The following is a 57,671-nucleotide window of genomic DNA, read 5'->3' on the forward strand; positions in this document are numbered from 1 at the left end:
TCCATTCCCATGATCAGAGAGAACGAGATGATTCCTAAAGAGGCAAGAATCGACGTAGCGCTTGAACGGTACCTGGCTGCCACGCCTTCCTTGCAAGAGGAAATCAGCGCCCTGAGCCCCGAAGAACAGAAGCAGCAAGCGCAATGGGCGTTTGAGGACGAGGCAGAGTCTCGCGGCATCGAGCCGTGGGAACTGGTGCTCGATCTGGTGGCCGAGACACCGGAGGAACTGAAGGCTATGCGCCTGGAGGTGCATCAGGAGGTTGCTGAAGCGCTGGGCATGGACCTTGAGGATTATCTGCAGCTCAACGAGATCGACAGTTGAGCCCGACGCCAGCCTTAATCAGGCTGGCGTTTTTCATGGATCAGATGCTCAGCCGCATGGACAGGTCCAGGGCTTTCACATCCTTGGTCATGGCACCGATGGAAATGTAGTCCACCCCGGTTTCGGCAATCGGGCGCAAGGTGCTTTCGTTGATTCCCCCGCTGGCTTCCAGCTTGGCCTTGCCGGCATTCAGACGCACAGCTTCGCGCATATCGTCCAGGCTCAGTTCATCGAGCATGATGATGTCGGCACCGGCTGCCAGGGCTTCCTTCAACTCCCCAAGACTTTCCACTTCCACTTCCACCGGCTTGCCCGGGGCGATCTTGTGGGCGGCGCTGATGGCCTGGGCGATGCCGCCACAGGCGGCGATGTGGTTCTCCTTGATCAGGAAGGCGTCATACAGACCGATACGGTGGTTGTGGCAGCCGCCGCAGGTAACCGCGTACTTCTGTGCCAGGCGCAGGCCGGGAAGGGTCTTGCGGGTATCCAGCAGCTTGACCTGGGTATCGGTGACAAAGTCGGCCAGATAACGGGCGCGGGTGGCCACGCCGGACAGCAGTTGCAGGAAGTTCAGAGCGCTGCGTTCGCCGGTGAGCAGTGAGCGGGCCGGGCCTTCCAGGTGGAACAGCGCCTGGTTGGGGACCACCCGCTCGCCGTCAGCCACTTGCCAGTGCACGGCAACCCGCGGGTCCAGTTGGCGGAACACCGCATCCACCCAGGCTGTACCAGCGACGACCGCCGCTTCGCGAGTGATGATGGTGGCTTTGGCCAGGCGTTCGGCCGGGATCAGTTGCGCGGTGATGTCGCCGCTGCCGATGTCCTCCAGCAACGCGCGGCGCACGTTGGCTTCGATTTCGGCGGTCAGGTCGGCGAGGCGTAGATTCGGCATAACGGGCTCCACAAACTAAGTGCGCCGATTATAGGGGCATGGGATCGGCGAACCCAAGGTGGCAAATCTCGGCGAGTCTTTGACGAACCTGTCTTTCGTCGATTTGTCTGATAAGCAAGAGTGATTTTTCTAGTTTGCCTGAGGGTTATTTCCGGATAGGTGGCAGAGTCTGCTGGCGCAAGAGGGGACTTTTACAAGATAATATGACTTGTAATTGACGTCATAGCTTTGACGTGTCTTTGGCTCCCCCCTAAATAAAGTGCAGTGGAATGCATTTGCCTCCGCTGAGAGCCGACTGTGAGCGCCGTCGGCTTGACTGAACCTTGATTTCGAACCGAAGAAACACCTTTCCAGGAGGCTTGGATGCACAACGACGGGAATGTAGTGCCTTTGCACAAGGCGGCTACAGATCAGGCGACCGCTTCGCCGCTTGCCCGCCTGCCGGTGATTCTGCTTCAGGTTCGAGACAAGGCCGCCCAGCAGCTGCGTCACGGTTTACAGGAACTGTTCGATAACGCCGACGACACGCTGTTCGAAATGGCCGATCGGGCGCAGAACAATGTCGAGCAGAACACCCTGTTTGAGGCCATGCGCGATCTGCGCTTGAAGCGCAAAAGCATCGAACGCGGTTTTCTGGAAAAGTTTTTCGAAGCCTTCGCTGGCCTGGTGCAGTACGACCCGGCCCTGGTCATTCCCCATTCGGTGGCTTACGACCCTTCTCTTGACCCTTCCCGGGATGATCTGGAAAAGACCGTGGCCGTGGATGCCATGGTGGCCAAGGTTCTCAACCGGGACGGCTTCGCCCTCGGGCAACTGACGGCGCGCCTGGGCGTGCTGCTGGGCCGGCGCTTGGCGGATGCGGAAAACCCTCTGGCTCCGGCGCTGCTCTGTGAGTACTTCCTCCAGGCCGGACGCAGTTTGGGGGTGGAGATCAAGGTCAAGTTGATCATCCTCAAGCTGTTCGAGCGGTACGTGCTCAGTGATGCCGAACTGCTCTATGGCGAAGCCAACCAACTGTTGATCGCCACTGGAATCCTGCCGGAGCTGATGCCGGCCCCGGCGCGCCGGGCCTCGGATCGAGCCCAGTCTGAAGCCCAGACCGCCACTGCCGATGGCGGTGCGCACAAACCGGGTCAGAGCCCGCTCGACGAGAGTGTGCAGGAAGTCTTCGCGGCCTTGCAGACACTGCTCCTGCATGTGCGTGGCAGCGTTGCCCCGACCCTTGAGGCCAGCGCCGAAACCCAACCGATTTCGACCCGTGACCTTATGCGCCTGCTGTCCCATCTGCAGCAATACGTGCCGGCCCCCAGTGCCCAGGAAGATTTCGACCTGCGCAATCAGCTGGAACAACTGCTCACCCGGGTCAGCGTCAAGAGCGGCAAGTCCCGGGTCGTGGATGTTGCCGACGAGGATGTGATCAACCTGATTGCCATGCTCTTCGAGTGCATCCTTGACGACCGTAATCTGCCGGAGTCCCTCAAGGCGCTGATCGGCCGCCTGCAGATTCCCATGCTCAAGGTGGCGGTGCTGGACAAGAGTTTCTTCAGTCGCGGCAACCACCCAGCGCGGCGCCTGCTCAATGAAATCGCTGCCGCAGCGATGGGCTGGGGTGGCTGCGATGACCATCAGCGCGACAGCCTGTATCTGCGAATCGAACAAGTGGTGCAACGCCTGCTGAGCGAATTCACCGACGACCCGGCGATCTTTTCCGAGCTGCTGGCCGATTTTCTCGCCTTTACCGCCGACGAACGACGTCGTGCCGAGTTGCTGGAGCAGCGCACCCGAGACGCCGAGGAGGGGCGGGCCAAGGCGGAGCTGGCGAGACGGCGGGTGGAACAGGCACTCAATGAAGCGCTGCTGGGCAAGGTGCTGCCGCACACAGTGGTGGATTTTGTTCGCGATGCCTGGAGCCAGGTGCTGTTGCTCAGTTGCCTGAAGCACGGTGATGACTCTGCCGAATGGCGCACTGCTGAGGGCGTCATGCGCGAGCTGATCTGGAGTGTGCAACGCCACGAGCAGCCGGACACCGCAATGCGCCTGCTGGCCCTGGTGCCGGGACTGCTCAAGGGCCTGCGAGACGGTTTGAGCAGCGCAGCTTTCGATCCTTTTGCCACTAGCGAATTCTTCAGCCAGCTGGAGCTTCTGCACCTGCAGGCATTCGAGCGTGAAGCCCAGGCACCGCAACAGCGAGTGGTGCCCCTGGGGGCCGAGCCTAGCGATCTGATCGTGGTGGCCCAGGAGATCGTCCTGCCCAGCGCCGAAGAAGGCCCTCTGGAGGCCGCTCCGCTGGCTCTGCCGGCCAATGACCCCGGTGTGTTGCAAGTGGAGCAACTGCGCTTGGGGGCCTGGGTCGAGTTTCAGGAGGACGAGGACAATACCTTGCGCTGCAAACTGGCGGCGATTGTTCCCCATCCCGTGGCCAAGTACGTATTCGTCAACCGCACCGGAATGAAAGTCCTGGAGCGCACGCGCATGGGCCTGGCCCTGGAGTTTCATCGCGGCGCGGTGCGGGCGCTGGACGATACCTTGCTGTTCGATCGGGCCCTGGAATCGGTGATCGGCAATCTGCAGCGACTCAATCACGGCAAGTGATCGCAACCCGAGGGGGTAACGCGGCATACTGGGCCACTCAAGGCTTTAGTTGAAGGAATCGGTATGCGGCTGGACCCTGCCACGGGTTGGTGTCACGGCGTACGGCACTGCCCGTCAGTCAATTTCAATGAACGCCCGGCAGGCGAGATCTCCCTGTTGGTGATTCATAACATCAGTCTGCCGCCGGGGCAGTTCGGCACCGGCAAGGTGCAGGAATTCTTCCAGAATCGCCTTGATGTCACAGAGCATCCCTATTTTGCCGGGATCGCCGACTTGCGCGTGTCTGCGCATTTTCTGATCGAACGTGACGGCGCGGTCACTCAGTTTGTCTCTTGTCTGGATCGGGCCTGGCATGCCGGCGTGTCGAGCTTCGAGGGGCGGGACACCTGCAACGATTTTTCCCTGGGCATTGAACTGGAGGGCACTGACGAATTGCCCTTCACCGACGCCCAGTACCGTTCCCTGAGTGCCCTGACCAAACAATTACAGGCGGCTTTCTGCGCCATCACGCCACAACGGATTTGTGGTCATAGCGACATCGCTCCCGGGCGCAAGACCGACCCGGGCCAGGCTTTTGACTGGGCACGTTATCGTGCCGCCTTGGAGAAGGGAGAAGGACAATGAGTTTTCTGGTGTTGCTGCTGGCGGTGTGGATCGAGAAATTCTCGGCCTTGCGCCAGCGGGTGCAGCGCGACGGTTGGTGGCTGAAGGAGTTGGCGCGGTTGGAGGCCAGTCCGCGTCTGGCGGGGCATCCATGGTGCCTGTTGCTGGTGCTGGTATTGCTGCCGGTGGCTTTGCTCGGTCTCTTGCTGCTGGTGCTGGAGCCGGTCACCTATGGACTGTTGGCCCTGCCGGTGCATCTGCTGGTGGTGATCTACGCTCTGGGCCGGGGCGATCTGCTCGGTGGCCTCGGGCCGTTTCGCGATGCCTGGCGCCGTGAAGACCTGCAAGCAGCGGTGCATGTGGCCAAGCGTGACCTGAACATTGACGCCGACAATGGCGAGCAACTGCTGGAACGGGTCCAGGGCTATCTGCTGTGGCAGGCCTTCCAGAGCTTCTTCGTGGTGATCTTCTGGTACTTCCTGCTGGGCCCGGTGGCGGCCTTGAGCTATCGCCTGCTGGCGTTGGCTGCCGAGCACGGCAAGAATCCCGCCCTGGTGGAGCGTGCGGCGCAGTTGCGCCATGCCTTCGACTGGTTGCCGGTGCGCCTGCTGGCGGCGAGCTTCGCCCTGGTGGGCAACTTCGTGGCCGTGAGCCGGGTGATGCTCCACGAGTTGCTCAACTGGCACATCAGCGCCGCGCAACTGGTAGAGAAGGTCGGCCTGGTGGCCGCCGAGATTCCTCCCCCTTTGGCCGGGCCCGAAGGCATCAATAGCCTGGACCGCATCTGGGAGCTGCAGCTGCGGGCGGCCGTGCTCTGGTACGCCGGTTTTGCCCTGTGGACCGTTCTCGCCTGAATCTGTGCCCCTGGCGCAGCGAGCCAGTCTGGCTCGCTGCGCCAGCCCGGGCCACGGGCTCGATCCACCGCCCCGATCCACCGCCCATGCGCGGTTAACTTTAAGTTACAAAACCTCCCCCGAAATTGAGCTATACAGACGGAGCGCCGAATAGTGGCTTTCTGCTGCCTTCGCCTGCCGGCCCATAACAATAAAAGAAAAGGGAGACTTCCTTGTGAAGAGCTTGCTCTATCCCGCTGTCGCGCTGATGAACCGCCTGAGCTTCGGCATGAAGTTCAGCCTGATCAGCGTGCTGTTCTTTGTGCCCATGCTGGTGACCAACTTCTATCTGGTACGCGACTCCTACCGGGAGTTCCAGGGCACCCGGGTCGAACTGCAAAGTCTCGACCTGTTGGGCAGCAGCCTGGCCCTGCGCCGGGACCTGGAGACCCTCAACAACCTGGTGCAGATCAACGCCAGCCTTGGTCAGTCCGGCAAGGCAGGGGATCTGGAGGGCAAGATAGTCGCCCTGGAAAAGTCCGTGCTCGAGCGCATGCAGGCTCTTGAGGCCGTCACTGTCGATCCCCAGCAGGTCGAGGTGTTCAACGCCAAGCGCGACGAGCTGGTGGCGGCCTTCAAGGCCCAGCAGGTGGAAAGCTCGCTGCTGAACAAAAGCGGGCTGATCGGCAAGCTGCTGGGCAGCGCGCAACTGTTCAGCCAGATCATCGCCAGCCAGTCGGGCCTGAGCCGCGATGCTCAGGGCGATATCCGCCAGCTCAGCGAGCTGATCACCAGCGTCACCCCGCAAGTCACCCAGACCCTGGGAGAAGGTCGGGCCATGGGCGCCTATTCCCTGGGCCAGGGTTTTCTCAACTCTTCATCCAGCACCCGCTTCGACGAGCTGCTGGTGCAGATCGAAAAGCTTCAGGCCGAGTACGGACTCAAGCTGCAGGATGCCCTGGGCTCCAGCCGCGCCGCCCACGACGCCCTGGACAGCCTGGCCAGTGCCAGCAAAGGCAGCCTCAAGCAGGCCAGCGAACTGTTCGAAGAGCAGGTGGTGATGGCCGATACCCTGGACGCGCCCTGGCAGGGGTTCTACGACCAGATCAGCAGCCTGATGGCGCAGACCTATCAACTCAACGAAGGCACCTTGAAGTTCCTTGATGTCGAGCTGCAAAAACGCCTGGAGCAGAACCGCAGCCACATGGTGCTGCTGGTAGCGGCCCTGGCCCTGGTGTTTCTCTCCATCGTTTATCTGTACGGCGGCTTCTATGCCTCCACCCGCACCACCCTGCGCCAACTGGGGGCGATGATGGACAAGGTGGCGGCGGGGGACATGACCGTCACCTTCACCGCCCACAGCCGTGATGAGCTGGGCGAACTGGGCAGTGTGTTCAACGGCACGGTGCGCAAGATCCACGACCTGATCGAACGGGTCGGCCATACCGTCAGCGAAGTGGAGCGCCAGGCCGGACAGGTGGAAAGCGTCTCGGCCCAGAGCAACCAGGCCGTGGCCGGCCAGCGCAGCCAGATCGAACAAGTGGCCACGGCCATGAACCAGATGTCCGCCACCTCCCAGGAAGTGGCCCGCAGCGCGGCGGCGGCAGTCAGCAGTGCCCACAGCGTCAACGACGAAACCATCAGCGGCCGTGGGCTGGTGGAGTCCCAGCAAGACAGCATTGCTCGCCTGGCCAGCGAGATCGATCAGTCGGTGCGGGTGATCAACCAGTTGGCCAGCGACAGCCAGTCCATCAGTCGGGTGCTGGAAGTGATCAAGAGCATTGCCGAACAGACCAACCTGCTGGCCCTGAATGCCGCCATCGAGGCCGCCCGCGCCGGCGAGCAAGGCAGGGGCTTTGCCGTGGTGGCCGATGAAGTGCGGACCCTGGCCAAGCGCACTCAGCAATCCACCGAAGAAATCGAGGAGATGATCGGCAAGCTCCACGGCGGCGTCGGCGCGGCGGTCAAGGCCATGGGCAGCAGTCACGCCATGGCCAATGGCACGGTCGACCAGTCGGAAAAGGTTCAGCAGGCCCTGGAAAACATCCTGGGTGCTGTAGGCATGATCGTCGACCAGAACCAGCAGATCGCCGCCGCCGTGGAGCAGCAAACGGCAGTGGCCCATGACATTGACCAGAACATTGTCGAGATCAATCGCGCCGGTGAACGCACTGCCGAAGGCGCGCACCAGACCGAGGATGCCAGCCGCCAGCTGTCGGCCCAGGTGGTGCAGTTGAAACAGTTGATTGGGGCTTTCCGCGTCTGACCGGGGAGGAGGCGATCGTTACGGCGTGCCTGAGGGCCAGCCGAACAGCTCGCAGGCATTACCGGTGCTGGCCCTGGCCAGTTGCTCGGGAGCGATACCGATGATGTCTGCCAGGGCGCTGCAGATCGCCGGTAGATGCTGCGGACTGTTGCGCTGGCCGGGAAACATGGCGGGCGCCATGTCCGGCGAGTCGGTCTCCAGCACCACAGAGTCCAGGGGCAGGTCGGCCAGGACCTTGCGCAGGCGCAATGCCTGAGGCCAGGTAGCGGCGCCGCCCAGGCCCAGCTTGAACCCCAGCTTGATGTATTCCCGGGCTTCCTCGCGGCTGCCGGCAAAGGCGTGGATGATGCCGCCGCGCTTGAGCTTGAAACGCTTCAAGGTGGCGATCACCGCCGCGTGACTGCGCCGCACGTGCAGCAGGGCGGGCAAATGAAAGTCCGCCGCCAGCTGCAACTGGGCCTCGAACAGCGATTGCTGGCGCTCGCGGTCCAATTGCGCAAGAAAGTAATCCAGGCCGATCTCGCCCACCGCGCACAGCTGGGGATGCCCTGCCAATCGCGTCAGCCAGTCCCCCAGTTGCTGGAGGTCGGCGGGTTGATGAACGTCCAGATAGACCGGGTGCAGGCCAAAGGCGGCGTGCAACTGTGGGGCGCGTTGCACCAGATCCCAGACGCGCTGCCAATTGGCCTGATAGACCCCCAGCACCACCATTCGCGAGACGCCCCGGGCGCGGCTGTCGGCCAGCAGCGCCTCACGGTCGTCGTCGAAATCCGGAAAATCCAGATGGGTGTGGGTGTCGATCAGTTCCACGGTTCAAGCCTGCCGGATGCGCTGTTTGAAGGTCCGGGCGATGGCCTGGACGCCGGGCTGGTATTGCCCTTCTTCGATGGCGGCCAGGGCCAGTTGCAGGGCTTTCTCGGCGATCAGCTGGTGCTGCTGGGCCATGGCGTTGACCGGCAGCGGCAAGAAGTCCAGCAACTGGGTATCACCGAAGGTGCCCAGGCGCAGCGGCCGGGATTTGAGCGGGAAGTCGTGCAAAGCGTCGAACACCCCCTGCAGCAGCACATAGGAGGTGGTCACCAGGGCATCCGGCAGGTGCCCCAGGCGCTGTAGCAACTCTTCCATCAACTGCCGGCCGCAATCACGACTGAAGGCTTCGCCGTGCTCGATCAGCACCTCACCGCCGAAGCCTTGCAGGGCCTGGCGGAAACCAGCGGCGCGCTCCTGGCTGATGCTCAGTTCCGGGCGCGCGCCGATCAGCACGATCTGCTTGGGCTCGGGCTCAAGCAGGCTCTGGGTCAGCTGCAGGCTGGCGTGCAGGTCGTCGCTGATCACCGAGCAGAACAGCTCGGACGGCATCACCCGGTCGATGGCGATGATCGGCAAGCCCTGGGCCTGCAATTGCTCATAGCTGTCGTCTTCCGGCGGCAGGCAGCTGGCGACGAACAGCGCATCGCAACGCCGCGCGCGAAATAGTTGGAGCAATTGCCGCTCGCTGTCCGGCGCATCGTCGGAGCTGGCGATCAGCAACTGATAACCCCGGGCCCGAGCACCTTGCTCCAGCAGCTTGGCGATGCGCGCGTAGCTGGGGTTTTCCAGGTCCGGAAGAATGAACCCCAAGGTCCGGGTGTGGCGGCTGCGCAAGCCGGCGGCCTGGGGGTTGGGGGTGAAGCCGTGTTCCTCCACCACCGCGCGCACCCGTTCCACGGTGGCGTTGCTGATGCGTTGTTGTTCGGCCTTGCCGTTGATGACGTAACTGGCGGTGGTGACGGACACACCGGCCAGGCGAGCGATATCACTGAGTTTCAACCCGGGATTTCCTTGTTTTTGGTGCTTGCCCCGACATTTTCGCCAATCCTACCTGATCTGGGCAGGCGACCAACGTCGGAACCGGCCATCGAGCAGAAGGACTTCAAGGCGCCGAGATTATCGAGTAACTTAGCAAACTTGCTAGATTAAACGTTTCAGCAGGCGTATTTTCTAGGCTAGATCATAAACGGAAAACTGCCCCTGCCCGGTAACAAGTCCCGTTTGTGGCCCTAAACACGCCTACGCTGCTTACTTAAAACAATACCTAGCGCCGCCCCCTGCCGCGCTAAATAGGAGAAGCCATGCTCGAGCTCACTGTAGAGCAGATATCCATGGGCCAAACGGCTGTGGATAAGTCCGCGGCGCTGCATTTGCTGGCCGACAAACTGGTGGCTGACGGCCTGGTGGCCGAAGGTTATCTGGCCGGCCTCAAGGCCCGCGAAGCCCAGGGCTCGACCTTTCTCGGCCAAGGCATCGCCATCCCCCACGGCACCCCGGAAACCCGCGATCAGGTGTTTGCCACCGGCGTGCGCCTGCTGCAGTTTCCCGACGGCGTGGACTGGGGCGACGGGCAGATCGTCTACCTGGCCATCGGCATCGCGGCCAAATCCGACGAGCATTTGCGCCTGCTGCAACTGCTGACCCGGGCCCTGGGGGAAACCGACCTGGGCCAGGCCCTGCGTCGTGCCAGTTCCCCGGAGGCCCTGCTCAAGCTGTTGCAGGGCGCGCCCCAGGAACTGGCGCTGGACGCGCAGATGATCGGCCTCGGGGTTGCGGCGGAAGACTTCGAAGAGCTGGTCTGGCGCGGCGCGCGCCTGCTGCGCCAGGCCGAATGCGTGAGCAACGGCTTTGCCGCGGTGCTGCAACAGGTGGATGCGCTGCCCCTGGGCGACGGCCTGTGGTGGTTGCACAGCGAGCAGACCGTGCTGCGCCCGGGGCTGGCGTTCGTCACCCCGGACAAACCCATTCGTTACCTGGGTCAGCCCCTGAGCGGCCTGTTCTGCCTGGCCAGCCTGGGAGAAGCTCATCAAGCCTTGCTGGAGCGTTTGTGCGCGCTGTTGATCGAAGGCCGGGGCCAGGAACTGGGCCGCGCCACCAGCCGTCGCGCGGTGCTGGAAGTGCTCGGCGGTGAGTTGCCGGCGGACTGGCCCAGCGCCCGCATCGCCCTGGCCAATGCCCACGGCCTGCATGCCCGCCCGGCCAAGGAATTGGCGCAGTTGGCGAAGAATTTCGAGGGCGAGATCCGCATCCGTATCGCCGATGGCGCAGCTTCGGCGGTCTCGGTGAAAAGCCTGAGCAAACTGCTGAGCCTCGGTGCTCGACGCGGCCAGGTGCTGGAGCTGATTGCTGAACCGAGCATTGCCGCTGATGCCTTGCCGGCCCTGCTGGCGGCCATCGAAGCCGGCCTCGGGGAAACCGTTGAGCCCCTGCCGGCGGCCAGCGCTCCCCGGGAAGAACCGCAGGAAGTCGTGGTGCCGCTCAGCGCCCCGGCCTCCGGCAGCCTGATCCAGGCCATCGCCGCCGCTCCCGGCATCGCCATCGGCCCGGCCCACATCCAGGTTCAGCAAGCCATCGACTACCCGCTGCGGGGTGAGTCCACCGCCATCGAGCGCCAGCGCCTGCAGCAGGCCCTGGCCGACGTGCGCCAGGACATCGATGGGCTGGTCCAGCGCAGCAAGTCCAAGGCCATTCGCGAGATCTTCATCACCCACCAGGAAATGCTCGACGACCCCGAGCTGACCGACGAGGTGGACACCCGCCTCAAGCAGGGCGAAAGCGCGGAAGCGGCTTGGATGACCGTGATCGAAACCGCCGCCAAACAACAGGAAGCCCTGCAGGACGCCTTGCTCGCCGAACGTGCCGCCGACCTGCGGGACATCGGCCGCCGGGTACTGGCCCAGCTGTGCGGCATCGAAACCCCGGCCGAGCCGGACCAGCCCTACATCCTGGTGATGGACGAAGTCGGACCCTCGGACGTCGCGCGCCTCGATCCGGTCCGGGTCGCAGGCATTCTCACCGCCCGCGGCGGCGCCACCGCCCACAGCGCCATCGTCGCCCGGGCCCTGGGCATTCCGGCCCTGGTGGGCGCGGGCGCCAGCGTGCTGCTGATCAAGTCCGGCACGCCCTTGCTGCTGGACGGCCAGCGCGGTCGCCTGCATGTCGACGCTGATAGCCACACCCTGCAGCGGGCCGCCGAGGAACGTGACACCCGCGAGCAACGCCTCAAGGCCGCCGCCGAGCAACGCCATCAACAGGCCCATACCACGGACGGTCATGCCGTCGAGGTGTTCGCCAATATCGGTGAAAGCGCCGGTGTCGCCGCCGCTGTGGAAAACGGCGCCGAAGGCATCGGCCTGCTGCGCACCGAACTGATCTTCATGGCCCATCCCCAGGCCCCGGACGAAGCCACCCAGGAAGCCGAATACCGCCGCGTACTCGACGGCCTTGCCGGGCGTCCGCTGGTGGTGCGTACCCTGGATGTGGGCGGTGACAAACCGCTGCCTTACTGGCCGATCGCCAAGGAAGAAAACCCCTTCCTCGGCGTGCGCGGCATCCGCCTGACTCTGCAGCGGCCGCTGATCATGGAAGCGCAATTGCGCGCCCTGCTGCGCTCGGCGGACAACCGCCCGCTGCGGATCATGTTCCCCATGGTCGGCAGCGTCGAAGAATGGCGCCAGGCCCGGGACATGACCGAGCGCCTGCGCCAGGAAATTCCCGTGGCCGACCTGCAACTGGGGATCATGATCGAAGTGCCGTCCGCCGCCCTGCTGGCGCCGGTGCTGGCCAAGGAAGTGGACTTCTTCAGCGTCGGCACCAACGACCTGACCCAATACACCCTGGCCATCGACCGTGGCCACCCGACGCTCTCTGCCCAGGCCGATGGCCTGCACCCGGCGGTGCTGCAACTGATCGACATCACCGTGCGTGCCGCCCATGCCCACGGCAAATGGGTCGGGGTCTGCGGCGAACTGGCGGCCGATCCGCTGGCGGTGCCGGTGCTGGTGGGTCTGGGGGTGGATGAACTGAGCGTCTCCGGGCGCAGCATCGCCGAGGTCAAGGCGCGGATTCGCGAACTCAGCCTGACCCAGGCGCAAACCCTTGCTCAACAGGCTTTGGCCGTCGGCAGCGCCCACGAAGTGCGTGCCCTAGTGGAGGCCATGTAATGGCGAAGATTCTCACCCTGACCCTCAATCCGGCGCTGGACCTCACTGTCCAGATGGCGCACCTGGAGGCGGGGCAGGTCAACCGCAGCGATGCCATGCACACCCATGCCGCAGGCAAGGGCCTGAACGTGGCCCAGGTGCTGGCCGACCTCGGTCATCAACTGACCGTCAGTGGCTTTCTCGGGGAAAACAATCCACAGGCGTTTGACGCGTTGTTCGCCCAGCGCGGGTTTGTCGATGCCTTTATCCGCGTGCCCGGCGACACCCGCAGCAACATCAAGCTGGCCGAAAGCGACGGGCGCATTACCGATATCAACGGCCTTGGGCCCGAGGTCAGCGAGGCGGCGCAACAGGCCTTGCTTGAGCGCCTGGAGCAGATCGCTCCCGGGCATGACGCGGTGGTGGTGGCCGGCAGCTTGCCGCGAGGCGTCAGCCCCGAATGGTTCCAGGCGCTGTTGCTGCGCCTGAAAAGCCTGGGCCTGAAGGTCGCCCTCGACACCAGCGGCGCCGCCTTGCGCGCCGGCCTGACGACGGGCCCCTGGTTGATCAAGCCCAACACTGAAGAACTGGCAGATGCCCTGGGCAGCCCGGTGCTTGGCGTGGCGGTGCAGGCCGAGGCGGCGCGTCTTCTGCAGGCCCAGGGCGTCGAGCACGTGGTGATTTCTCACGGCGCCGAAGGGGTGAACTGGTTTAGCGCCGGACTGTCCTTGCAGGCCCAGCCGCCCAAGGTCAGCGTGGTCAGCACCGTGGGCGCTGGCGACTCGCTGCTGGCGGGCATGCTCCACGGCCTGCTCGGCGTCCAGCCGTTCGAACAGACCCTGCGCACCGCCACGGCGATTGCCGCCATGGCCGTGACCCAGATCGGTTTCGGCATCAGCGACAGGGCCCAACTGGCCCGGCTGGAGCAGGGGGTGCGCGTGCATCCCCTCCTAGAACAATAAGAGGGTTGCGTATGAAGTTAGCCATTATTACCGCCTGCCCCAACGGCATGGTCACCAGCGTGCTCTGTGCCCGCCTGCTGGACGCTGCGGCCCAGCGCCAGGGCTGGAGTACCAGCGTTGAAGTGCACGATGACGCACACCCCGAGCGCCAACTGTCAGCGGCCACCCTTGAGGCCGCCGAGTGGGTGCTGGTCGTCAGCACCGGGCCTGTGGACCTGTCGCGTTTTGTCGGCAAGCGGGTCTACCGCAGCACTCCGTCCCAGGCTCTGCAGGACGTCGACGCGGTGCTGCGTCGCGGCGCCGAAGAGGCTCAGATCCATGTCGCCACCGAGGCCAGTGCCGAGCCGGTGGTCGAGGCGGGCAAACGCGCGCCGCGCCTGGTGGCGATCACCGCCTGCCCGACCGGTGTGGCTCACACCTTCATGGCCGCCGAGGCCTTGCAGCAGACCGCCAAGCGCCTGGGCTACGACCTGCAAGTGGAAACCCAGGGCTCGGTGGGCGCCCGTAACCCGCTGAGCGCCGAAGCCATCGCCGCCGCCGACGTGGTGCTGCTGGCGGCGGACATCGAAGTGGCCACCGAGCGTTTTGCCGGCAAGCGCATCTACCGCTGCGGCACCGGCGTGGCTTTGAAACAGTCCGAGGCGACCCTGAACAAGGCCTTGGCCGAGGGCCAGCTGGAGTCCACGGCTGCCGGCGCCCAGGCAGCGGCCAAGCAGGAAAAGACCGGGGTCTACAAACACCTGCTGACTGGCGTGTCGTTCATGCTGCCGATGGTGGTAGCGGGCGGCTTGATGATTGCCCTGTCCTTCGTCTTCGGCATTACCGCCTTCAAAGAAGAGGGCACCCTGGCCGCGGCCTTGATGCAGATCGGCGGCGAGACTGCCTTCAAGTTGATGGTGCCGCTGCTGGCCGGTTACATCGCCTACTCCATCGCCGACCGGCCGGGTCTGGCGCCGGGGATGATCGGCGGCCTGCTCGCCAGCACCCTGGGCGCGGGTTTTATCGGCGGCATCGTCGCCGGGTTTCTGGCCGGTTATGCGGCCAAGGCGATCAGCCAATATGTGCGACTGCCGCAAAGCCTGGAGGCGTTGAAACCGATCCTGATCATCCCGCTGCTGGCCAGTCTGTTTACCGGGCTGGTGATGATCTACGTGGTGGGCAAACCGGTGGCGGGCATGCTCGCGGCGCTGACCCACTTCCTCGACAGCATGGGCACCACCAACGCCATTCTGCTGGGGGTGCTGCTGGGCGGGATGATGTGCGTCGACCTGGGCGGGCCGATCAACAAGGCGGCCTATGCGTTTTCGGTGGGGCTGCTGGCCTCCCAGAGTTATGCACCGATGGCCGCGACCATGGCTGCGGGCATGGTGCCGCCGATTGGCTTAGGGATTGCCACCTTCATTGCCCGACGCAAATTTGCCCAGACCGAACGCGAAGCCGGCAAGGCGGCGCTGGTGTTGGGGTTGTGCTTTATCTCCGAAGGGGCGATTCCGTTTGCCGCCAAAGATCCACTGCGGGTGATTCCGGCGAGCATTGCTGGCGGCGCGCTGACCGGGGCTTTGTCGATGTACTTTGGCTGCAAGCTGATGGCGCCCCATGGGGGCCTGTTCGTCATGCTGATCCCGAATGCCATCAACCATGCGTTGCTGTACCTGCTGGCGATTGTCGCGGGGAGTTTGCTGACGGCGGTGGTATATGCGGTGGTGAAACGACCAGAGACCGTCGAACTGGCCCTGGAACCGGCCAAGGCGGCCTGACCTCCACGGCACATCCGTTGCGGCGCAATCCCGCAACGGCACCCGTTGTAGCCGCTGCCGCAGGCTGCGAACGCTCTGGGCAGCACTCCGTCGCAGGAGACGCGGCGATCTCAAGGTCGCTGGAAATCATGCGTCCGAATCTTGGTCGATCTTAGCCTTTGGTGGTGTTCACGGTCGGCCAAGTCTCTTTCTTTTGTAAGGCGTTTCCGAGACACTCCTTGGCGCTTGCGGCTGGGTACTCGGCTCACTAGGCTCGGTTCGTCACTGAATGTTCAGTGATCGGGTTTAGCAGCCTGATTCCAAGACACGCAAGTATTGCCCCTGTCCCGGTTGGCTTTTGGCCTGCCGAGTTCTGTTATGGCGGCTGTGCGTGGGGCGCCCTTGGGTGCGCCGGATTCCTTGGACCGGTCTGCTAACCCGCGTACAGCTGCCACCTTACGTTTAGCAGCGTCAGGTGGTGGCTCCATCCCAAGGAGCTACACCATGAAAAAGATCGTCCCCGATCCGCCTGTTTTCCATCCTTCTTCCCGTCGTAATCCAGACCACGATCTGGCCAATGAAGTCATTCGCCATGCGCTGGCCAACACCCGCGTAAACGGCTCGTTGATTGCGGCTCTCCACCCCACCGCCGCGGGTCCTGCGGGCACCGACTCGCCCTTCACCGTCCGCCCCGGCATCAGCGCCGAGGAAGCCTTGCTCCACGTTTCCATGCTACTCAAGGCGGCCGAAGAGGTGTCCGACGAGATCACCGAACATGCCAGCGGCATCGAGCGTGGCCTGATCTGGTCCCTGGTGCATTCGGTGGAAATGGCCCGCGGCGTGGTGGATGCCTTGCTTGATGGCAATCGCTCGGTTCCGTAGTCGAGGTTTCCGCTCTTTTGGCAAGGGGCTTCGGCGCCCTTGCCATTACGTCCAGACGGGTTGTCGTTCAATCGGCGGTCTGGTTCTTCACCATGAGCAAGGCTGCACCCATGGCCATCAGTACCCCGCCAAAGAATCGGCTCTGAACGCTCAGGGCCGATGGGCTGCGCAGATACTGTTGCAGTCGGTTGGCGCTGTAGGCGTAGGTTGTCATCACCAGCGTATCCACCAGGGTCATGGTCATGGCCATGAGTGCAAGTTGAGGGACTAATGGAAGTGCCTGGTTTATGAACTGGGGCAGGATGGCCACCATGAAAATAATGCCCTTTGGATTGGAGACGTTAGTTGCAAATCCGGTGAGGAAGAGTCGAGTGGTCGGGACGCTGGAGTGTCCAGCTTGAGCCTGGCTTTGAGTCCCGGCGCTGCGCCATTGAGCGAGTCCGAGCCAGATCAAGTAGAGGGCGCCAATGACTTTGATCACTCCGAACCAGAATCCGGAGGCCAGTAACACAGAGCCCACTCCCAATCCTGCCAACAAGAGTATGAGCGCGCCACCGGCTTCCAGGCCGGCAATGGTGAAGAGGGTCCGGCGCCAGCCAAGAAGAGTGCCATGACTCATCGCCAGAACAGCGCCGCTGCCTGGAGAGATACAGATGAAGATGCAGGCTATTAAGTAAGTGATCCATGTTTCAGCTTCCACGTTAATCTCCAGTCTTTGGCTGTTATTAAGTTGGCCGGTATTACGATTGCTGGGGTCAGTCCATGTGACTGGGGCGTATGCCCAGTCCGGCAGAGGCATCAATGATGCAACCATGTAATACAGTGGATTCAGGTTCTAATAGTTTGGCGATCCAGTGAGCTATTTCTTCAGGCTGGATAAGACGCCCTTTCGGGAGTTTTTGGACAAAGTGTGCACGCTCTGACGGGCTCAGTTTATTCAGGGTACTGGCCTCAAACATTGATGTTTCGGTCGCTCCAGGGCAGAGGGTGAACACATCGATGCCAGAGTCCGTGTTCTCTGTGGCTATCTGTCTGGCCAGGTAGCTCAGGGCCGCCTTGCTCATTCCGTCGCTGTAGCGAAAGCCGGGAAACGCGGCGATGCCTCCTCCCACCGATGAAATAAAGATTATCTTTGCGTGGTTGTTTTTGATCAGGTTCGGCTTGAGCCGCCGATACAGGGATAGCGGCCCCAAGGCATTGATTTTCAACATGGCCTCATCTAACTGATCTTCAGAAGTATCAGGGCTATTGGCATAGTTGTTTACGCTGGCGGAACCCACACCCGCATTGAAAATAATGCCGTACCAATCTGATATCTCACTAAAGCCGCCAGTGTTGATGGAGTCAGGGTCCGCCATATTCAAATAGTGGGCGAACACCTTGTTGGGAAACTCACTGCATAGTTTCTCAGCGCTTTTTTTTGATCGGCAGTAGGTGAAGTGCATTTCGTAGCCCTTGCTTACCAACAGGCGAATGACTTTTTCGCCTATTCCTTTTCCGCCACCGGTTACCAAAATTCTTTTTTTATTATTCATGTTCGACTCGGTTGGTTGTATCGGAAAGGGCGAGCTTAGCGTGTCGGTTGTTTCGGGTAGGTGGGATCAAACTTGATGTAGAAGTGATTTTTCAGATGCGGCTAGTGATTGTTCTTGTTGTGTTGTAAGGCCGGGTTGCAGGTTAAAGGCGGCTGGCTCCAAGCCTCTTGTCACACCCCCTTCATCCCCGCTGACTAAGGTTGCCTTTTGACCATTGTCAGGGAGTCACCATGAGCGAGTTCAACCTCGGCCGTCGTCGGATCATGCAAATCGCCGGGGCGGGGCTGTTGCTGCCGAGCCTGGCGCCGGCGGTGATTGCTTCGGTCAAGGATCGGCCGCAGCTCACCGATGGAGTGCAGTCCGGGGATCTGCAGGGGGATAAGGCGATGATCTGGAGTCGCACGGATCGCCCGGCGCGGATGGTGGTGGAGTGGGATACGCGAAGCCTGTTCGGCAACCCTCGGCGGTTCATCTCGCCGCTGGCCGATGCGCGCACGGATTTTACCGCGCGGGTGGAATTGACCGGGTTGCCGGCCGATCAGGCGATCTTTTATCGGGTGAGGTTCGAGGATGCCCAGAGCGGTGTGGCCAGTGAGCCGTGGTTCGGCCATTTGCGCAGTGCGCCGACGCAACGCCGGGATATCCGTTTTGTCTGGAGCGGCGACACGGTGGGCCAGGGCTTCGGCATCAACCCGGACATCGGTGGCATGCGCATTTATGAGGCCATGCGCCTGCGTTTGCCGGACTTCTTTATCCACAGCGGCGACACCATCTACGCCGACGGCCCGGTGCCGGCGCAGTTGACCGTGGAGGACGGGCGCGTCTGGCGCAATATCACCACCGAGGCCAAGAGCAAGGTGGCTGAAACCCTCGACGAGTACCGGGGCAATTACCGCTACAACCTGATGGACGAGAACCTGCGTCGCTTCAACGCCGAGGTGCCGCAGATCTGGCAGTGGGACGACCACGAGGTGGTCAACAACTGGTCGCCTGGCAAGCAGTTGGACGAGCGCTACTCCGTTAAGGACATCCAGACCCTGGTGGGCCGCGCGCGTCAGGCGTGGCTGGAGTATGCGCCGATGCGTCGGCAGAGCGCCGATGGCGGCGGGCGGATTTACCGCAAGCTCAGCTATGGGCCGTTGCTGGATGTATTTGTGCTGGACATGCGCAGTTATCGCGGGGCCAACGATGACAACCTCGGTGGCGAGAAACCCTTCCTGGGCCGTGAGCAGCTGGATTGGCTCAAGCGTGAACTCAAGGATTCACAGGCCCAATGGAAAGTGGTGGCGGCGGACATGCCCATTGGCCTCGGCGTGCCCGATGGCGAGGTCAGCCCCGGTGTGGCGCGCTGGGAGGCCGTTGCCAACGGCGACCCGGGACCGGCTCAGGGGCGTGAGTTGGAGATTGCCGAACTGCTGGCGCATCTGCGCAAGCATCAGGTGCGCAACCATGTATGGCTGACGGCGGACGTGCATTATTGTGCCGTTCACCATTACCACCCGGATCGCGCGGCGTTCCAGGATTTCGAGCCGTTCTGGGAGTTTGTTGCGGGCCCGCTGAATGCCGGGAGTTTCGGGCCCAATGTGCTGGATAAAACCTTCGGCCCGGAAGTGGTGTTTCAGAAGGCGCCGCCTGCGCAGAACACTTCGCCCTTTGCCGGTTTCCAGTTCTTTGGCGAAGTGCAGATCGATGGGCAGACGGCAGAGCTGAAGGTGATCCTGCGGGACCTGGATGGCGTGGCGGTGTACGAGCACAACCTGCAACCGGTGTAACCCTCCTCACCAGCATCCCGTTCCGTAGGAGGAGGGGGCCGCAGGATCGATGTAGGAGCCGGCTTGCCGGCGAAGCGCCTGACGCCTCAGTAAACGTCGCGGCGGTAGCGCCCCTGTTCGATCAGGCGTTCGACCTGGTCTGTGCCCAGTACCTCGTTGAGCACCTGATCCACCCCTGAAGCCATGCCCTGCAAGCTGCCGCAGATGTAGATCGCGGCGCCGTCGGCCAGCCATTTTTTCAGCTCGTCGGCCGCTTGGCGCAGGCGGTCCTGGACGTAGACCTTTTCGGCCTGGTCCCGGGAGAACGCCAGGTCCAGGCGGCTCAGGTCGCCCCGGGTGCGCCATTCCTGCAGTTCATCCTTGCAGTAGAAATCATGCTCGGCGTTGCGCTCGCCAAAGATCAGCCAGTTGCGTTGCTGGCCATCGGCGATCCGTGCCTTGAGCAAGCTGCGCAGGCCCGCCAACCCGGTGCCGTTGCCCAGCAGAATCAGCGGGCAAGGTTCGGCCGGCAGGTGGAAGCCGCTGTTGCGGCGCACCCGCAGGCTGATGCTGGAACCCACCGCGGCATGCTCGGTGAGCCAGCCGGAACCAATCCCCAGGCTGCCATCGGGGTGGCATTCCTGACGCACCAGAAGTTCCAGGCAGCCGTCGGCGGCAATCGAGGCGATGGAGTATTCGCGCATGCTCAGGGGCACCAGGGCGTCCACCAGGGCCTGGGCATGCAGCCCCACCAGATGGCTGCGGTTGTCTGGCAGCTGGCGGCTGCCCAGGGCCTGTTCCAGGCTTTCTTGCAGGCCATCCAGTTGCACCGGGGTGTTGCCGGAGAGGCCCAGGCCGGCGAGGAAATCCACCACCGCGCCGCGGCTGTTGCGCGGCATGACTTCCACCAGATCCCCGGCCAGCCAGCTACTGGTACTGGGGGCCAGCAACTGCAGCAGGTAGACCCCGGAACCGCTGCTTTCAGGGTTGAGCAGGGTTCGGGTGTTCAAGGTCCAGTTGTCGAAGGCCGGGGCCTGCCACAGGTCCACGGGAGCCTGTCCGGTCAGTTGGCCCAGTTGCTGTTGCCAGTGGCGCAGGGCGTAGCTGTCGCCGCTGTCCACTTCGATGGGGGCGAACAGGGTGTTGCCGCCCTGGCTCGACAACCAGTCATGCAGGCGCCGGGCAAAGCCGCAGAAGTGCTGATACTGGCGGTCGCCGAGGCCGAGCACGGCGTATTGCAAGCCCGCAAGCGGCAGCTCGCGGCCCAGCAGTTTGCGTTCGAAGCCGCGGGCGCTGTCCGGGGCTTCACCGTCGCCGAAGGTGCTGACTATGAACAGCGCGCGTTGGGCGCTGCGCAGATCCTGTTCGCTGAGGCTGGCCAGCGACTGGACCTTGGCGCTGACCCCGGCAGCTTGCAATTGCCCGGCAGTCTGCCAGGCCAATTGTTCGGCAAAACCGCTCTGGCTGGCGAAGCCGATCAGCCACGCGGAGCCATCGTCGGCGCTGCTTTCCAGGCCTTGGCGTGCGTTCTTGATCTGGCGCTTTTTGCGCCGGCGATCCAGGTACAGCAGCCAGCCGGTGACGAAGAACAACGGCATGCTCAGCGAAGCCAGGGTCAGCACGATGCGTCCGATCAGGCCGAAATAGCTGCCCACGTGCAGGGCGTAGACGCTGGTGAGCAACTGCGCCTTGAGGCTCTTGTCGGCGTAGCGCTCATGACGGCTGATGACCCCGGTGGCGGGGTCCAGAGTGAGCTGGTTCAGGGCGCGATCGTGGGGCGAATCCTTGAGCAGGTAGAACACCGTCGCCGGCTGCCCGGCCACGGCGGGCATGCGGATGTTGTAGCCGCTGAGGTTTTTGCCGGCAGCGCTGTAGATGCTGCTCCACATGGCGTTGTAGTCCGCCACGGGGGCGGGGCCCTTGGGCGGTGGGCCGCCGCGACCACCGCGCTGGCGCTCACTGTGTGGCGAGTCGGAGAGCAGTTTGGTCAGGCCCTCCCGGTACCAGTCGTAGGACCAGTACAGGCCGGTGAGGGCGAACAGCAGGTAGAACAGCAGGCACCAGGTGCCGAACACCGCGTGCAGGTCCCAGTTGAAGCCGCGGCCTTTCTTGGCCCAGTCCAGGGTCAGCCATACGCGCCAGTTGCCGACCTGACGCGGCCAGCGCAGGTACAGCCCGGACAGGCAGAAGAAGATCAGGATCAGGGTGCAGGCGCCGGTGATCTGCCGGCCGGTGTCGCCGATGGCCAGGAAACGGTGCAGCTGCAGCATCAAGCCGAAGAAGTCCTGGCCGACCGCGTCGCCCAGGAACTCGCCGGTGTAGGGATCGAAGTAGCGCATCTGGCCACGGCGCTCCCCTGGCGGCGGGGTGAAGAACACCCGCGCGGCGTTGCCGCTGTCGGTTTCCACCCAGAGCATGGACACGGTCTTGCCTTCGGCGGCCTGGATTTTGTCCACCAGTTCGGCGGGTGGCAGCACCCCGGCGGGCAGCTTGTCGACTTGCAGCACCGATGGGTTGAGGGCGCGCAGGATCTCGTCCTGGAACGACACCGTCGCCCCGGTGATGCCCATCAGGGCCAGGACCAGCCCCGCGCTGATGCCGAAGAACCAGTGCAGCTGGAACAGGGTTTTCTTCAACACGTCACTCGCCTTGTTCGTCCAGAGAGAGAAAACACGGCGCGCAGTATGCCGTGGGTTGTCGAGAAGCATTCTTTTTTACACGCAAAAGCCCCAGGCATTGCAATGCGTGGGGCTTGGCGGCCTGTGGCGGGGGCCACAGGCGGTCGGCTGCTGGGTCAGAAGTGGAAGTTGGCGCTCATCAGGGCGGTACGGCCGGCGGCTACGTGGGCGTAGTGGGTCTGGAACACCTGGTCGAAGTAACGCTTGTCGGTCAGGTTCTGCACGTTGAGCTGCAGGTCGACGTTCTTGGTCAGCTTGTAGCTGGCCATGGCGTCGTAGCGCCAGTAGGACGGGATCTCCACCGAGTTGGCGATGTTGCCGAACTGCGAATCGACGAAGGTGGCGCCGGCGCCGACAGTGAGGCGTTCCGGGATCAGGTCATAGGTCGACCACAGGGTGAAGTTGTTCCGTGGTGTGCTCGGGGTGTGGTTGCCCTCGTCCACCGCCAGGGTGGTTTTCACCACTTCGCTTTCCATGTAGGTGTAGCCGCCGTAGACCTTCCAGTTGCGAGTCAGCTTGCCGCTGTAGGTCAGTTCCAGGCCGTTGACCCGTTGTTCACCGTCCAGCACCTGGGTGGCGCCGCCATCCGGGTCGTTGATCCGCGCGTTGGTCTTCTCGGTGCGGAACAGGGCCGCGGTCAACGACAGATCGTCATCGAAGAAGTCCCACTTGGTGCCCACTTCGTAGTTGCGGTTCTTTTCCGGGTCCAGGCTGCTGTTGTTCGCGGCCAAGTCCAGGCCGCCGTTGCCGCTGGTCTCGCCCGCTGGGTTGCTGGAGGTGGAGTAGGCGGCGTAGACGCTGCCGTTGGGCAGTGGTTTGTAGACCACGCCAACTTGGTAGTTCCACAGCTGCGAGTTGTTCTCGCGGGAAAATTCACCCGCCGGGGCCCGAGTGGCGAAGCCGCTGGAACGAGTCTGGTAGTCGTCGAAACGCAGGCCCAGGTTCAGCGACCATTGTTCGTTGAACTTCAGGGTGTCGAACACGTAGGCCGCAGCGGTCTTGGTGTCGGTGTCGGTGTAGGCCGCGCTGTCCTTGATGGTGCCATTCCAGCCGGCGCCCGGCGTCGGGTTGTTGAGGCTGGTGCAGTCGCCGTTGGCGATCAGGGCCGCGTTACAGGTGCTGCCGTTGACCGCCGAGGTCACGTCGTAGGCACGGTTGTGGGTATCCACGTAGGAGAACTCGATACCGGTCACCAGGCTGTGCTCGATGAAACCGGTGTCGAACTTGGCGCTCAGGTCGGTCTGGTTGGTCCAGCCCTTGGAGGTCGAGTTGCGGCTTTTCGGGCTGCGGTAGACGGTGCCATTGGCCACGTTGCCACGGCTGTCATCTGGGTTGGTGACGATGTAGTCCAGGGTCGAGCGCGACAGGCGGAAGCTGTTGGACAGGGTCAGGTTGTCGTTCAGATCGTGTTCGATCTTGATCGTGCCGCTGTCTTCGCTGGTCTTGCGGTAGTCGCGGCCGGTGAGGCCGTAGAAGTTGTCACGATTGACGCTGACCGGTTTGTCGACGTTGTACTTGCTGCGACGAGTGCCGCTGTTGGTCAACGGGATGCCGTAGTCCGGGATGTCGTCAGTGTTGAGGTGGTAGTAGCCCACGGTGACCCGGGTGTCGGTACCCAGGCCGAACGCGAAGGAGGGCGCCACGCCCCAGCGGCTGACTTCCACGGCGTCGCGACCGGCCACGTTGGCCTCGTGCTTCATCAGGTTCAGGCGAAAGGCCGAACTCTCGGTCATCTGCTGGTTGAGGTCCAGGGTGGTGCGTTTGGTCTGGTCCGAGCCCCAGGTGAACCCACCGTTGTAGGAGTTGCCCAGCTTGGCGGTCTTGGACACCAGGTTCAGGCTGCCGCCGGTGGAACCGGCACCGGTAAAGGCCGAGCCAGGGCCCTTGCTGACTTCGATGGACTCGACGTTGAAGATCTCCCGGCTTTGCGAGGCAGGATCACGCATGCCGTCGATGAACACGTCGCTTTCGGCGTTGAAGCCGCGAATGATCGGGCGGTCACCGGCCGGGTTGCCGCCTTCACCGGCACCAAAGGTAATCCCGGGTGTGGTGCGCAGGGCATCCACCAGGCTGGTGGCAGCAGTGTCGCGCATCACTTGCTGGGGAATCACCGTCACGCTTTTCGGCGTTTCCCGCAATGGTGCTGTGTATTTTTTCGAGGAGGAGGAGTCGACCTTGTAAGACGTCTGCTCCTGGGCCTCACCAGTAATGCTGGTGGCATCCAGGGCAATGGCCTTGCCCGCGGTCTTTTGCTGGGTGTCTTCGGCGGCCTGAACCATATGGCCCGCAGAGCCGGCGGTAATCGCCACGCCAATGGCGGAGGCCAGCAGGCGTGGTGAACTGACAGCGGATGGTGGTTGTTGGCGTGACATGGTGGTTCCCCTCCCCAAGGATTTGAGGTCGCGGAATATAGGGGAAAGAAACAATCGTTATCAATTGCGAAACGTTACTATTCGCACTGAATTTACAATCTTTACAATTTATCCTTACGGTTTTTGCGCGCTCATTCGTCACCGGGTTTTACACAGTCAATAAGAATCAATACCATTGAGGACCTTTCGCTGCTCAGGTACCTGGCCATGTTGCTGCACATCCCCGGCGTGTTCACCCGTGATGAAGTAGGGCGCATCCGTGAAGCCCTGGAGCAGGCGGACTGGGCGGATGGCAAGATCACCGCCGGTTACCAGTCGGCCAAGGCCAAGCACAACCTGCAGCTGCCCGAAGGGCATCCGCTGGCCCAGGAGATCGGCGCGGCAATGCTCGATCGCCTGTGGCAGAACCCGCTGTTCATGTCCGCCGCCTTGCCGCACAAGGTGTTCCCGCCGCTGATCAACTGCTACACCGCCGGCGGCAGTTTCGACTTCCATATCGACAACGCCGTGCGCCAGCCCAAGGGCAGCGCGGAGCGGGTGCGCACCGATCTGTCATCGACCCTGTTCTTCAGCGACCCCGAGGATTACGACGGCGGCGAGCTGGAGATCCAGGACACCTACGGCCTGCAGCGGGTCAAGCTGCCGGCGGGGGACATGGTGCTGTACCCCGGCACCAGCCTGCACAAGGTCAACCCGGTGACCCGCGGCGCTCGCTATGCCTCCTTCTTCTGGACCCAGAGCCTGGTGCGCGAAGACAGTCAGCGCGCCTTGCTGTTCGAGATGGACGGAGCGATCCAGGAACTGACCCGGGATGTGCCCGAGCATCCATCGCTGATCCGCCTGACCGGCACTTATCACAACCTGCTGCGGCGCTGGGTCGAGGTGTAGGCGGTGACTGTTCAACTTCGCCGCGAGGAAGTCCTCGACGGCGCGCAACTGAGCGCCATGCTCCAACAGAGTCCGGCCCGTGCGGCCCAGGCGATATTGGTGGCGGCCCGAGAGGGGCTGGTGGAGGCCCAGGCGCTGCTGGGACAGATCCTCCTCGACGGCCACGGCATCCAGCAGGATCAACCCCTGGCCTTGCGCTGGTTCGAAATCGCCGCGCGACGTGGGCACCTGATGGCGCGCAACATGCTCGGCCGCTGCCATGAGCATGGCTGGGGTTGCCCGGCGGATGCCGCCCGCGCTGCTGGACACTACCGATTGGCCGCCGAAGCGGGGCTGGATTGGGGCCTGTACAACTACGCCAACCAGCTGGCCACCGGCCGTGGTGTGGCGCAGAACCACGCCCTAGCACTGGCCTGCTATCGCCGTGGGGCAGAGCTGGGGCATGCCAAATCGATGAACCTGCTGGGGCGTTACCTGGAGGAGGGACTGGTGTGTCCGGCTGACCCGCAAGCGGCCCATGAATGGTATCGACGCTCGGCCGAGGGCGGTGATTTTCGCGGGCAGTTCAGTTATGCAGCGGTGCTGGCGGATGCCGGTCGTATCGACGAAGCCGTGGATTGGCTGCAGCAGGCCCTGGCGGGCGGCAACCTGAATTTCCTGCGGGTGGCTTGCGCTGCGTTGCTCAATGCCACGCATCCAAAGATTCGCGAACTGGCCCAGGCCTATCAGCGGCGCGCAGCGCAATTGGCGGATGAACGGGATGGCGAGCAGCTTGCAGACTTGGCCTGAGTGGGGATGACGCAAGGAAAAGTCTCATGAGTGATTCCCAGGTCTCTTTTGGCCTGCCGTCTTTCAATGTCGCCACTCGCAGGACACTGGAAGCAATGGCCGATGTCGATTGCGCAAGAGTGATCGACCATCAGCAAGTCGTGGCGTTGGCTGCGAGCTTGAGTCAGCCTTGTCCTTTGCCAAAGCCGCCGCCACAAAAAGCCAAAAGCCCATGACAGGTCATGGGCTTTTTCTTGCAGCTTGTCGCTAGCAGCTAGCCACTGTCCTTACAGGTAAAACGCCTTCAGCGGCGGAAAGCCGTTGAATTCCACCGCGCTGTAGCTGGTGGTATAGGCGCCGGTGGACAGCCAGTACAGGCGGTCGCCGATGGCCAGGTTCAGCGGCAGGCCGTACTTGTAGTTCTCGTACATGATGTCGGCGCTGTCGCAGGTCGGGCCGGCGATCACCACTTCTTCCACTTCACCTTTCTTCTCGGTCCAGATCGGGAACTTGATGGACTCGTCCATGGTTTCGATCAGGCCGGAGAATTTGCCCACGTCGGTGTATACCCAGCGCTCCACGGCGGTGCGGGATTTACGCGCCACCAGCACCACTTCGCTGACCAGGATGCCGGCGTTGGCAATCAGCGAACGGCCAGGCTCAAGGATGATTTCCGGCAGCTCGTCGCCGAAGTCTTCCTTGAGGAAGCGGATGATTTCCTCGGCGTAGGTTTCCAGGCTGTTGGTACGGGTGATGTAGTTGGCCGGGAAGCCACCGCCCATGTTGATCAGTTTGAGCTCGATGCCGTCTTCTTCCTTCAGGCGTTCGAAGATCACTTTGACCTTGGCGATCGCCGCGTCCCAGACGCTGATGTCGCGCTGTTGCGAACCCACGTGGAACGACACGCCGTAAGGCACCAGGCCCAGGTCGCGGGCGAGGATCAGCAGGTCCATGGCCATGTCGGTCTGGCAGCCGAATTTGCGCGACAGTGGCCAGTCGGCGGTGGTGGAGCCTTCGGTGAGGATGCGCACATAGACTTTTGAACCCGGGGCGGCCTTGGCGATGTTGCGCAGGTCGGCTTCGGAGTCGGTGGCATACAGACGCACGCCCTTCTCATAGAAGTAGCGGATGTCCTTGGATTTCTTGATGGTGTTGCCGTAGCTGATGTTGGCCGGGTTGACGCCGCGGCCCAGCACTTTGTCCAGCTCGTAGATCGAGGCGATGTCGAAGCTGGAGCCTTTTTCGTGCAGCAGGTCGATGATCTCGGCGGCCGGGTTGGCCTTGACCGCGTAGTAGACCTTGGCGAATTCGAAACCGGCGCGCAGGTCGTCATAGGCCTGAGCGATCATCTGGGTGTCGATGACCACGAACGGGGTTTCTTGCTGGTCGGCGAACGCCTTCATTTTTTGAAAGGTTTCGCGCGCGAAATAGTCTTCGACGTTAATCGACATGCGTTGGGAGCTCCTACTGGCAAACGTTAGAAATCAATGGGTGCAAATCAGAACGTCCTCCGTATCCCCACTTTGGTTCGCCTACTTCCCAAGGCATGTCGCCGAAAGCAAAAAGGCCATGGGAAAGTTTCCCTTGGCCTTGCTGTCTCGTCGTCAGTACTTGAGCCGGATGGATCGTTTCCAGCATGGACGTTCGGCGCGAACTTTAGGTGGTGAGGGGCCTGAGATCAACAAAAAATGTCGCGTTTTTGCACTTGTCTGACGTGCGTAAACGACACCTCTCTTTGTAGCCGACACAGATGACGGACAGATGTTCCCGAAGATTTTCCAGGTGTTAAAAATACCTGCACGTTCGACGCTTTTGCGCTCCAAGTGTCTGGAAAGTATGAAGGCGTCAACATCGGCGACGTTAGCGACGAGAGGCTGGTCAGAGGGGGATCTTGGCTGTTTCGGAAGGTGCCGCCGGACGGCGTTCGCGGGGGCGGCTGTTGATATTTTTTTCCGCCATGTAAGTGGGCCGAAAAACCAGTGGCGAGGGTGCTTGCTCCCGGTGAACTGCGCAGCAGTTCCACTCTTTTTGGCAAAGAGGGGCCGCTTCACGGCCCAAGTGCAGCAAGCGCCCTCGCCACAGGTTCGTTATTGGCTATTTATTGATCAGGCGACCACTGCCTCAGCCGGCGAGACGATGTTGGTCTTCATCCCCCGCGAACGCCCGGAGCTCAGGTAGGCCGCAATGGATTCCTGGGTCACCTCACCGAGAAATACCCGCTCGGCATCCAGCACCGGCAGCCACGAACGGTTGAACTCGTACATGCGCGACAGAAGAATCCGCAGGTGTTCGTCGTAGGCGGCGGTGGCGTTGAACTCCCGCAGGAACTGGGCGCAGGTGCCGGTCTGACGGTGCAGGTCGCGACGGCGTACATAACCCAGGGCCTTGTTCTCGGCGCAGGTCACCACCACGTAGCGGCGGTCGTGTTCGTCCATCAGGTCCAGGGCCTCGGCTACCGGGGTTTCCGGGCTCACCGACGGTGCGTTGTCCGCGGCGTCTTCGGCCTTGACCAGCAGCAGGCGTTTCAAGGTGCTGTCCTGGCCGACGAAGTTGCTGACGAAGTCGTCCGCCGGGTGCGCCAGCAAGGTGTCCGGGTGGTCGATCTGCAGCAGCTTGCCGGCGCGGAAGATGGCGATCTTGTCCCCCAGCTTGATGGCTTCGTCGATGTCGTGGCTGACCATGATCACGGTCTTGTTCAGCGCTCGCTGCATCTCGAAGAACTCGTTCTGGATCATCTCGCGGTTGATCGGGTCCACCGCGCCGAAGGGTTCGTCCATCAGCAGCAGCGGGGCGTCCGCCGCCAGGGCGCGAATCACCCCGATGCGCTGTTGCTGGCCGCCGGACAGCTCACGTGGATACCGATGCAGGTACTGCTTGGGTTCGAGCTTGATCATGCTCATCAGCTCACGGGCGCGGTCGTGGCATTTCTGCTTGTCCCAGCCCAGCAGCTTGGGCACCACCACAATGTTTTCCTCGATGGTCATGTTGGGGAACAGGCCGATCTGCTGGATCACATAGCCGATGTTGCGGCGCAGGGTGACTTCGTCGAGGTCGGTGGTGTCTTCGCCGTTGATCAGGATCTTGCCCGAGGTGGGCTTGATCAGGCGGTTGATCATCTTCAGCGTGGTGCTTTTGCCGCAGCCCGAAGGGCCGAGGAATACGCAGATCTCGCCTTCATTGACGGTCAGGCTTACGGAGTCAACGGCGGTGATGGTCTTGCCGTTGCTTTGGAAGGTCTTGGTCAGCTTTTGAAGTTCGATCATTTGAGCAGTCCTTTTGGTGTCAGCGAGCGTTGCAGCCATTGCAGAAGCAGGTCGGCGAAGATGGCCAGGAGACTGACCAGTAGCGCGCCGACGATCAGCATCGACATGTCGCTGCGGCTGATGGAAGCAAGAATGAGTACGCCCAGGCCGCCGGCGCCAATGGTGGCGGCGATGGTCATGACGCCGATGTTCATCACCACGGCGGTGCGCACCCCAGCGAGGATCACCGGCACCGCGATCGGCAGTTCGACCATGCGCAGGCGCTGGCCGAAGGTCATGCCGATGCCGCGGGCGGCTTCGCGGATGCCCGGCTCGACGCCGGTCAGGGCCAGGTAGGTGTTGCGCATGATCGGCAGCAGGGAATAGAGGAACACCGCCGTGATGGCCGGCAGCGGCCCCAGGCCCTGGCCGAACTTGGAGTAGAACGGCAGCAGCAGGCCGAACAGGGCGATGGAGGGGATGGTCAGCAGCACGGTGGCACTGGCCTGCAACGGGCCGGCCAGGGTCGGGAAGCGGGTCATCAGGATGCCCAGGGGCACACCGAAGACAATCGCCAGGGTCACGGCGATGCCCACCAGGGTGATGTGCTGCCAGGTCAGGTGCAGGACCTGGGCCCAATCGAGATGGGAAAAGGCGTTCAAGAATTCCATGTCTTCTCCTCTCTATTAGTGGTTGATCGGATGCTGGCGCAGAAAATCTGCGGCCACGGCGGATGGGCTTTCATGGTCGACGTCGACCCGCGCGTTCAGCTGGCGCATGGTTTCGTCGTCGAACAGCGCCGCCAGCGGCGTGAGGTCCGCCGCCAATTGCGGGTGGGCGTCGAGGTACGCCTGACGCACCACGGGGGCTGCGGTGTAGTCCGGGAAGTAATGCTTGTCGTCTTGCAGCAGCTTGAGCTTGAAGGCGTTGAGCCGACCGTCGGTGGTGTAGACCAAACCGGCAAATACCTGGCCATTGCGCAAGGCGGTGTAGACCAGGCCGGCGTCCATTTGCCGGGTGTTCTTGCGGGTCAGGTTCATGTCGTACAGCTTGACCATGCCGGCCAGGCCGTCGGAGCGGTTGGCGAACTCGGTGTCCAGGGCCACCAGGCGGTTTTCCTTGGGGTTTTCGGCCAGGGCTCGGGTCAGGTCGCTGATGCTGTTGATCTGCGGATGTTCCTTGGCCACGTTCTCCGGCAGGGCCAGGGCGTAGGTATTGCTGAACTTGGACGGCGCCAACCAGACCAGGCCTTTTTTCGCGTCGAGTTCTTTGACTCGGGCGTAGGACTGCTGGCTGTCGAGTTTCTCGTCGATGTGGTTGTAGGCCACCAGCGAGACCCCGGTGTATTCCCAGATCAGGTCCAGCTGGCCGCTTTCCTGGGCGCTGCGCGCCAGGTTGCTGCCCAGGCCGCCGGTGACGCGGGTGTCGTAACCCTTGCTGCGCAGGTACTGGGAGGTGATTTCCGCCAGCAGGGTCTGTTCGGTGAAGACCCGGGCACCAATGCGGATCAGTGGTTTTTCCGCGGCTTGCACCCATCCAGCGAAAAGCAGGATGCAGCCGAGTATCAGGCTTGTTTTTTTCATGTTCATTCCTTGGCGCTTACGGACTTAGGACGGGCGCAGACCACGTTCCAGCCAGAGGCGGCTGGCCAGGGTGACCAGACCGTCGAGGAGCAAGGCCAGCAGCGCAGTGCAGGCGGCGCCGAGCAGCAATTGCGGCTGATTGTTCAGGGCGATGCCGGGGAAGATCAGGCTGCCCAGGCTGTTGGCGCCGATCAGGAAGGCCAGGGGCGCGGTGCCGACGTTGATCGCCAGGGCCACCCGCACGCCACCGATGATGATCGGCACGGCGTTGGGCAATTCGACTTTCCACAGCACCTGGCGCGGGGTCATGCCGATGCCGACGGCGGCTTCCTTGAGGGAACCCTGGACGTTTTTCAGGCCTTCGTAGGTGTTACGCACGATGGGCAGCAAGGAGGCGAGGAACAACGCGAAGATGGCCGGACCACTGCCGATGCCGAGAATCCCCAGGGCGATGGCCAGGACGGCCAGAGGGGGGACGGTGTTACCGATGTTGAACACTTGCATGAAGCGTTCGGCGCGTCCGACCATGCTCGGGCGGCTGAGGAAGATGCCGGCGGGGATGCCCACGAGCAGTGCGGCGAGCATGGACGCCAGGACCAGGAACAGATGAGCTTGCAGGTAGAACAACAGATCGTCGCGGTAGTGTTCGATCGTCGTGATGCCGATCCAGTGGACCAGCAGGGCCAGGAGGGCGATGACCGCAGCGCCTCCTATCAGCCCTTTGCCATAGCGAATAGCCACAGGCGGACTCCTTTTTTCAGTCGGCGGGCACTTTCCCGTGTGGCAAGGCCATTCCTGGCTGCCGCGAAAGTACGCGCGAAAAGCAGCTCGTCGAGTGCCGGCAAAGCGGCGGGTGAACGAGCCATGAGCGCAGCTTCGTCAAGCTAACGTGCTGATATTTCAGCCCCTGACGACAGCGCGTGACAGGGGAGTGGACGTCTCCACGTTTTAAAAGGTTCCATATTTGGCAGCATTTAGCCACCGTTTATCTGCCGCGCGGTGGCCTGGGCGACGGGGGCAGCGGTGGCCCGCAAGGCTTTGTGTGGGCTATAATCTGCGCCCTTTTTTGATCACCGCCAGGCGATTTCCCATGACCAACCAGGCCGCCGAAGTCGCGAAACGCCGCACTTTCGCCATTATTTCCCACCCGGATGCGGGTAAGACCACCATCACCGAAAAGCTCTTGCTGATGGGCAAGGCGATTGCGGTGGCGGGTACCGTCAAATCGCGTAAGTCCGACCGCCATGCCACTTCCGACTGGATGGAGATGGAGAAGCAGCGGGGTATTTCCATTACCACGTCGGTCATGCAGTTCCCCTATCGCGAACACATGATCAACCTGCTGGACACCCCGGGCCACGAAGACTTCTCGGAAGATACCTATCGCACCCTGACCGCCGTGGACTCGGCGCTGATGGTGCTCGACGGCGGTAAGGGCGTTGAGCCACGGACCATCGCCCTGATGGACGTCTGCCGCCTGCGGGATACGCCCATCGTCAGCTTCATCAACAAACTCGACCGCGATATTCGCGACCCGATCGAGCTGCTGGACGAAATCGAAGCGGTGCTGAAGATCAAGGCCGCGCCTATCACCTGGCCGATCGGTTGCTACCGCGACTTCAAGGGTGTGTACCACCTGGCGGGCGACTACATCATCGTCTACACCCCGGGCCACGGCCACGAACGTACCGAAACCAAGATCATCGAGAAACTCGACTCCGACGAAGCCCGTGCCCACCTGGGTGACGAGTACGAGCGTTTCATCGAGCAGTTGGAACTGGTGCAGGGTGCCTGCCACGAGTTCAACCAGCAGGAGTTCCTCGACGGCCAGTTGACCCCGGTGTTCTTCGGTACCGCCCTGGGCAACTTCGGTGTCGATCACGTACTCGATGCCGTGGTGGACTGGGCGCCGCTGCCGCTGGCTCGTGTTGCCAACGAGCGTAGCGTCGCGCCCCAGGAAGAGAAATTCAGCGGTTTCGTGTTCAAGATCCAGGCGAACATGGACCCCAAGCACCGCGACCGTATCGCCTTCATGCGCATCTGCTCGGGCAAGTACGAGAAGGGTATGAAGATGCGCCACGTGCGCACCGGCAAGGACGTGCGCATCGGCGACGCCCTGACCTTCTTCTCCTCCGAGCGTGAACAGCTGGAAGAAGCCTACGCTGGCGACATCATCGGCCTGCACAACCACGGCACCATCCAGATCGGCGACACCTTCACCGAAGGCGAGGCCCTGGGCTTCACCGGTATCCCGCACTTCGCCCCGGAACTCTTCCGCCGCGTGCGCCTGAAGGACCCGCTCAAGTCCAAGCAACTGCGCCAGGGCCTGCAACAGCTGGCCGAAGAAGGCGCGACCCAGGTGTTCTTCCCGGAGCGCAGCAACGACATCATCCTCGGCGCCGTCGGTGTGCTGCAGTTCGATGTGGTGGCCAGCCGCCTGAAGGAGGAATACAAGGTGGAGTGCTCCTATGAGCCGATCACCGTATGGTCCGCCCGCTGGATTGAGTGCAGCGACAAGAAGAAGCTGGAAGAGTTTTCCAACAAGGCGGTGGAAAACCTGGCGTTGGACGGCGGTGGTCACCTGACTTACCTGGCGCCGACCCGGGTCAACCTGGCGCTGATGGAAGAGCGCTGGCCAGACGTGAAATTCCGCGCCACCCGCGAACATCACTAAGTTCGCCTGTAACACCCCAAGCCCCGCTGTGCAGACAGCGGGGCTTTTTGTTGCGCGCAGGATAGGCCCGCCGCCCCGTAGGAGCTGGCTTGCCAGCGAAGGCGGCGGACGCGGCGGAGCATGGCTTGCGGGCCTCTTCGCCGGCAAGCAGGCTCCTACCGGTTGTGGTGTATTTCAGGGAGCGCCGTTAGTCGGAAGGGCCCGGCAGGTTTGGCTGTCGATAGCCTGCTATCTGGAAAAGCCGGGATATCGGGACTAGGTTTCAGACAGTGCTGTGACCTTCGCAAGCTTGGGCGCAGCCTTTGATGATTCACCTGTGAAGGATGGAATCGGCTATGAATATTTTTCAACGCACGCTGTTGCTGATCAAAGTGCTGGTGATGCTGTCGCTCGGAACCTCGGCGGCCTGGGCTCACAATCTGCTGGAGGTCAAGGAGCCGGGCTTTTCGTCGACCATAGGCGAACCGGAACAGATGCTCGCCCAGTCCGAGTCGGAACCGGGGGATGAAGGGCAGGGGGGCAGTTCGGGCGATGACGATCAGACCACCGACGATGACGACGAGGGTGACAGCCAGAGCTAAAAGAAAACCCCTGGCCACGGACTGATGCGCAATCCATTGCCAGGGGCGAGTGGAACACTGTACAGGCGCTCCCGGAGTGTTTCGGGAGCGCCTTTTTCATGTCCGCTTAAACCACAAACTGCTCGGCGTAGTGGCAAGCCACCTGGCGGCTGTCGAGCTGGCGCAGGGCCGGCTCTTGCGTGCTGCAACGCTCGGTGGCGTAGGGGCAGCGCTTGTGGAAGGCACAGCCGGGTGGAGGGTTCAGCGGGTTGGGCAATTCGCCGACGATCTTGATCTTCGGCTTGTCCGGGTCCGGATGGATGGTTGGGGTCGCCGACAGCAGCGCCTGGGTGTAGGGATGCAGGGGGCGGGTGTAGATGTCCTCCTTGGGGCCCATTTCCACCGGCCGGCCGAGGTACATCACCAGCACCTGGTCGGCGACGTGACGCACCACCGCCAGGTTGTGGGAGATGAACACGTAGGCGGTGTTGAATTCCTGCTGCAGGTCCATGAACAGGTTCAGCACCTGGGCCTGGATCGACACGTCCAGGGCCGAGGTTGGCTCATCCGCCACCAACACCTTGGGTTGCAGCATCATCGCCCGGGCCAGGGCAATGCGCTGGCGCTGGCCGCCGGAGAACATATGTGGGTAGCGCTGGTAATGCTCGGGGCGCAGGCCCACCTGCTTCATCATCGCCTGGACTTTTTCCCGGCGTTCGGCGGCGGACAGCTTGGTGTTGATCAAGAGCGGCTCGGCCAGTTGATCACCAATCTTCTGCCGTGGGTTGAGCGAGGCATAAGGGCTCTGGAACACCATCTGCACGTCTTTGCGCAGTTGCTTGCGCTGGGCCTTGTCGGCGCCGGCCACTTCCTGGCCGGCGATTTTCAGCGAGCCGGAAGAGGGTTCCTCGATCAGGGTCAGGGCCCGGGCCAGGGTGGACTTGCCACAGCCGGACTCGCCGACCACGGCCAGGGTCTTGCCGGCTTCCAGTTCAAAGGACACGCCGTTGAGGGCACGCACGGTGGCATGGCCCTTGAACAGGCCACGGGACACTTCGTAGTGACGGGTCAGGTCGCGGGCGGTAAGAACGACGGCCATTACGCCACCTCCTGATTGAGCGGGTAGAAGCAGCGCACCAGGCTGGCGGCTTTCGGGTCGAGGCTGGGGCGTTGCTGACGGCAGTTGTCCTGAGCATAGGGACAGCGTGGCGACAGCAGGCAGCCTTGTGGGCGGTCATAACGCCCGGGGACGATACCCGGCAGGGTCGAGAGGCGGGTGGCGCCCAGGCTGTGCTCGGGAATCGCCGCCAGCAGCGCTTCGCTGTAAGGGTGCGCGGGGATGTCGAACAGCTGCGGCACCTGGCCGACTTCCACGGCTTGGCCGGCGTACATCACGCAGACGCGCTGGGCGGTTTCGGCCACCACGGCCAGGTCGTGGGTGATCAGCACCAGGCCCATGTTCTGCTCTTTCTGCAGGTTGAGCAGCAGGTCCATGATCTGCGCCTGGATGGTCACGTCCAGAGCGGTGGTGGGTTCGTCGGCGATCAGCAGCTTGGGTTCGCCGGCAATCGCCATGGCGATCGCCACCCGCTGGCTCATGCCACCGGAGAGCTGGTGCGGGTAGGCGTCCATGCGGCTGGCAGCGCCGGGAATCTCGACCTTTTCCAGCAGCTCGATGGCGCGCTTGCGCGCGGCCTTGCTGGACATCTTCAGGTGCAGGCGCAGCACTTCCTCGATCTGGAAGCCCACGGTGTAGCTGGGGTTGAGCGCGGTCATCGGGTCCTGGAAGACCATGGCCAGGTCCTTGCCGACGATCTGCCGGCGCTGGCGGGCGCTGAGCTTGAGCATGTCGCGGCCGTCGAAGCTCAAGGCATCGGCGGTGACGATGCCGGGATGCTCGATCAGCCCCATCAGCGCCATCATGGTCACCGATTTGCCGGAGCCGGACTCGCCGACGATGGCCAGCACTTCGCCCTTGTCGACCTTGAGGTCGAGACCGTCCACCACCGGCACCGCCGTGGCATCGCCGAAGCGTACGTTGAGATTCTTGATTTCTAGCAATGACATGGGAATCTCCTCAGGCGGCGTTCTTGAGTTTCGGGTCCAGCGCATCGCGCAGGCCGTCGCCCATCAGGTTGATTGCCAGCACGCTGAGCAAAATGGTCAGACCCGGCAGGCTCACGACCCACCAGGCGCGTTCGATGTAGTCCCGGGCCGAGGCCAGCATGGTGCCCCACTCTGGAGTTGGCGGTTGCACGCCGAGGCCGAGGAAGCCCAGGGCGGCGGCGTCGAGGATGGCCGAGGAGAAGCTCAAGGTGGCCTGGACGATCAGTGGCGCCATGCAATTGGGCAGCACGGTGATGAACATCAGGCGCGGCAGGCCGGCACCGGCCAGGCGCGCGGCGGTCACGTAGTCGCGGTTCAGTTCGCCCATCACCGCGGCACGGGTCAGGCGCACATAGGACGGCAGGGACACCACGGCAATGGCGATCACGGTGTTGATCAGGCCTGGGCCGAGGATGGCGACGATGGCCACGGCCAGCAGCAGCGAAGGCAGGGCCAGCATGATGTCCATCAGGCGCATGATGGTCGGGCCCAGCAAGCGCGGGAAAAAACCGGCGAACAGCCCCAGGAGGATGCCCGGGATCAGCGACATCACCACCGACGACAAACCGATCAGCAACGACAGCCGAGAACCCTGGATCAGGCGCGACAGCAGGTCGCGGCCCAGTTCGTCGGTGCCCAACAGAAACTGCATCTGCCCGCCTTCGAGCCAGACCGGCGGCGTCAACAGGAAATCGCGGTACTGCTCGCTGGGGTTGTGCGGCGCCACCCAAGGGGCGAACAGCGCGCAGAACACGATCAGCAGCATGAACAGCAGGCCGGCCACTGCGCCTTTGTTGCGCGAAAAGTGCTGCCAGAATTCTTTGTAGACGGACGGATAGAGCAGGCTTTGATCGACTGCTACTGAGGAAGTTGGAGTGCTCATTAGTCTTGATCTCAGCGCTGGTGACGGATGCGTGGGTTGGCAAAGCCGTAGAGGATGTCCACCACGAAGTTGACCATGATCACCAGGCAGGCGATCAGCAGGATGCCGTTCTGCACCACGGGATAGTCCCGGGCGCCGATGGCTTCGATCAGCCACTTGCCGATTCCCGGCCAGGAGAAGATGGTTTCGGTCAGCACGGCGCCGGCCAGCAGGGTGCCGACTTGCAGGCCAACCACCGTGAGTACCGGAATCAGTGCGTTGCGCAAGCCGTGGACAAACACCACCCGGGCCGGCGACAGGCCCTTGGCCTTGGCGGTGCGGATGTAGTCTTCACGCAGCACTTCGAGCATCGAGGAACGGGTCATCCGCGCGATCACTGCCAGGGGAATGGTGCCCAGCACGATGGCCGGCAGGATCAGGTGATGCAGGGCGTCGAAGAAGGCGTCGGTGTCTTTGGCCAGCAGGGTGTCGATGAGCATGAAGCCGGTTTTCGGCTCGATGTCGTAGAGCAGGTCGATGCGTCCGGACACCGGGGTCCAGCCCAGGCTTACCGAGAAGAACATGATCAGGATCAGGCCCCACCAGAAGATCGGCATCGAGTAACCCGCCAGCGAGATGCCCATGACCCCATGGTCGAACAGGGAGCCTCGCTTGAGGGCGGCGATCACCCCGGCCAGCAGCCCGAGGATGCCGGCGAACAGCAGGGCGGCCATGGACAGTTCCAGGGTCGCGGGGAACAGCGAAGTGAATTCGCTCCACACACTGGTGCGGGTGCGCAGGGATTCGCCCAGGTCACCGTGGGCGAGCTTGCCGATGTAGTCCAGGTATTGGGCATACAGCGGTTTGTTCAATCCAAGGCGTTCCATTGCCTGGGCATGCATCTCGGGGTCGACCCGACGTTCGCCCATCATGACTTCCACGGGGTCGCCGGGAATCATGCGTATCAAGGCGAAGGTCAGCAAGGTGATGCCGAAGAATGTGGGGATCAACAACCCCACACGGCGGGCAATAAAACTAAACATCTTCTGAAGTACCTCAATCAGCCGGTTAGGCGTTCCCGCCGCCCTTGGGGTCAAGGGCGGCGGGCGTTTCTTATCACTTCACTTGGGTGGTCGCGAAGTTGTTGGTGGTCAGGGGGCTCTGGTGGTAACCCTCGACGTTCTTGCGCATGGCGGTGAACATCTTCGGATAGGCCATGGGAATCCATGGTTGATCCTGTTGGAAAATCAGCAACGCCTTTTCATAGAGCTCTGCGCGTTTGGCAGGTTCAGCGTCGGAACGGGCCTGGTCGATCAGGTCCTGGAACTCCTTGTTGCACCAGCGGGCGTAGTTTTCGCCGTTCTTGGCGGCGTCACAACTCAGGTTCGGGGTCAGGAAGTTGTCCGGATCGCCGTTGTCACCCGCCCAGCCGGCCGACACCATATCGTGTTCGCCGTTTTTCGCACGCTTGAGCATCTCGCCCCACTCCATGACGCGGATCTCGAGCTTGAGGCCGATCTTGGCCAGGTCAGCCTGCATCATCTGGGCCCCCAGCAAAGGGTTGGGGTTGGTTGGGCCACCGCCATTGCGGGTGAACAGGGTGATGACCGTGCCATCCGGCACGCCGGCTTCCTTGAGCAGGGCACGGGCCTTGTCCAGGTCCCGGGCCGGGTTCTGCAGGCTGGTGTTGAAGCCCAGCAAGGTCGGAGGATAAGGACCGGTACCCACCAGGGCGTTGCCTTTGCCATAGAGACTGTTGACGTAGGCTTCCTTGTCGAAGGCGATGTCGATGGCTTTGCGTACCCGCACGTCGCTCATGTATTTGCGCGTGGTGTTCATGGCGATGTAGCCGGTGGTCATGGCGGCCAGCTCGTCGACCTTGAGGTTGGCGTCGGCCTTGATGCTGGGGATGTCATCGGGCTTGGGGTACAGGGCGATCTGGCATTCGTTGGCCTTGAGCTTCTGCAGGCGCACGTTGTTATCGGTGGTAATTGCCAGCACCAGCGGGTCCGCCGGTGCCTTGCCCCGGAAGTAGTCCGGGTTGGCCTTGAAGCGGACCTGGGCGTCCTTGGCGTAACGCGTGAAAATGAACGGGCCGGTGCCGATGGGCTTGCTGTTGAGGTCGGCTGTCTTGCCTTCCTTGAGCAGCTTGTCGGCGTATTCCGCCGGGAAAATGGAAGAGAAGGCCATGGCGATGTCGGCCAGGAACGGTGCCTCGCGGCGGGTCAGGGTGAAGACCACGGTGTGGTCGTCAGTCTTCTCGACACTTTTGAGCAGTTCCTTGAAACCCATGCTTTCGAAATAGGGGAAGCCGACGCTGGATTTGTCATGCCAGGGATGCTTCGGGTCCAGTTGACGCTGGAAGCTCCAGAGCACGTCGTCGGCGTTCATGTCGCGGGTTGGGGTGAAGTAGTCGGTGGTGTGGAACTTGACGCCTTTGCGCAGGTGGAAAGTGTATTGCAGGCCGTCCGGGCTGATCTCCCAGGACTCCGCCAGGGCGGGCTGGATGTCCGTGGTGCCGGGCTTGAAGTCCACCAGGCGGTTGAAGATGGTTTCCGCCACCGCATCGGCAGTGACTGCAGTCGTGTACTGGACCATATCGAAGCCTTCCGGGCTGGCTTCGGTACAGACCACCAAGGGTTTGGCTGCGACGCCCATGGCGACGCTCAGCAGTGCGGCGCCCATGGCCGCTCTCAGGGGAAGCATTTTCATCAAGAACCCTCTGCAATCAATTGAACCAGATTAGCTTGAATGGCGGATTCGTCATGAGTCCGCCCTTCAACTGGTGGGTTAGAGAATATTGAACGGGATGGTGGTGACCAGACGGAATTCATTGATGTTGCCGTCGGCCTGGTTCTCGCTCGCGCGGTGAGTGGTGTAGGTGGCGCGGATCGCCGTCGCTTTCAGCGGGCCGCTCTGCACGGCGTAGGAAGCACCGATGCCGTATTCGTAGTGGTGTTCGCCGTCCATTTTCTTCACGTCGTAGGCCGTGCCGGTGTAATGGGTGCCGTCGATGCCCCAGCCACGGGCCTGGTAGATGTTGAACTTCAGGCCGGGTACGCCGTATTCGGCCATGTTCAGACCGTAGGCGATCTGGAAGGATTTCTCGTTCGGGCCGTTGAAGTCCGAGAGCAGGGAGTTGGCCAGGTAGATGCCGTTGGTTTCGTGCAGGTAGTCGAAGTACTCGTTGCCGCTGACTTCCTGGTACGAGAAGGTCAGGCTATGGGCCTGGTGGGTCAGGCCGAGAGACAGGGAGTAGGTATCGTTGTCGATATTGCCCATCTCTTTCTTGCCGGTGTCGACGGTCTTGTAGTAGTTCAGCCCGGTGGTCAGGCTCAGTACCGAGCTGTCGCCCAGCTCGTGGGTGCCGCCGAAGTAGTACTGGTTCCAGAAGTCTTCCACCTTGGAGGCGTAGAGGCTGGTCTTCAGGCTTTTCAGCGGCTGGTAGTTGAGGCCGACGATGCTCACGCGGTCGGTCTCGGCGGTGTTGTTGGTGTATTCGGAGCGGAATTTCGACAGGCTCTGTTCGGTCCGTGGCGATACCCGGTCGAAGGTGCCGGCATCGAACGACAGGTTGTTGAATTCTTCGCTGTGGATGCTCACCCCTTCAAAGCTCGAAGGCAGTGCACGGTTGCCGATGACATCGACGATTGGCGTGCTGAAGTTCTGCCGGCCGGCGGTCAGGGTGGTGTTGGACACGCGGAACTTGACGTTGGCCAGGCCCAGCTTGCTCCACTGGCCCACGGCATCGCCGTCGGAATGGGTCAGGGTGCGGTTGTTCTTGCCGGCGATGTGCTTGCGGTCACGATCCAGGGCAATGGCGTTGTAGGCCGCGACTTCGGTGCTGACGCCCACGGTGCCTTCGGTGAAGCCGGAGCTGTAGTTGAGAATGGTGCCCTGGACCCAGTTGATGCGGCGTGGGGTCGAGGTTGCTTGACCGTTATGGTTGTACGAAAAACGATCATCGCGACGTTTCAGCTCGTTGGCGTACCAGTTGCGGGTGGTACCCGACAGGCTCTGCCCTTCGATGAAGCCTTTGGTCTCCGCCTGGGCATTGGTGCTGTTCTTTACAGTCGGTACGAAGTCCTGGCTGACGTTCTCCGCATAGGCCGTGGCGGTGATGCTACTGATAGCCAAGGCTAACAATGCGCTGCTGCTCAGTTTCATGGGTGAAGCTCCTTTGCTTTCTTTTTAAGTGCCGGTTTTTTTGGGCCGGCTGTTTTTGGAACTCATTCAAGGCTTCGCAAACGTTTGCACGCGACTCAGTCGCCGAATTCAGGCAAAGCGCCTGCGTGAGGGCGAGAGTCGCCCTCAGGGTTCTGGCTCATCGGTTATGGGGTCAGGCTGACACCTGAGAAGGAGTTGCGGCCGAAGGGACTGACCTTGAAACCCTCGACTTTCGCACTCAACGGCTGGTTGATCGTCGAGTGGGCCACAGGCGTGATCGGCACTTGCTGCTTGAGCAACTGCTGGGCCTGCTTATAGAGCTCGGTGCGCTGTTCACGGTCGGTGACGACCTTGGCTTGCTTGATCAGCTGGTCGTATTGCGGGTCGCACCACATGGAGTAGTTGTTGCCGCCGATGGCGTCACAGCTGTACAGGGTGCCGAGCCAGTTGTCCGGGTCACCGTTGTCTCCGGTCCAGCCGATCAGACTGATGTCGTGTTCGCCGTTTTTGGTGCGCTTGATGTATTCGCCCCATTCGTAGCTGACGATCTTCACCTTGAGGCCGATCTTCGCCCAGTCGGACTGGAGCATTTCGGCCATCAGCTTGGCGTTGGGGTTGTAGGGGCGTTGCACGGGCATGGCCCAGAGGGTGATTTCCGTGCCTTCCTTGACCCCGGCAGCCTTGAGCAGCTCACGGGCTTTTTCCGGGTTGTAGGCAGCGTCCTTGACCGTCTCGTCGTAGGACCACTGGGTGGGCGGCATGGCGTTCACCGCCAACTGGCCGGCGCCCTGGTACACGGCATTGAGGATGCTCTGCTTGTTCACCGCCATGTCCAGTGCCTGGCGCACTTCGAGGCGGTCGAAGGGTTTGTGTTGCACGTTGTAGGCGATGTAGCCGAGGTTGAAGCCGGGCTTCTCGATGACTTGCAGTTTCGGGTCGTTTTTCAGGGCATCGATGTCGGCGGGACGCGGGTGCAGGGTCACCTGGCATTCGCCGGCGCGCAGCTTCTGCACGCGTACCGAGGCATCGGTGTTGATGGCGAAGATCAGCCTGTCGAGCTTGACCCGGCTCGGGTCCCAGTAATGCGGGTTGGCGGCGTAGCGGATCTGCGAGTCTTTCTGGTAGCGCTGGAACACGAAAGGTCCGGTGCCGATGGGTTGCTGGTTGATCTGGCTGGGCGTGCCGGCCTTGAGCAGTTGCTCGGCGTATTCGGCGGAGAGGATCGCGGCAAAGCTCATGGCCAGGTTCTGGATGAACGCGGCGTCCACGGTGTTGAGGGTCATGACCACGGTCATGGGGTCGGTTTTTTCGACCTTGGCGATGTTCTTGTTCAGGCTCATGCCGTTGAAGTAGGGAAACTCCGTCGGATAGGCCTTACGGAACGGATGTTCGGCGTCGAGCATGCGATTGAAGGTGAACAGCACGTCGTCGGCGTTGAGGTCACGGCTGGGCTTGAAGTAGGGAGTGCTGTGGAACTTCACCCCTTCACGCAGGTGAAAGCTGTACTTGAGGCCGTCCTCGGAAATATCCCAGCTCTTGGCCAGGGCCGGCAGTACGTTGGTTGCGCCTTTTTCGAACTCCACGAGGCGGTTGTACAACGGCTCGGCGGCATCGTTGTCGGTGGCGGTGGTGTACTGCGCGGTGTCAAAGCCTGCGGGGCTGCCTTCGGAACAGAACACCAGGCTGCGGTCGGCAGCGCTGCAGATCGAACTGGTGGCCAGCAGGGCCGAGAAAATCAACGAATGACGCATGACGGTCCATCTCCATTTTTTGTTGTGATGATCAATGGACCCTGGCTCCTTCCTGGAGCCTGTACAGGCCATTGATGCCCAACCATGGCTGCAGCAAATGCCCACCGATAGACGCAGTTTTGCCATGCCTCGACGTTAGGAGCCGAAGGCTGGGTCGTATATGCGCTGTACCTGAAAGGCTTGTAGGAATCGGCTCTAAATTCGAAAGATCACGTCCAAAAGGACGCAATCTCGACCCCAGGGCCGGACGCTTTCAGGGGGGGCGGTAAAACAACGGCGACACCAGGGACGTCGCCGTTGCAGAACCTTATTTGCCGATGCCTACGCCGTAGAAGGAGTTCAAGCCAAAGGGGCTGATCTTGAAATCCTGCACGTTGGCGCGCATGGGTTGGAACACCGTCGAGTGAGCGATAGGTGTCATCGGAACGGCATCTTTGAGAATGTGTTGCGCCTGCTTGTACAGCTCGGTGCGTTTGGCCACATCCGACGTGGCCTTGGCTTGCTTGATCAGGGCGTCATAAGGCTTGTCGCACCATTTCGAGAAGTTGTTGCCGTTCATTGCATCGCAGCCGAACAGGGTGCCGAGCCAGTTGTCAGGGTCACCATTGTCGCCGCTCCAGCCGATGATCATCGCCTGGTTCTCGCCGCCTTTGGAGCGCTTGATGTACTCGCCCCACTCGTAGCTGACGATGTTGACCTTGAGACCGATCTTGGCCCAGTCGGACTGCAGCATCTCGGCCATCAGTTTGGCGTTCGGGTTGTACGGGCGCTGTACCGGCATGGCCCAGAGGGTGATCTGGGTGCCTTCCTTGATGCCCGCTTCCTTGAGCAACTGCTTGGCTTTCTCGGGATCGTACTTGGCGTCCTTGATGCTGGTGTCGTAGGACCATTGGGTCGGCGGCATGGCGTTGACCGCCAGTTGGCCGGCGCCCTGGTAGACCGAGTCGATGATCTGCGGCTTGTTGACGGCCATGTCCAGTGCCTGGCGAACCTTGAGGTCAGCCAGCGGGTTGGCGTCGGTGCGGCCCTTGAGCACCGGCATCACGTTGTAGGCGATGTAGCCCAGGTTGAAGCCTGCCTGTTCAGGCATCTTCAGGGTCTTGTCTTCCTTGAGCGCCTTGAGGTCGGCCGGGCGCGGGAAGAGGGTGATCTGGCATTCGTTCTTCTTCAGCTTCTGGATGCGCACCGATGGGTCGGTGGTGATGGCGAAGATCAGGTTGTCGATCTTCACGTCTTCAGGTTTCCAGTAGTCCTTGTTGCCGGTGTAGCGGATGTTGGAGTCTTTCTGGTAGCTCTTGAAAACGAAGGGACCTGTGCCGATCGGTTTCTGGTTGATATCGCTGGTCTTGCCTTCCTTGAGCAGCTTGTCGGCGTACTCGGCGGACTGGATGGAGGCAAAGCTCATGGCCAGGTTCTGGATGAATGCGGCATCAACGGTTTTCAGGGTGAACTTGACGGTCTTGTCGTCGACTTTCTCGACCTTGGTGATGTTGGTGTCCATCCCCATGTCGGTGAAATACGGGAATTCGGTCGGGTACGCCTTACGGAACGGCATGTCCTTGTCGATCATGCGGTTGAAGGTGAACAGCACGTCGTCGGCGTTGAAGGTACGGGTCGGGGTGAAGTACGGCGTGGTGTGGAACTTGACCCCTTCGCGCAGGTGGAAGGTGTAGGTCAGACCGTCGTCCGAGATGTCCCAACTGGTGGCCAGGCCCGGAATGACTGCGGTGCCGCCACGTTCGAACTGGCTGAGGCGGTTGTAGAGGGTTTCGGCTGAGGCATCGAAGTCGGTTCCGGTGGTGTACTGGCCAGGGTCGAAACCGGCCGGGCTCCCTTCAGAGCAGAACACCAGGTTAGTCGCCGCGTGGGCGAAGGGGGTGCTGGCCAGCAAGCCGGCACTGACTAAAAACGGAAGGACTGCTTTTTTGAACATGGTGGCCTCATGATTTGTTGTCATTTTTGGAGTAGAGGGCGACCTTGTGAGTCGACCCGCCGATACTTATGCAGCCCTCATACCCATTGCAAGATGCAGGGCCGACACAAGTCTCAAAGAGTGGAACGAACGTACACGAATGACGCATTTGTATAAATGTTGACGCATTTGACCGTTTGCGCAGGTCTTTTCTGGTGCATGCATTGCTTTTCTATTGGGCAAACAGGGCTGTTAGCGCCCCCGCTTGGTGCATCAATGGAACGGGTGCCGACTGGCTTGTGCTTGAGCCGCCAGACCTTTTCAGGCAGGCGCAAATCTTCGACGCATCCGGTTGACCGGATGGCGTAGAACGACGGTGTAGGGGAGGCCGTTGGAGACGGTTGCCCGGGACCTTGCAGGCGATGGCGAATGGACAGCGCATCGTCGGCGGTGTTGAAGTCGTGGCTCGCAGTGAAGTTGTCACTGTGGAGGTTGCTGGTGGCGCGTGACAGTGGCGTGTCGAGGATCAGCCCCGCTGTCTGCCAAACCTGAAGCGGAAAGGTCTTACGCATGCAAACCTCATTTTTTCTTTTTCTAGGGCATATCTGAGGATTGGCCTTGTGGGCCGCGGTAACTCGCCTTTCTATGGGGCGTGAATGCAGCCCCATGGACCCTGTGCGGCGATGGCGATCACTTGTTGTGTTGTTGTTTGTCAATTCGCCGATGCCGAAATTAAGTCATGCTGAAATCGTGGTCAACGAAAATTAAGCCTGACTAACATTTCTCTTGCGCACAGGTACCTCTGTAAGGTTCGGCAGGCGACTGCGGGTGGGGCTTACGCCGCCGAATGGTCGTCGAACAGGCCCATGGTCGTGACCGTCAGGACTTCCGCCGGGCCGTTGCCGACATTGGCCAGGCAGTGGGTCTTGGTCGAGTCGAAGTGCACCGAGTCGCCGGCGCCAAGTGGATATTGCTGACCTTCGATGGTGTAGACGATCTGTCCCGAAAGAACGTAGGAAAACTCAGAGCCATCGTGGGAGATCAGTTCCGACTGATAGCCCACCGGGATGTTCATTTTCACCGCGTTGATCAGGTTGCCGGGAAAGGAGCTGGACAGCCGTTCGTAGGCCAGTGGCTGACCTTCGATGGTGTAGCGCACGCGCTTGCCGTCGTGGGAGTCGGGTTGCGCCTGGGTCGGCTGGTCGAACAGAGCGTTCAGCGGAACGTTCAGCGACTTGGCAATGTTGACCAGAGACGAGATCGATACACCGGTGAGATTGCGTTCCGCTTGGGAGAGGAAACTGGCGGTCAGGCCGGATTCACTGGCAATTTGGCGCAGGGTTTTCTTGGCGGCGCGGCGATAGCGGCGCAGGCGTTCGCCGATGCGATCTGCGGTCATTAGAGAGACTCTTATAGGAAAGAAGCAGTATACCCGGCAGACACCCATGACGCCTGGCAGGCGCAATACCGAGGTGCGTAACTTTAGCATCACCCTGGTGGCCGAACGCACCTACCCTGAGCCGAGTTCGTCGGGTGCCGGTTGAAATGCCTGGTCACGAAAAACGGCGGTGACCTCGGTTTGCGCTGGAGGTTACCGCCGTTGGGGGACGCTGGGAGAGGTTTACGGCATCAGCACTTCGATGGCGCCATCGGCGGTCATGCTGACCTGGCTGGTGCCAGCCTCGACTTCCGGAGTCACGGGCGCCGAATCCATGCTGGCGGCCTTCATCATCATTGGCGCACGCAGGTAGGGCTGTGGATAACCGTTGCTGTTGAGGTTCAGGTTGACGATTTTGTAGCCCTTTCCACCCAGGGCTTCGGTGGCCAGTTGAGCACGGGCCTTGAACGCCTTGACCGCGTCCTTGAGCAGGGCATCTTCGCTGGCCTTGCGGGTCGGGTCGGCGATGGCGAAGTCCATGCCAGCCATTTTCAGGTCGCCCAGCAGTTCGCCGGTGAGCTTGGACAAGGCGGCGAAGTCGGAGCTTTCCAGGCGCAGTTCGGCGCGCTCACGCCAGCCGGTGATCTTCTGGCCTTTATCGTCGTAGATCGGGTAGCTGTTGCGGCTGCCCTGGCGCAGCGTCACATCCTTGACCTGGCGGGCCTGACCCAGGGCCTTGTTCATGATGCTGGTGATTTCTGCAGCAAGCTTGGCTGGGTCGCTGTTCTGCGACTCGCTGTAGAGGGTCACGATCATCAGGTCCCGTGCCACTTCCTGGCTGACTTCGGCCCGCAGGGAAATCTGGTTGTAGTGCAATTCATCGGCGGCCAGGGCGGGCAGACTGGTGAGGGTGCCGGCGCTGAGGGCCAGAAGGGCGAGGCTGCGACTGAAATGCTGCATGGAAACTCCTTGAGTGCGGTCCGCAGGATCAGCTCAGAGCCTGCGTGAAACATTCAGACAGTGTGGGGCTGCGGCAAGTTTCAAGCCGCAAGCTGCATGTTGAGAGCCAATACGCTTGTAGCTCAAAGCGTGCAGCTTGCCACTGTTTTTCTGTGACGCTTTGCCGCAGTTTTGCCTGTGGCGGGGGCTGCTTGGTTATACTCCCGCCGATTGCCCTGGAGCGCTCATCAGGAGAGCTCATGCTCGCCCCCTTAAAATTATTGTCTGCCACTCGTCAGAACCTCTGGCGCCTGACCTTTATTCGTACCCTGGTTCTGGCTGCTCAGGCCGGCTCGGTGGGGCTCGCCTATTGGTTGGAACTGTTGCCACTGCCCTGGTTGCAACTGGGCGTCACCTTGATGTTTTCCATGGTGCTCTGTGCCTTCACCGCCATCCGCTTGCGAACCTCGTGGCCGGTGACGGAGCTGGAATATGCCCTGCAACTGGCTTGTGACCTGTTTATCCACAGTGTGCTGCTGTATTTCTCCGGCGGCTCTACCAACCCCTTCGTCTCCTATTATCTGGTGCCCCTGACGATCGCCGCCGTGACCTTGCCCTGGCGCTATTCGGTGGTGCTGTCGGGTATTGCCCTGACCCTCTACACCTTGTTGCTGGCGCGGTTCTATCCCTTGCAGACTTTCCCCATCGCCCGGGAAAACCTGCAGGTCTATGGCATGTGGCTGAGTTTTGCCCTGGCGGCTGCGGTGATCACCTTCTTCGCTGCACGCATGGCCGAAGAGTTGCGCCGTCAGGAAGAATTGCGGGCGATCCGCCGTGAAGAAGGCCTGCGCGATCAGCAATTGCTGGCCGTGGCGACCCAGGCCGCCGGTGCCGCCCATGAGTTGGGCACGCCGCTGGCGACCATGAGCGTATTGCTCAAGGAGATGCGCCAGGACCATCCCGACCCGCTGTTACAGGATGACCTCAGCGTGCTCCAGGACCAGGTCAAGTTGTGCAAGGAAACCCTGCAGCAACTGGTGCGCGCCGCCGAGGCCAATCGCCGTATGGCGGTGGAGATGCAGGAAGTCACCCAGTGGCTGGACGAAGCCTTGAATCGCTGGCACCTGATGCGTCCCGAGGCCAGCTACCGCTTTCATCTGCTGGGAGAGGGACCAGTGCCGCGCCTGGCGCCGCCGCCGGACTTGACCCAGGCCTTGCTCAATCTGTTGAACAATGCAGCCGATGCCTGTGCCGAAGGTCTGGAGGTGCGCCTGGACTGGGATGCGGAAAACCTCACCATCAGTATTCGTGACCACGGCGCCGGAGTACCCTTGGCCATCGCCGAGCAGATCGGCAAACCGTTTTTTACCACCAAGGGCAAAGGCTTCGGCCTGGGCCTGTTTTTGAGCAAGGCCAGCGTGACCCGCGCCGGTGGCTCAGTGAAACTCTACAGTCATGAGGAAGGCGGAACGCTCACCGAGCTGCGCCTGCCCCGTGCCGCCCGAGGAGACGACCATGAGTGAAGAGATCCAAGTCGAAGGCGAAGAACTGCCGCATCTGTTGCTGGTGGATGATGACGCCACCTTTACCCGGGTAATGGCACGCGCCATGAGCCGCCGGGGCTTTCGCGTCAGTACCGCAGGTTCCGCGGAAGAGGGCCTGACCATCGCCCAGCAGGATTTGCCGGACTACGCCGCGCTGGACCTGAAGATGGATGGCGACTCCGGGCTGGTGCTGCTGCCCAAGCTGCTGGAGCTGGACCCGGAAATGCGCGTCCTGATCCTCACCGGTTATTCGAGCATCGCCACGGCGGTGGAAGCCATCAAACGCGGTGCCTGCAACTACCTGTGCAAACCCGCGGATGCCGATGATGTGCTGGCCGCGCTGCTCTCCGAACATGCGGACCTGGACACCCTGGTGCCGGAAAACCCGATGTCCGTGGACCGTCTGCAATGGGAGCACATCCAGCGTGTGCTGACCGAGCACGAAGGTAATATCTCCGCCACTGCCCGGGCCCTGGGCATGCATCGCCGTACCTTGCAGCGCAAATTGCAGAAGCGTCCCGTGCGTCGCTGAACCGCGACTGAATGAATGTCGCTGGACACCGTGAAAAAGCGAGCCGATCTACTAAGATCGGCTCAACGCTTGTCCTTCTCCCTATCGAGCCACAACGATGAATCAGAACGCTGAGTACTCCGCGGTCAACGATGCTGTGCGCGGTCAATTCTTTCGCCGGGTCTGGGCCATGATTACCCCTTACTGGCGTAGTGAAGAGAAGGGCAAGGCCTGGCTGCTGCTGATCGCGGTGATTGGCCTGTCGCTGTTCAGTGTCGCCATTTCGGTATGGATCAACAGTTGGTACAAGGACTTCTACAACGCCTTGCAGAAGAAGGACGAGGCGGCTTTCTGGAGCCTGATCCTGTATTTCTGCGGGATCGCCGCGGTGGCCATTCTCGGTGCGGTGTATCGCTTGTACCTGACCCAGATGCTGACCATCCGTTGGCGCGCCTGGCTGACCGAAAGACACTTTGCCCGTTGGCTGGGCAACAAGAACTACTACCAGCTGGAGCAGGGCGGCTACACCGACAACCCCGACCAGCGGATTTCCGAAGACCTCAACGGCTTCACCACCAACACCTTGTCCCTGGGCCTGGGATTGATCCGCAACGTGGTTAGCCTGGTGTCCTTCTCCATCATCCTCTGGGGTGTATCCGGCAGTATCGAGGTCATGGGCTATACCATTCCCGGCTATATGTTCTGGTGCGCCCTGGTGTATGCGGTGGTCGGCAGTTGGCTGACCCACCTGATCGGGCGTCGCTTGATCGGCCTGAACAATCAACAGCAACGTTTTGAAGCCGACCTGCGTTTCTCCATGGTGCGAGTCCGGGAGAACGCCGAGAGCATTGCCCTTTACGACGGCGAGAAGAATGAGAACCAGCGTCTGAGCAGCCGTTTCAGCAAGGTCTGGCACAACTTCTGGGACATCATGAAGGTCTCCAAGCGCCTGACCTTCTTCACCGCCGGTTATGGCCAGATCGCGATCATCTTCCCGTTTATTGTCGCCGCGCCGCGTTACTTCGCCGGCAAGATCGAGCTGGGAGAGCTGATGCAGATCAACTCGGCGTTCGGCAATGTCCAGGAGAACTTCAGTTGGTTTATCAGCGCTTATTCGGAGCTCGCTGCCTGGCGCGCTACCTGTGACCGTCTGTTGAGCTTCCGCCAGGCCATGAGTGAAAACGAGGAGCGTCCTCCGGCGATTGACGTGCAGCACCAGGGCGAACAATTGCAGGTGCGTGATCTGGGTCTGGATCTGGCGGATGGCCGTCATTTGCTGGCCGGTGCCCAGATGACCGTGAATCCTGGCGAGCGACTGATGCTCAGTGGTCGCTCCGGCAGTGGCAAGAGCACCCTGTTGCGAGCCATGGGACGCTTGTGGCCGGCGGGGCACGGGAGCATCTTGCTGCCGAACCAGCGCTACCTGTTCCTGCCGCAGAAGCCCTACCTGCCTATTGGCAGCCTGCGGGAAGCCTTGAGTTATCCACAGTCGGGCGACAGCTATCCCCAGGAGCGTTATGCACAGGTCCTGGAAACTTGCCGCCTGCCCCATCTGGTGGCGCGTCTGGACGAGAGCAATCACTGGCAGCGCATGTTGTCGCCGGGGGAGCAGCAGCGGCTGGCGTTTGCCCGGGCGCTGCTCTATGCGCCGCAATGGCTGTACATGGATGAGGCGACTTCGGCCATGGATGAAGAAGATGAAGCCAATCTGTACCAGGCGTTGATCGATCAGTTGCCGGGGCTGAGCATTGTCAGCGTCGGCCATCGCAGCAGCCTCAAGCGCTTCCATCCCCGCCATGTACGCATTGAGCAGGGGCATTTGCTGGAACAGACGGTGACCGTATGACGCTGGCCAGGTAAGCCTTGCCGCTTGGCTTGAGTGCGAGGTTCGGGAGGACGTCTCGGTGAAATCAGGGGTTGGCGATCATTGAGGGCAATGACGCCGGCTGCGCCAGGGCCATGAACCGGCGCTGGCGCAGCGGAGCAGGAGGCCTGCTCGCGGGTGAGCCCGCTCCTACAGCGCGCGGTTAGGCTTTGTGCAGGATCGAACGGTCAACTCGTACGGCCAGTTGGCCGCTTCCCGGCTTGGCGTTGAAGGCCACGTTGCCGTGTTCATCCACGCAGGCGCGGGCAATGGGAGCGCCGTTGAGCAGCAGCTCCAGAGGTGCGTCCTTGAGGGATTGACCGGAGGCCAGTTGCAGTTTCAGGTTGATAGCCATGGTGATTTCCTTATCAGGCGTTACGGTCGATGAAGCGGCTGGCGTTCTTGTCGATGGAGCCGATCAGCTCCGGCGAGCCTCCGCGGAACTGACGGAACACATTGCGTCCGGTGGCGCTGCTGTTGCTGGTGCCGGCCGGGATGCTCAAGGTCGGCTGGAAGCTGTCGCCCAGTTCCATGTAGGCCGACCAGGGACCTATGTATGACTCATTCAAGCCGTTGGTTTCGCTGAGGGCATAGCGCACCGCCTGGCCAGGGAGCCAGTTGGGCTCGCTGGGGGTGTGGCTTTGCCAGCCATCGGCCAGGATTGTCGGGACCGCGCTTGGGGTTTCCAGGTAGCCCGTCGGCTTGTTCGGGCTGTAGTTCTTCAGCAGCAGGTAGGTGCTCCAGCCCCACCAGTTGTCGATGGTCTTGCTGTCATTGAGATTGTTGACGTCGCTGCGGCGCAGCACTTTGTCACCGCTCATCACGAACAGTGGCGAGAAATTGCCGCTCTTGGCGGCATTCAGATCCGGTAAGGCCTTGAGAGCCGCGTAACTGGCGGGCGCCGGCAGGTTACCGCTGAGGTAGCAGGTAAAGATCTCGTCTGCGGAACGCTGCACCGCCTGTTTCACCTGCTGGCGATTGCGATGATCGACGCTGTCGAAATAACGCTTGTCGCCGTAGGCGTGCCAGCGGTCGCCCTGGGCGTTACTGACATTGAGGCCGAACTTGCTGTCCTCGTCGTGCATGAAACGGGTAATCAGCGAGCCCAGGTCGCTGGGGGTGACCACCGCCGCCACCTGTTTGCGTGGCACTCGTACATGGCCGGCAGAAAACAGGTCGGTGAGGAAGTGGTCGGCGAAGGCGTTCATCGCATAGGCCAGTTCCAGTTGCTTGTCGTCGGCAGTCTTACCCGCCAGGACCGCTTGTTGCAGTGCGGCCGTGTGCCCGGCGATATAAGCCGCCAGGGCCCATTCGCCAAAGTGGTCGGCATTGTTGGCCGCCAGCTTCAGGTAGCGCCCCAGAGGGAACAGGGCGGAGACCGCGCTGCCGCCACCGGTGATCCGGTTCCACTCTTCAGACAGGGTATCGCCCAGGGCGTCATAGGCTTCGTGGGGCTGTTTGCCGTCGCGGATCGCCTGGTTGGCGGCAACGATTTCCTTCTGCATCACCGCGAGGATCTGTCGTGCTTCGTCTTTCGCCGCCGGCAGTACTGCCAGCGAGTTGAAGGCCGCGGTAAAGCGTTGCACTCGATCAGCCGGCGTTGCGCCTTCGCAGATCGGCTGCTCGGGAATGCCGTAGAAATCGCCGCCCAGGGCAACCACCTGGCCGTAAGTCAGGGCCAGGCCGTTGGGCAGGTGCAGTTCGACCTGCCACGCGGGGATGGGCGGCGCATCCTTGACGAAACGCAGCAGGGTGCTGTCGCCGATGGCGGTGTGTTCGCCGCCCTCGAAACGCAATTGAGGCAAGCCCCTGGCGGACTTTTGCGGGGGGCGGGGCAGGTCTTCCGGGCGGTGGTACTTGATGGTGTGGTGGCCGTCGGTGACCAGCACCAGGGTGTCGCCATCGCCGGAAATGGCGATGCCTTGTTCAGTGAACAAACGGTCCAGATCGGCAATGATCTTGCCGGCCTGTTGTGGCTGTTGCTGCATCTGTGCAGAGAGTCCTGACATTTCTAGCTCCTTGATATGTCATGGTTATGCTTGATTTAACTGTATGTATATACAGTTATCGTGAGCATAATTGAAAATGACACGCCGTCAAGAAGACGGTTACGTGAGGGCGGGTTGATTGGATTATCATTAGCGCCCTAACGACAGGCTCAAGGTCCCCCCGCGCATGCTGGCTATTTTTTTCGAAACCCTGGCGATCACTGCGCCGGTGTTTGCGATGCTGTTTCTGGGGCTGCTACTCAAGCGGGTGGGGTGGATCAACGACAACTTCATCCATACGGCGTCGGCCCTGGTGTTCAACGTCACCATGCCGGCCTTGCTGTTTCTCGGCATTGTCCATGCCGACCTGCATGCCTCGCTGAAGCCTGGCGTGCTGATCTACTTTTCGGTGGCCACCCTGGTCTGTTTTGCCCTGGCCTGGGGCTGGGCCATCTGGCGTTGCCCGAAGGTGGATCGGGGGATCTATACCCAGGGGGCGTTTCGCGGCAATAACGCGATCATCGGCCTGGCCCTGGCGGCCAGCATGTATGGGGATTACGGGATTTCCCTGGGGGCGCTGCTCGCCGCGTTGGTGATTCTTTACTACAACACCCTGTCGACGGTGGTCCTGGCGGTCTACAGCCCGGCGATCAAGTCCGACCCTTGGAGCATCTGCAAAAGTGTGTTCAGCAATCCGTTGATTGTCAGCGTGCTGGTGGCTGCGCCGTTTGCCTACTGGCAGATCAGCCTTCCCGGCTGGCTGGAGACTTCGGGAAAGTACCTGGCACAGATGAGTCTGCCTCTGGCGCTGATCTGCATCGGTGGCACGTTGTCCATGGCGGCCTTGCGCAACAGTGGGCGGATGGCCATGAGCTCCAGCCTGCTGAAGATGGTCAGCCTGCCGACGCTGGCAACCTTTGGCGCTTGGTTATGCGGTTTTCGCGGGGCGGAACTGGGGATTCTGTTTCTGTATTTCGGCAGTCCGACTGCTGCAGCGAGCTATGTCATGGCCCGGGCGGCCAATGGCAATCATGAGCTGGCGGCGGCCATTATCGTTATCACCACCGTGATGGCGGCAGTGACCACCAACATTGGGATCTTTGTGTTGCAGTGGGGTGGGTGGATCTGAAGCTGTTCACCGTCAAGCCGGCTCTTATAAGGCGGCGCTAGGAGGCGGCTTGTCGGCGAACAACGGGTTCACTGCGGCTGCTGATAAGCGTCAATCACTTCCTGGGCTGCGCGAAACGCATCGATGGCGGCCGGCACTCCGGCATACACCGCGCAATGCAGCAGCGCTTCACGTATCTCTTCCACGGTGCAGCCGTTGTTCAGGGCGCCACGCACGTGGCCCTTCAACTCCTGGGGACACTTCAGCGCGGTCAGCGTTGCCAGGGTGATCAGGCTACGGGTTTTCAACGGCAGGCCATCACGGTTCCACACGCCGCCCCAAGCGTGTTCGTTGACGAACTCCTGCAGTGGCTGGGTGAATTCGGTGGCGTTGCCCAGAGCTCGGTCGACGAAGGCGTCGCCCATCACTTGGCGACGCATTTGCAGTCCGCTTTTCTTGTTTTCGCTCATGGCGCTTCTCTCTTGTGTTGGCGGCGCCAGGCCCGTAGCGAACTGAACAGCAGAAACGCCACCAGCGCTGGCAGGACGAAAAACAGCATCAAGTGTTCCAGCTTTCCCGCCAGGGGCATGCCCGTGGTGAAGGACACTACGTGCAGCCCATAGGCCAGGTACAGGCCGAGAAACAGCAAGCCTTCGGCCCGGGTCACGCGATACCCCGAATAGAACACCGGCAGGCATAGCACTGCGACGCCAAGCATCACCGGCAAGTCGAAATCCAGGGCGTTGGGCGAAACCGAGAGCGGCGTCGGTGCCACCAGGGCGGTAAACCCCAGGACCCCCAGCAAGTTGAAGAGATTGCTGCCGATGACATTGCCCACGGCGATATCCCGCTGGCCCCGCAGGGCCGCGAGCAGGGAAGTGGCGAGTTGGGGCAGGGAGGTGCTGACGGCAATCACCGTCAGTCCCATGACTCGCTCCGACAAGCCCAGGTCGTCGGCCACGGTGACGGCGGCGCCTAGCAGCAAGTGTCCGGCGAAGACCAGTAGCCCCAGGCCGATAAGCACCATCAGCATGCTGCTGAACCTGGGCGCGAAACCGCGCTGGCCGGCTGGAGCGGGCAGGTGATGGCGTGCCGAGTGCCGCGACTGGCGCAACAGCAGGAGCAGGTACAGCACCAGGGCCGCCAGCAGGATGACACCGTCGGAGGGGGTGAGACGCTCGTTATAGGCCAGGATGAATACCAGCAGGCTGGCACCGATCATCAACGGGATGTCCAGGCGCACCAGCTGTCGCGATACCCGCAGCGGAATGATCAGGGCCGATAGACCCAGGGTCACCAGGATGTTGAAGATGCTGCTGCCGATCACGCTGCCCACGGCGATATCGGTGTTGTCGGCCAGGGTCGCCTGCAGGCTGATGGCCATCTGCGGCGCGCTGCTGCCGAAGGCGACGATGCTCAAGCCCATGATCAGCGGACGTACATGCAGGCGCGCGGACAAACGTACGGCGGCACGCACCAGCAACTCGGCGCCGGCGATCAGCATTACCAGGCCGCAGATGAGTTGGATCAGGCTGAGCAGGGGCAGTTCGGCAAAGGCGGTAATGGCTCGGGCTCCGTCGGTCAGTCGCTGAGGGCTTGGATGCGTACTTTGGCGGTGCCGCTGCGCAGCATGCCCAGCTGTTGCGCGGCAGCGCGGGATAAGTCGATCAGGCGGCCGCGGGTGTGCGGGCCACGATCGTTGATACGGACTACGACGCTTTTGCCGTTGCCCTGGTTGGTGACTTGCACTCGGGTGCCGAACGGCAGTTCGCGATGGGCCGCAGTGAGGCCGTTCTGATCGAAGGGCTCGCCGCTGGCGGTGCGTTTGCCATGATGGCGGGCGCCGTAATAGGAGGCTGTCCCGGTCTGGTCATAACCTCGAGGGTCGATGATATGGCTGCTAGCGCAGCCCGTGAGCAGAGCGAGCAGGGCACAGGCCACGAACCAGGGACGGGGAGTCATTATTCGCAGGAGCTGGCTTGCCAGCGAAGACGGGCTTGCATCCCCGCGATTTCGACTGACAAGCCAAGGCTGCATTTTTCGATCAGCCTTCGAGCTTGCTTTTCAGCAGCTCGTTGACCTGTTGTGGGTTGGCCTTGCCCTTGGAAGCTTTCATCGCCTGGCCGACGAAGAAGCCGAACATCTTGCCGCGCTTGGCCTCGTCGGCGGCGCGGTACTGTTCGACCTGTTCGGCGTTGGCCGCGAGCATTTCATCCAGCACTGCGGAGATCGCGCCGCTGTCGGTGACTTGCTTGAGGCCGCGCTTGTCGATGATCTCGTCGGCGCTGCCCTCGCCATTGGCCATGGCTTCGAACACGGTCTTGGCGATCTTGCCGGAGATGGTGTTGTCCTTGATCCGCAGCAGCATGCCGCCCAGTTGTTCGGCCGAGACCGGGGCTGCGTCGATTTCCAGGCCCTGCTTGTTGAGTAGGCTGCCCAGTTCGACCATGACCCAGTTGGCGGCGAGCTTGGCGTCACCGGCAATGCTGGCGACCTTCTCGAAGTAGTCCGCCTGCTCGCGGCTGGTGGCCAGGACGCTGGCGTCGTAGACCGACAGGCCGAACTGCTCCTGGAAGCGCTCGCGTTTCTGCGGTGGCAGTTCTGGCAGGGTGGCGCGTACCTGGTCGAGGAAGGAATCCTCGATAACCACGGGCAGCAGGTCCGGATCGGGGAAGTAACGGTAGTCGTTGGCTTCTTCCTTGCTGCGCATCGGACGGGTTTCGTCCTTGTTCGGGTCGTACAGGCGGGTCTGCTGGATCACTTTGCCGCCGTCTTCGATCAGATCGATCTGGCGACGGATCTCGCTGTTGATCGCCTTCTCGATGAAACGGAACGAGTTGACGTTCTTGATCTCGCAGCGGGTGCCGAACTCGACCTGGCCCTTGGGGCGGACCGAGACGTTGCAGTCGCAACGCAGCGAGCCTTCGGCCATGTTGCCGTCGCAGATGCCCAGGTAGCGAACCAGCGCGTGGATCGACTTGACGTAGGCCACGGCTTCCTTGGCGCTGCGCATGTCCGGCTCGGACACGATTTCCAGCAGCGGCGTGCCGGCGCGGTTCAGGTCGATGCCGGTGGCACCGTTGAACTCTTCGTGCAGGCTCTTGCCGGCGTCTTCTTCCAGGTGCGCGCGGGTGATGCCGACGCGTTTCATGGTGCCGTCTTCCAGAGGGATGTCCAGGTGGCCCTTGCCGACGATTGGCAGTTCCATCTGGCTGATCTGGTAGCCCTTGGGCAGGTCCGGGTAGAAGTAGTTCTTGCGGGCGAACACGTTGTGCTGGCCGATCTCGGCGTCTACCGCCAGGCCGAACATCACCGCCATGCGCACCGCTTCCTGGTTCAGCACTGGCAGTACGCCGGGCATGCCCAGGTCGATCAGGCTGGCCTGGGTGTTGGGCTCGGCACCGAAGGCGGTGGAGCTACCGGAGAAAATCTTCGATTGAGTGGTGAGCTG

At 61.9% G+C, this 57,671-nt stretch carries 48 protein-coding genes and 1 pseudogene (1 of these 49 running past the window's edge); 20 read left to right on the forward strand and 29 right to left on the reverse strand.

Going from position 1 to position 57,671, the window contains the following annotated elements:
- The first annotated feature begins 27 nt into the window (after window positions 1-27).
- Window positions 28-324: a DUF6388 family protein gene (locus PQT43_RS00535; protein ID WP_047283892.1), complete on the forward strand. Its 297-nt coding sequence runs from the start codon at window positions 28-30 to the stop codon at window positions 322-324.
- 40 nt (window positions 325-364) lie between these two features.
- Here the strand turns inward: PQT43_RS00535 and nadC are convergent, their stop codons facing one another.
- On the reverse strand, window positions 365-1,213 hold the full coding sequence (gene nadC, locus PQT43_RS00540; protein ID WP_102861091.1) for a carboxylating nicotinate-nucleotide diphosphorylase: 849 nt from the start codon (window positions 1,211-1,213) through the stop codon (window positions 365-367).
- 363 nt (window positions 1,214-1,576) lie between these two features.
- Here nadC and PQT43_RS00545 point away from each other — a divergent pair, with 363 nt between their 5' ends.
- The 5 genes and pseudogenes from PQT43_RS00545 to PQT43_RS31260 all read left to right on the forward strand — a co-directional run bounded on the left by PQT43_RS00545 (window position 1,577) and on the right by PQT43_RS31260 (window position 7,507).
- The gene (locus PQT43_RS00545; protein ID WP_272753388.1) at window positions 1,577-3,805 is read left to right on the forward strand and encodes a DUF1631 domain-containing protein; all 2,229 of its coding nucleotides are present in this window, start codon (window positions 1,577-1,579) and stop codon (window positions 3,803-3,805) included.
- Between the two features lie 63 nt (window positions 3,806-3,868).
- Window positions 3,869-4,429, forward strand: coding sequence for a 1,6-anhydro-N-acetylmuramyl-L-alanine amidase AmpD (gene ampD, locus PQT43_RS00550; protein ID WP_102861093.1), 561 nt, complete (start codon window positions 3,869-3,871; stop codon window positions 4,427-4,429).
- On the forward strand, window positions 4,426-5,262 hold the full coding sequence (gene ampE / locus PQT43_RS00555) for a regulatory signaling modulator protein AmpE (RefSeq protein ID WP_102878335.1): 837 nt from the start codon (window positions 4,426-4,428) through the stop codon (window positions 5,260-5,262). The genes ampD and ampE overlap by 4 nt, the downstream gene beginning before the upstream one ends.
- Window positions 5,263-6,445: 1,183 nt before the next feature.
- A pseudogene (locus PQT43_RS31255) lies at window positions 6,446-6,649 on the forward strand (HAMP domain-containing protein); the annotation flags it as partial.
- A 153-nt stretch (window positions 6,650-6,802) separates the two neighbouring features.
- Entirely contained in the window at window positions 6,803-7,507 is a 705-nt protein-coding gene (locus PQT43_RS31260; protein WP_372342434.1) for a methyl-accepting chemotaxis protein, read from the forward strand.
- An 18-nt stretch (window positions 7,508-7,525) separates the two neighbouring features.
- On the opposite strand, the gene PQT43_RS00565 is transcribed toward PQT43_RS31260, so the two are convergent.
- Both PQT43_RS00565 and cra read right to left on the reverse strand, forming a co-directional pair.
- Window positions 7,526-8,317, reverse strand: a complete 792-nt coding sequence (locus PQT43_RS00565; protein WP_267269366.1) for a TatD family hydrolase — start codon at window positions 8,315-8,317, stop codon at window positions 7,526-7,528.
- 3 nt (window positions 8,318-8,320) lie between these two features.
- Window positions 8,321-9,316: a catabolite repressor/activator gene (gene cra / locus PQT43_RS00570; protein ID WP_102861097.1), complete on the reverse strand. Its 996-nt coding sequence runs from the start codon at window positions 9,314-9,316 to the stop codon at window positions 8,321-8,323.
- A gap of 302 nt (window positions 9,317-9,618) precedes the next feature.
- On the opposite strand from cra, the gene ptsP reads away from it, so the two are divergent.
- From ptsP to PQT43_RS00590, 4 genes are all read left to right on the forward strand, one after another.
- A complete protein-coding gene (gene ptsP, locus PQT43_RS00575; protein WP_272753389.1) occupies window positions 9,619-12,480 on the forward strand; it encodes a phosphoenolpyruvate--protein phosphotransferase in 2,862 nt (953 codons plus the stop codon).
- Window positions 12,480-13,421, forward strand: coding sequence for a 1-phosphofructokinase (gene pfkB / locus PQT43_RS00580; RefSeq protein WP_267269368.1), 942 nt, complete (start codon window positions 12,480-12,482; stop codon window positions 13,419-13,421). Before ptsP ends, pfkB begins: the two co-directional genes overlap by 1 nt.
- Before the next feature lie 11 nt (window positions 13,422-13,432).
- Window positions 13,433-15,178 carry a PTS fructose-like transporter subunit IIB gene (locus tag PQT43_RS00585; RefSeq protein ID WP_267269369.1) on the forward strand — a complete coding sequence of 582 codons (1,746 nt, stop codon included), beginning with the start codon at window positions 13,433-13,435 and terminating at the stop codon, window positions 15,176-15,178.
- A 483-nt stretch (window positions 15,179-15,661) separates the two neighbouring features.
- Window positions 15,662-16,039, forward strand: a complete 378-nt coding sequence (locus tag PQT43_RS00590) for a DUF6124 family protein (protein ID WP_110653070.1) — start codon at window positions 15,662-15,664, stop codon at window positions 16,037-16,039.
- A gap of 67 nt (window positions 16,040-16,106) precedes the next feature.
- On the opposite strand, the gene PQT43_RS00595 is transcribed toward PQT43_RS00590, so the two are convergent.
- Both PQT43_RS00595 and PQT43_RS00600 read right to left on the reverse strand, forming a co-directional pair.
- Window positions 16,107-16,739, reverse strand: a complete 633-nt coding sequence (locus PQT43_RS00595; RefSeq protein WP_272753390.1) for a LysE family transporter — start codon at window positions 16,737-16,739, stop codon at window positions 16,107-16,109.
- 55 nt (window positions 16,740-16,794) lie between these two features.
- Window positions 16,795-17,574, reverse strand: coding sequence for an SDR family NAD(P)-dependent oxidoreductase (locus tag PQT43_RS00600; protein ID WP_110653068.1), 780 nt, complete (start codon window positions 17,572-17,574; stop codon window positions 16,795-16,797).
- A 230-nt stretch (window positions 17,575-17,804) separates the two neighbouring features.
- On the opposite strand from PQT43_RS00600, the gene PQT43_RS00605 reads away from it, so the two are divergent.
- Complete coding sequence (locus PQT43_RS00605) at window positions 17,805-19,346, forward strand: alkaline phosphatase D family protein (RefSeq protein WP_267269370.1); 1,542 nt, start codon at window positions 17,805-17,807, stop codon at window positions 19,344-19,346.
- A gap of 86 nt (window positions 19,347-19,432) precedes the next feature.
- Here the strand turns inward: PQT43_RS00605 and PQT43_RS00610 are convergent, their stop codons facing one another.
- Window positions 19,433-21,964, reverse strand: coding sequence for a sulfite reductase flavoprotein subunit alpha (locus tag PQT43_RS00610; protein ID WP_272753391.1), 2,532 nt, complete (start codon window positions 21,962-21,964; stop codon window positions 19,433-19,435).
- Window positions 21,965-22,119: 155 nt separating this feature from the next.
- Window positions 22,120-24,375: a TonB-dependent receptor gene (locus PQT43_RS00615; RefSeq protein WP_272753392.1), complete on the reverse strand. Its 2,256-nt coding sequence runs from the start codon at window positions 24,373-24,375 to the stop codon at window positions 22,120-22,122.
- 207 nt (window positions 24,376-24,582) lie between these two features.
- On the opposite strand from PQT43_RS00615, the gene PQT43_RS00620 reads away from it, so the two are divergent.
- From PQT43_RS00620 to PQT43_RS00630, 3 genes are read left to right on the forward strand one after another with little or no spacing between them, the layout of a single operon-like run.
- Window positions 24,583-25,263, forward strand: a complete 681-nt coding sequence (locus PQT43_RS00620; protein ID WP_060842472.1) for a Fe2+-dependent dioxygenase — start codon at window positions 24,583-24,585, stop codon at window positions 25,261-25,263.
- Window positions 25,264-25,266: 3 nt separating this feature from the next.
- Window positions 25,267-26,052 carry a tetratricopeptide repeat protein gene (locus tag PQT43_RS00625; protein ID WP_267269373.1) on the forward strand — a complete coding sequence of 262 codons (786 nt, stop codon included), beginning with the start codon at window positions 25,267-25,269 and terminating at the stop codon, window positions 26,050-26,052.
- Window positions 26,053-26,078: 26 nt separating this feature from the next.
- Entirely contained in the window at window positions 26,079-26,267 is a 189-nt protein-coding gene (locus PQT43_RS00630) for a hypothetical protein (protein WP_267270080.1), read from the forward strand.
- Window positions 26,268-26,318: 51 nt separating this feature from the next.
- Here PQT43_RS00630 and PQT43_RS00635 read toward each other — a convergent pair whose 3' ends face one another.
- The 5 genes from PQT43_RS00635 to PQT43_RS00655 form a co-directional block, all read right to left on the reverse strand.
- Window positions 26,319-27,482 (reverse strand): type III PLP-dependent enzyme, encoded by a 1,164-nt coding sequence (locus tag PQT43_RS00635; protein WP_102861110.1) that lies wholly within the window; start codon window positions 27,480-27,482, stop codon window positions 26,319-26,321.
- A gap of 654 nt (window positions 27,483-28,136) precedes the next feature.
- Window positions 28,137-29,294, reverse strand: coding sequence for an osmoprotectant ABC transporter ATP-binding protein OsmV (locus PQT43_RS00640; protein ID WP_102861111.1), 1,158 nt, complete (start codon window positions 29,292-29,294; stop codon window positions 28,137-28,139).
- Window positions 29,291-29,944, reverse strand: coding sequence for an ABC transporter permease (locus PQT43_RS00645; protein WP_102861112.1), 654 nt, complete (start codon window positions 29,942-29,944; stop codon window positions 29,291-29,293). Before PQT43_RS00645 ends, PQT43_RS00640 begins: the two co-directional genes overlap by 4 nt.
- Before the next feature lie 15 nt (window positions 29,945-29,959).
- Window positions 29,960-30,856: a glycine betaine ABC transporter substrate-binding protein gene (locus PQT43_RS00650; protein WP_110653061.1), complete on the reverse strand. Its 897-nt coding sequence runs from the start codon at window positions 30,854-30,856 to the stop codon at window positions 29,960-29,962.
- 24 nt (window positions 30,857-30,880) lie between these two features.
- Complete coding sequence (locus tag PQT43_RS00655) at window positions 30,881-31,597, reverse strand: ABC transporter permease (RefSeq protein ID WP_102878350.1); 717 nt, start codon at window positions 31,595-31,597, stop codon at window positions 30,881-30,883.
- A gap of 349 nt (window positions 31,598-31,946) precedes the next feature.
- Between PQT43_RS00655 and PQT43_RS00660 the strand changes: the two genes are divergently transcribed.
- Window positions 31,947-33,530: a peptide chain release factor 3 gene (locus PQT43_RS00660; RefSeq protein WP_102878351.1), complete on the forward strand. Its 1,584-nt coding sequence runs from the start codon at window positions 31,947-31,949 to the stop codon at window positions 33,528-33,530.
- Window positions 33,531-33,865: 335 nt separating this feature from the next.
- Complete coding sequence (locus PQT43_RS00665) at window positions 33,866-34,111, forward strand: hypothetical protein (RefSeq protein WP_170001157.1); 246 nt, start codon at window positions 33,866-33,868, stop codon at window positions 34,109-34,111.
- A 106-nt stretch (window positions 34,112-34,217) separates the two neighbouring features.
- Here the strand turns inward: PQT43_RS00665 and PQT43_RS00670 are convergent, their stop codons facing one another.
- From PQT43_RS00670 to PQT43_RS00720, 11 genes are all read right to left on the reverse strand, one after another.
- Window positions 34,218-35,189, reverse strand: a complete 972-nt coding sequence (locus PQT43_RS00670; protein WP_102861117.1) for a peptide ABC transporter ATP-binding protein — start codon at window positions 35,187-35,189, stop codon at window positions 34,218-34,220.
- Window positions 35,189-36,157 (reverse strand): ABC transporter ATP-binding protein, encoded by a 969-nt coding sequence (locus PQT43_RS00675; RefSeq protein ID WP_110596007.1) that lies wholly within the window; start codon window positions 36,155-36,157, stop codon window positions 35,189-35,191. Before PQT43_RS00675 ends, PQT43_RS00670 begins: the two co-directional genes overlap by 1 nt.
- Before the next feature lie 10 nt (window positions 36,158-36,167).
- A complete protein-coding gene (locus tag PQT43_RS00680) occupies window positions 36,168-37,079 on the reverse strand; it encodes an ABC transporter permease subunit (protein ID WP_123393761.1) in 912 nt (303 codons plus the stop codon).
- An 11-nt stretch (window positions 37,080-37,090) separates the two neighbouring features.
- Window positions 37,091-38,101, reverse strand: a complete 1,011-nt coding sequence (locus tag PQT43_RS00685) for an ABC transporter permease subunit (protein ID WP_102861119.1) — start codon at window positions 38,099-38,101, stop codon at window positions 37,091-37,093.
- Window positions 38,102-38,174: 73 nt separating this feature from the next.
- Window positions 38,175-39,770, reverse strand: a complete 1,596-nt coding sequence (locus tag PQT43_RS00690) for an ABC transporter substrate-binding protein (RefSeq protein WP_110596008.1) — start codon at window positions 39,768-39,770, stop codon at window positions 38,175-38,177.
- 78 nt (window positions 39,771-39,848) lie between these two features.
- On the reverse strand, window positions 39,849-41,225 hold the full coding sequence (locus PQT43_RS00695) for an OprD family porin (RefSeq protein WP_267269376.1): 1,377 nt from the start codon (window positions 41,223-41,225) through the stop codon (window positions 39,849-39,851).
- Window positions 41,226-41,389: 164 nt separating this feature from the next.
- Complete coding sequence (locus PQT43_RS00700) at window positions 41,390-42,976, reverse strand: ABC transporter substrate-binding protein (RefSeq protein WP_110653059.1); 1,587 nt, start codon at window positions 42,974-42,976, stop codon at window positions 41,390-41,392.
- A gap of 307 nt (window positions 42,977-43,283) precedes the next feature.
- A complete protein-coding gene (locus PQT43_RS00705; protein ID WP_102878356.1) occupies window positions 43,284-44,909 on the reverse strand; it encodes an ABC transporter substrate-binding protein in 1,626 nt (541 codons plus the stop codon).
- Between the two features lie 113 nt (window positions 44,910-45,022).
- Window positions 45,023-45,460 (reverse strand): hypothetical protein, encoded by a 438-nt coding sequence (locus tag PQT43_RS00710; RefSeq protein WP_267269377.1) that lies wholly within the window; start codon window positions 45,458-45,460, stop codon window positions 45,023-45,025.
- Window positions 45,461-45,723: 263 nt separating this feature from the next.
- A complete protein-coding gene (locus PQT43_RS00715; RefSeq protein ID WP_102878358.1) occupies window positions 45,724-46,287 on the reverse strand; it encodes a helix-turn-helix domain-containing protein in 564 nt (187 codons plus the stop codon).
- A 222-nt stretch (window positions 46,288-46,509) separates the two neighbouring features.
- On the reverse strand, window positions 46,510-47,226 hold the full coding sequence (locus PQT43_RS00720) for an SIMPL domain-containing protein (protein ID WP_170001154.1): 717 nt from the start codon (window positions 47,224-47,226) through the stop codon (window positions 46,510-46,512).
- A 239-nt stretch (window positions 47,227-47,465) separates the two neighbouring features.
- Here PQT43_RS00720 and PQT43_RS00725 point away from each other — a divergent pair, with 239 nt between their 5' ends.
- From PQT43_RS00725 to PQT43_RS00735, 3 genes are all read left to right on the forward strand, one after another.
- Entirely contained in the window at window positions 47,466-48,728 is a 1,263-nt protein-coding gene (locus tag PQT43_RS00725; protein WP_102878360.1) for an ATP-binding protein, read from the forward strand.
- Window positions 48,721-49,281, forward strand: coding sequence for a response regulator transcription factor (locus PQT43_RS00730; RefSeq protein ID WP_025132017.1), 561 nt, complete (start codon window positions 48,721-48,723; stop codon window positions 49,279-49,281). The genes PQT43_RS00725 and PQT43_RS00730 overlap by 8 nt, the downstream gene beginning before the upstream one ends.
- A gap of 97 nt (window positions 49,282-49,378) precedes the next feature.
- Window positions 49,379-51,106: an ABC transporter ATP-binding protein/permease gene (locus PQT43_RS00735; RefSeq protein ID WP_110596012.1), complete on the forward strand. Its 1,728-nt coding sequence runs from the start codon at window positions 49,379-49,381 to the stop codon at window positions 51,104-51,106.
- Window positions 51,107-51,287: 181 nt separating this feature from the next.
- Here the strand turns inward: PQT43_RS00735 and PQT43_RS00740 are convergent, their stop codons facing one another.
- Entirely contained in the window at window positions 51,288-51,479 is a 192-nt protein-coding gene (locus tag PQT43_RS00740) for a hypothetical protein (protein WP_102861129.1), read from the reverse strand.
- Between the two features lie 13 nt (window positions 51,480-51,492).
- Window positions 51,493-53,133, reverse strand: a complete 1,641-nt coding sequence (locus PQT43_RS00745) for a phospholipase (RefSeq protein ID WP_213664734.1) — start codon at window positions 53,131-53,133, stop codon at window positions 51,493-51,495.
- 166 nt (window positions 53,134-53,299) lie between these two features.
- Here PQT43_RS00745 and PQT43_RS00750 point away from each other — a divergent pair, with 166 nt between their 5' ends.
- A complete protein-coding gene (locus PQT43_RS00750) occupies window positions 53,300-54,241 on the forward strand; it encodes an AEC family transporter (RefSeq protein WP_102878363.1) in 942 nt (313 codons plus the stop codon).
- Window positions 54,242-54,309: 68 nt separating this feature from the next.
- Here PQT43_RS00750 and PQT43_RS00755 read toward each other — a convergent pair whose 3' ends face one another.
- The 4 genes from PQT43_RS00755 to gatB all read right to left on the reverse strand — a co-directional run.
- The gene (locus PQT43_RS00755) at window positions 54,310-54,690 is read right to left on the reverse strand and encodes a carboxymuconolactone decarboxylase family protein (RefSeq protein ID WP_102861132.1); all 381 of its coding nucleotides are present in this window, start codon (window positions 54,688-54,690) and stop codon (window positions 54,310-54,312) included.
- A complete protein-coding gene (locus tag PQT43_RS00760) occupies window positions 54,687-55,751 on the reverse strand; it encodes a calcium/sodium antiporter (protein ID WP_272753580.1) in 1,065 nt (354 codons plus the stop codon). The genes PQT43_RS00755 and PQT43_RS00760 overlap by 4 nt, the downstream gene beginning before the upstream one ends.
- 50 nt (window positions 55,752-55,801) lie before the next feature.
- Window positions 55,802-56,182 carry a septal ring lytic transglycosylase RlpA family protein gene (locus tag PQT43_RS00765; protein WP_110596015.1) on the reverse strand — a complete coding sequence of 127 codons (381 nt, stop codon included), beginning with the start codon at window positions 56,180-56,182 and terminating at the stop codon, window positions 55,802-55,804.
- A gap of 82 nt (window positions 56,183-56,264) precedes the next feature.
- Window positions 56,265-57,671 carry the 3' portion of an Asp-tRNA(Asn)/Glu-tRNA(Gln) amidotransferase subunit GatB gene (gatB, locus tag PQT43_RS00770; protein WP_102878366.1) on the reverse strand. 39 nt of this gene lie beyond the right edge of the window, so the window shows 1,407 of its 1,446 coding nt (coding positions 40-1,446); the start codon falls outside the window, past its right edge — the gene reads right to left on this strand; the stop codon is at window positions 56,265-56,267.

This window comes from Pseudomonas sp. BLCC-B112, from assembly GCF_028550695.1.
GTDB lineage: Bacteria > Pseudomonadota > Gammaproteobacteria > Pseudomonadales > Pseudomonadaceae > Aquipseudomonas > Aquipseudomonas danubii.

Coding starts and splice junctions, on each gene's coding strand:
- PQT43_RS00535 (WP_047283892.1), top strand. CDS start 28: ATGATTCCTAAAGAGGCAAGAATCGACGTAGCGCTTGAACGGTACCTG.
- nadC (WP_102861091.1), bottom strand. CDS start 1,213: ATGCCGAATCTACGCCTCGCCGACCTGACCGCCGAAATCGAAGCCAAC.
- PQT43_RS00545 (WP_272753388.1), top strand. CDS start 1,577: ATGCACAACGACGGGAATGTAGTGCCTTTGCACAAGGCGGCTACAGAT.
- ampD (WP_102861093.1), top strand. CDS start 3,869: ATGCGGCTGGACCCTGCCACGGGTTGGTGTCACGGCGTACGGCACTGC.
- ampE (WP_102878335.1), top strand. CDS start 4,426: ATGAGTTTTCTGGTGTTGCTGCTGGCGGTGTGGATCGAGAAATTCTCG.
- PQT43_RS31260 (WP_372342434.1), top strand. CDS start 6,803: ATGTCCGCCACCTCCCAGGAAGTGGCCCGCAGCGCGGCGGCGGCAGTC.
- ptsP (WP_272753389.1), top strand. CDS start 9,619: ATGCTCGAGCTCACTGTAGAGCAGATATCCATGGGCCAAACGGCTGTG.
- pfkB (WP_267269368.1), top strand. CDS start 12,480: ATGGCGAAGATTCTCACCCTGACCCTCAATCCGGCGCTGGACCTCACT.
- PQT43_RS00585 (WP_267269369.1), top strand. CDS start 13,433: ATGAAGTTAGCCATTATTACCGCCTGCCCCAACGGCATGGTCACCAGC.
- PQT43_RS00590 (WP_110653070.1), top strand. CDS start 15,662: ATGAAAAAGATCGTCCCCGATCCGCCTGTTTTCCATCCTTCTTCCCGT.
- PQT43_RS00600 (WP_110653068.1), bottom strand. CDS start 17,574: ATGAATAATAAAAAAAGAATTTTGGTAACCGGTGGCGGAAAAGGAATA.
- PQT43_RS00605 (WP_267269370.1), top strand. CDS start 17,805: ATGAGCGAGTTCAACCTCGGCCGTCGTCGGATCATGCAAATCGCCGGG.
- PQT43_RS00615 (WP_272753392.1), bottom strand. CDS start 24,375: ATGTCACGCCAACAACCACCATCCGCTGTCAGTTCACCACGCCTGCTG.
- PQT43_RS00620 (WP_060842472.1), top strand. CDS start 24,583: ATGTTGCTGCACATCCCCGGCGTGTTCACCCGTGATGAAGTAGGGCGC.
- PQT43_RS00630 (WP_267270080.1), top strand. CDS start 26,079: ATGAGTGATTCCCAGGTCTCTTTTGGCCTGCCGTCTTTCAATGTCGCC.
- PQT43_RS00635 (WP_102861110.1), bottom strand. CDS start 27,482: ATGTCGATTAACGTCGAAGACTATTTCGCGCGCGAAACCTTTCAAAAA.
- PQT43_RS00640 (WP_102861111.1), bottom strand. CDS start 29,294: ATGATCGAACTTCAAAAGCTGACCAAGACCTTCCAAAGCAACGGCAAG.
- PQT43_RS00645 (WP_102861112.1), bottom strand. CDS start 29,944: ATGGAATTCTTGAACGCCTTTTCCCATCTCGATTGGGCCCAGGTCCTG.
- PQT43_RS00650 (WP_110653061.1), bottom strand. CDS start 30,856: ATGAAAAAAACAAGCCTGATACTCGGCTGCATCCTGCTTTTCGCTGGA.
- PQT43_RS00660 (WP_102878351.1), top strand. CDS start 31,947: ATGACCAACCAGGCCGCCGAAGTCGCGAAACGCCGCACTTTCGCCATT.
- PQT43_RS00665 (WP_170001157.1), top strand. CDS start 33,866: ATGAATATTTTTCAACGCACGCTGTTGCTGATCAAAGTGCTGGTGATG.
- PQT43_RS00670 (WP_102861117.1), bottom strand. CDS start 35,189: ATGGCCGTCGTTCTTACCGCCCGCGACCTGACCCGTCACTACGAAGTG.
- PQT43_RS00675 (WP_110596007.1), bottom strand. CDS start 36,157: ATGTCATTGCTAGAAATCAAGAATCTCAACGTACGCTTCGGCGATGCC.
- PQT43_RS00680 (WP_123393761.1), bottom strand. CDS start 37,079: ATGAGCACTCCAACTTCCTCAGTAGCAGTCGATCAAAGCCTGCTCTAT.
- PQT43_RS00685 (WP_102861119.1), bottom strand. CDS start 38,101: ATGTTTAGTTTTATTGCCCGCCGTGTGGGGTTGTTGATCCCCACATTC.
- PQT43_RS00690 (WP_110596008.1), bottom strand. CDS start 39,770: ATGAAAATGCTTCCCCTGAGAGCGGCCATGGGCGCCGCACTGCTGAGC.
- PQT43_RS00695 (WP_267269376.1), bottom strand. CDS start 41,225: ATGAAACTGAGCAGCAGCGCATTGTTAGCCTTGGCTATCAGTAGCATC.
- PQT43_RS00700 (WP_110653059.1), bottom strand. CDS start 42,976: ATGCGTCATTCGTTGATTTTCTCGGCCCTGCTGGCCACCAGTTCGATC.
- PQT43_RS00705 (WP_102878356.1), bottom strand. CDS start 44,909: ATGTTCAAAAAAGCAGTCCTTCCGTTTTTAGTCAGTGCCGGCTTGCTG.
- PQT43_RS00710 (WP_267269377.1), bottom strand. CDS start 45,460: ATGCGTAAGACCTTTCCGCTTCAGGTTTGGCAGACAGCGGGGCTGATC.
- PQT43_RS00715 (WP_102878358.1), bottom strand. CDS start 46,287: ATGACCGCAGATCGCATCGGCGAACGCCTGCGCCGCTATCGCCGCGCC.
- PQT43_RS00720 (WP_170001154.1), bottom strand. CDS start 47,226: ATGCAGCATTTCAGTCGCAGCCTCGCCCTTCTGGCCCTCAGCGCCGGC.
- PQT43_RS00725 (WP_102878360.1), top strand. CDS start 47,466: ATGCTCGCCCCCTTAAAATTATTGTCTGCCACTCGTCAGAACCTCTGG.
- PQT43_RS00730 (WP_025132017.1), top strand. CDS start 48,721: ATGAGTGAAGAGATCCAAGTCGAAGGCGAAGAACTGCCGCATCTGTTG.
- PQT43_RS00735 (WP_110596012.1), top strand. CDS start 49,379: ATGAATCAGAACGCTGAGTACTCCGCGGTCAACGATGCTGTGCGCGGT.
- PQT43_RS00740 (WP_102861129.1), bottom strand. CDS start 51,479: ATGGCTATCAACCTGAAACTGCAACTGGCCTCCGGTCAATCCCTCAAG.
- PQT43_RS00745 (WP_213664734.1), bottom strand. CDS start 53,133: ATGTCAGGACTCTCTGCACAGATGCAGCAACAGCCACAACAGGCCGGC.
- PQT43_RS00750 (WP_102878363.1), top strand. CDS start 53,300: ATGCTGGCTATTTTTTTCGAAACCCTGGCGATCACTGCGCCGGTGTTT.
- PQT43_RS00755 (WP_102861132.1), bottom strand. CDS start 54,690: ATGAGCGAAAACAAGAAAAGCGGACTGCAAATGCGTCGCCAAGTGATG.
- PQT43_RS00765 (WP_110596015.1), bottom strand. CDS start 56,182: ATGACTCCCCGTCCCTGGTTCGTGGCCTGTGCCCTGCTCGCTCTGCTC.